58 protein-coding genes, 1 tRNA gene and 2 riboswitches (2 of these 61 cut by a window edge) are annotated in these 55,742 nt (G+C 74.7%); of the genes, 18 read left to right on the top strand and 41 right to left on the bottom strand.

Features of this window, described 5'->3' with window-relative positions; all coding sequences use genetic code 11:
- Both HDA31_RS14245 and HDA31_RS14240 read left to right on the top strand, forming a co-directional pair.
- Positions 1-854, top strand: the 3' portion of a protein-coding gene (locus HDA31_RS14245) for an ABC-F family ATP-binding cassette domain-containing protein (RefSeq protein WP_246383976.1). The gene continues 805 nt to the left of window position 1, outside the view; the window shows 854 of its 1,659 coding nt (coding positions 806-1,659); its start codon lies off the left edge, out of view; the stop codon is at positions 852-854.
- Between the two features lie 13 nt (positions 855-867).
- Positions 868-1,869: a tyrosine-type recombinase/integrase gene (locus tag HDA31_RS14240; RefSeq protein WP_074476412.1), complete on the top strand. Its 1,002-nt coding sequence runs from the start codon at positions 868-870 to the stop codon at positions 1,867-1,869.
- A gap of 4 nt (positions 1,870-1,873) precedes the next feature.
- On the opposite strand, the gene HDA31_RS14235 is transcribed toward HDA31_RS14240, so the two are convergent.
- Positions 1,874-3,580, bottom strand: a complete 1,707-nt coding sequence (locus HDA31_RS14235; RefSeq protein ID WP_178065440.1) for an acyl-CoA dehydrogenase family protein — start codon at positions 3,578-3,580, stop codon at positions 1,874-1,876.
- Between the two features lie 120 nt (positions 3,581-3,700).
- Here HDA31_RS14235 and HDA31_RS14230 point away from each other — a divergent pair, with 120 nt between their 5' ends.
- Complete coding sequence (locus HDA31_RS14230; RefSeq protein ID WP_178065439.1) at positions 3,701-4,159, top strand: Rv0361 family membrane protein; 459 nt, start codon at positions 3,701-3,703, stop codon at positions 4,157-4,159.
- Positions 4,160-4,177: 18 nt separating this feature from the next.
- On the opposite strand, the gene HDA31_RS14225 is transcribed toward HDA31_RS14230, so the two are convergent.
- The 5 genes from HDA31_RS14225 to HDA31_RS14205 all read right to left on the bottom strand — a co-directional run bounded on the left by HDA31_RS14225 (position 4,178) and on the right by HDA31_RS14205 (position 8,569).
- A complete protein-coding gene (locus HDA31_RS14225; RefSeq protein ID WP_074476408.1) occupies positions 4,178-4,897 on the bottom strand; it encodes a thymidine kinase in 720 nt (239 codons plus the stop codon).
- A 55-nt stretch (positions 4,898-4,952) separates the two neighbouring features.
- Positions 4,953-6,341 (bottom strand): MFS transporter, encoded by a 1,389-nt coding sequence (locus HDA31_RS14220; RefSeq protein WP_178065438.1) that lies wholly within the window; start codon positions 6,339-6,341, stop codon positions 4,953-4,955.
- Between the two features lie 18 nt (positions 6,342-6,359).
- Positions 6,360-7,127, bottom strand: a complete 768-nt coding sequence (locus tag HDA31_RS14215; protein WP_178065437.1) for a glycerophosphodiester phosphodiesterase family protein — start codon at positions 7,125-7,127, stop codon at positions 6,360-6,362.
- 80 nt (positions 7,128-7,207) lie between these two features.
- Complete coding sequence (locus HDA31_RS14210; protein ID WP_178065436.1) at positions 7,208-7,981, bottom strand: lysophospholipid acyltransferase family protein; 774 nt, start codon at positions 7,979-7,981, stop codon at positions 7,208-7,210.
- 126 nt (positions 7,982-8,107) lie between these two features.
- Positions 8,108-8,569, bottom strand: a complete 462-nt coding sequence (locus HDA31_RS14205; RefSeq protein WP_178065435.1) for a VOC family protein — start codon at positions 8,567-8,569, stop codon at positions 8,108-8,110.
- Between the two features lie 219 nt (positions 8,570-8,788).
- Between HDA31_RS14205 and HDA31_RS14200 the strand changes: the two genes are divergently transcribed.
- From HDA31_RS14200 to cydB, 3 genes are all read left to right on the top strand, one after another.
- Positions 8,789-9,772 (top strand): helix-turn-helix transcriptional regulator, encoded by a 984-nt coding sequence (locus tag HDA31_RS14200; protein WP_178065434.1) that lies wholly within the window; start codon positions 8,789-8,791, stop codon positions 9,770-9,772.
- A 220-nt stretch (positions 9,773-9,992) separates the two neighbouring features.
- Positions 9,993-11,402, top strand: a complete 1,410-nt coding sequence (locus HDA31_RS14195; protein ID WP_181019399.1) for a cytochrome ubiquinol oxidase subunit I — start codon at positions 9,993-9,995, stop codon at positions 11,400-11,402.
- 14 nt (positions 11,403-11,416) lie between these two features.
- A complete protein-coding gene (gene cydB / locus HDA31_RS14190; RefSeq protein ID WP_178065432.1) occupies positions 11,417-12,415 on the top strand; it encodes a cytochrome d ubiquinol oxidase subunit II in 999 nt (332 codons plus the stop codon).
- Between the two features lie 104 nt (positions 12,416-12,519).
- Here cydB and HDA31_RS14185 read toward each other — a convergent pair whose 3' ends face one another.
- Both HDA31_RS14185 and HDA31_RS14180 read right to left on the bottom strand, forming a co-directional pair.
- On the bottom strand, positions 12,520-13,239 hold the full coding sequence (locus HDA31_RS14185) for a hypothetical protein (protein ID WP_074476521.1): 720 nt from the start codon (positions 13,237-13,239) through the stop codon (positions 12,520-12,522).
- A gap of 66 nt (positions 13,240-13,305) precedes the next feature.
- Entirely contained in the window at positions 13,306-13,767 is a 462-nt protein-coding gene (locus tag HDA31_RS14180) for a peroxiredoxin (protein WP_141723902.1), read from the bottom strand.
- Positions 13,768-13,881: 114 nt separating this feature from the next.
- Between HDA31_RS14180 and HDA31_RS14175 the strand changes: the two genes are divergently transcribed.
- Positions 13,882-14,610 (top strand): SDR family NAD(P)-dependent oxidoreductase, encoded by a 729-nt coding sequence (locus tag HDA31_RS14175; protein ID WP_178065431.1) that lies wholly within the window; start codon positions 13,882-13,884, stop codon positions 14,608-14,610.
- A gap of 73 nt (positions 14,611-14,683) precedes the next feature.
- On the opposite strand, the gene HDA31_RS14170 is transcribed toward HDA31_RS14175, so the two are convergent.
- Positions 14,684-15,013, bottom strand: coding sequence for a TraR/DksA family transcriptional regulator (locus HDA31_RS14170; RefSeq protein WP_074476401.1), 330 nt, complete (start codon positions 15,011-15,013; stop codon positions 14,684-14,686).
- 695 nt (positions 15,014-15,708) lie between these two features.
- On the opposite strand from HDA31_RS14170, the gene HDA31_RS14165 reads away from it, so the two are divergent.
- Both HDA31_RS14165 and HDA31_RS14160 read left to right on the top strand, forming a co-directional pair.
- Positions 15,709-16,716, top strand: a complete 1,008-nt coding sequence (locus tag HDA31_RS14165; protein WP_178065430.1) for a tyrosine-type recombinase/integrase — start codon at positions 15,709-15,711, stop codon at positions 16,714-16,716.
- A gap of 17 nt (positions 16,717-16,733) precedes the next feature.
- Positions 16,734-16,817, top strand: a riboswitch (ZMP/ZTP riboswitch).
- Positions 16,818-16,844: 27 nt separating this feature from the next.
- Complete coding sequence (locus HDA31_RS14160; protein WP_376701449.1) at positions 16,845-17,717, top strand: bifunctional 5,10-methylenetetrahydrofolate dehydrogenase/5,10-methenyltetrahydrofolate cyclohydrolase; 873 nt, start codon at positions 16,845-16,847, stop codon at positions 17,715-17,717.
- Here HDA31_RS14160 and HDA31_RS14155 read toward each other — a convergent pair.
- On the bottom strand, positions 17,714-18,493 hold the full coding sequence (locus tag HDA31_RS14155) for an endonuclease/exonuclease/phosphatase family protein (RefSeq protein WP_178065428.1): 780 nt from the start codon (positions 18,491-18,493) through the stop codon (positions 17,714-17,716). The two genes, HDA31_RS14160 and HDA31_RS14155, sit on opposite strands and share 4 nt — an antisense overlap.
- Before the next feature lie 176 nt (positions 18,494-18,669).
- Complete coding sequence (locus tag HDA31_RS14150) at positions 18,670-19,281, bottom strand: malonic semialdehyde reductase (RefSeq protein WP_178065427.1); 612 nt, start codon at positions 19,279-19,281, stop codon at positions 18,670-18,672.
- Between the two features lie 98 nt (positions 19,282-19,379).
- Here HDA31_RS14150 and HDA31_RS14145 point away from each other — a divergent pair, with 98 nt between their 5' ends.
- Together HDA31_RS14145 and HDA31_RS14140 are read left to right on the top strand one after the other, a co-directional pair.
- The gene (locus HDA31_RS14145) at positions 19,380-19,730 is read left to right on the top strand and encodes a winged helix-turn-helix transcriptional regulator (protein ID WP_178065426.1); all 351 of its coding nucleotides are present in this window, start codon (positions 19,380-19,382) and stop codon (positions 19,728-19,730) included.
- A 5-nt stretch (positions 19,731-19,735) separates the two neighbouring features.
- Positions 19,736-20,509: a GNAT family N-acetyltransferase gene (locus HDA31_RS14140; RefSeq protein ID WP_246383975.1), complete on the top strand. Its 774-nt coding sequence runs from the start codon at positions 19,736-19,738 to the stop codon at positions 20,507-20,509.
- A 45-nt stretch (positions 20,510-20,554) separates the two neighbouring features.
- On the opposite strand, the gene def is transcribed toward HDA31_RS14140, so the two are convergent.
- Complete coding sequence (gene def, locus HDA31_RS14135; RefSeq protein ID WP_178065425.1) at positions 20,555-21,058, bottom strand: peptide deformylase; 504 nt, start codon at positions 21,056-21,058, stop codon at positions 20,555-20,557.
- A gap of 9 nt (positions 21,059-21,067) precedes the next feature.
- Complete coding sequence (locus tag HDA31_RS14130) at positions 21,068-22,237, bottom strand: chorismate-binding protein (RefSeq protein WP_178065424.1); 1,170 nt, start codon at positions 22,235-22,237, stop codon at positions 21,068-21,070.
- A gap of 147 nt (positions 22,238-22,384) precedes the next feature.
- On the opposite strand from HDA31_RS14130, the gene HDA31_RS14125 reads away from it, so the two are divergent.
- A complete protein-coding gene (locus HDA31_RS14125; protein ID WP_043969126.1) occupies positions 22,385-22,585 on the top strand; it encodes a DUF5999 family protein in 201 nt (66 codons plus the stop codon).
- Between the two features lie 148 nt (positions 22,586-22,733).
- Here the strand turns inward: HDA31_RS14125 and gcvP are convergent, their stop codons facing one another.
- From gcvP to HDA31_RS14045, 16 genes are all read right to left on the bottom strand, one after another.
- Positions 22,734-25,556, bottom strand: a complete 2,823-nt coding sequence (gcvP, locus tag HDA31_RS14120; protein ID WP_178065423.1) for an aminomethyl-transferring glycine dehydrogenase — start codon at positions 25,554-25,556, stop codon at positions 22,734-22,736.
- A gap of 77 nt (positions 25,557-25,633) precedes the next feature.
- A riboswitch (glycine riboswitch) is annotated at positions 25,634-25,732 on the bottom strand.
- A 58-nt stretch (positions 25,733-25,790) separates the two neighbouring features.
- On the bottom strand, positions 25,791-26,675 hold the full coding sequence (locus HDA31_RS14115) for an NAD-dependent protein deacetylase (RefSeq protein ID WP_178065422.1): 885 nt from the start codon (positions 26,673-26,675) through the stop codon (positions 25,791-25,793).
- Positions 26,676-26,728: 53 nt separating this feature from the next.
- Complete coding sequence (locus tag HDA31_RS14110; RefSeq protein ID WP_176734948.1) at positions 26,729-27,349, bottom strand: DivIVA domain-containing protein; 621 nt, start codon at positions 27,347-27,349, stop codon at positions 26,729-26,731.
- A complete protein-coding gene (locus HDA31_RS14105) occupies positions 27,346-28,548 on the bottom strand; it encodes a globin domain-containing protein (RefSeq protein ID WP_178065421.1) in 1,203 nt (400 codons plus the stop codon). Before HDA31_RS14105 ends, HDA31_RS14110 begins: the two co-directional genes overlap by 4 nt.
- Positions 28,549-28,550: 2 nt before the next feature.
- Positions 28,551-29,756 (bottom strand): nitric oxide synthase oxygenase, encoded by a 1,206-nt coding sequence (locus tag HDA31_RS14100; RefSeq protein ID WP_178067564.1) that lies wholly within the window; start codon positions 29,754-29,756, stop codon positions 28,551-28,553.
- A 332-nt stretch (positions 29,757-30,088) separates the two neighbouring features.
- On the bottom strand, positions 30,089-30,673 hold the full coding sequence (locus HDA31_RS14095; RefSeq protein ID WP_178065420.1) for a MerR family transcriptional regulator: 585 nt from the start codon (positions 30,671-30,673) through the stop codon (positions 30,089-30,091).
- A 193-nt stretch (positions 30,674-30,866) separates the two neighbouring features.
- Positions 30,867-31,334 (bottom strand): bifunctional nuclease family protein, encoded by a 468-nt coding sequence (locus HDA31_RS14090; protein WP_074476389.1) that lies wholly within the window; start codon positions 31,332-31,334, stop codon positions 30,867-30,869.
- A 224-nt stretch (positions 31,335-31,558) separates the two neighbouring features.
- Complete coding sequence (ftsR, locus tag HDA31_RS14085; RefSeq protein WP_176734954.1) at positions 31,559-32,263, bottom strand: transcriptional regulator FtsR; 705 nt, start codon at positions 32,261-32,263, stop codon at positions 31,559-31,561.
- A gap of 50 nt (positions 32,264-32,313) precedes the next feature.
- Positions 32,314-32,766 carry an oxoglutarate dehydrogenase inhibitor Odhl gene (gene odhI, locus HDA31_RS14080; RefSeq protein ID WP_007071101.1) on the bottom strand — a complete coding sequence of 151 codons (453 nt, stop codon included), beginning with the start codon at positions 32,764-32,766 and terminating at the stop codon, positions 32,314-32,316.
- Positions 32,767-32,976: 210 nt separating this feature from the next.
- Positions 32,977-33,357, bottom strand: a complete 381-nt coding sequence (gene gcvH, locus HDA31_RS14075; RefSeq protein WP_074476387.1) for a glycine cleavage system protein GcvH — start codon at positions 33,355-33,357, stop codon at positions 32,977-32,979.
- Between the two features lie 66 nt (positions 33,358-33,423).
- Complete coding sequence (locus tag HDA31_RS14070) at positions 33,424-34,371, bottom strand: DUF881 domain-containing protein (protein ID WP_178065419.1); 948 nt, start codon at positions 34,369-34,371, stop codon at positions 33,424-33,426.
- A gap of 11 nt (positions 34,372-34,382) precedes the next feature.
- Positions 34,383-34,715: a small basic family protein gene (locus HDA31_RS14065; protein ID WP_007071104.1), complete on the bottom strand. Its 333-nt coding sequence runs from the start codon at positions 34,713-34,715 to the stop codon at positions 34,383-34,385.
- A complete protein-coding gene (locus HDA31_RS14060; protein ID WP_178065418.1) occupies positions 34,712-35,680 on the bottom strand; it encodes a DUF881 domain-containing protein in 969 nt (322 codons plus the stop codon). Before HDA31_RS14060 ends, HDA31_RS14065 begins: the two co-directional genes overlap by 4 nt.
- Positions 35,677-36,327, bottom strand: a complete 651-nt coding sequence (gene clsA / locus HDA31_RS14055; RefSeq protein WP_178065417.1) for a cardiolipin synthase ClsA — start codon at positions 36,325-36,327, stop codon at positions 35,677-35,679. Before clsA ends, HDA31_RS14060 begins: the two co-directional genes overlap by 4 nt.
- Before the next feature lie 274 nt (positions 36,328-36,601).
- Entirely contained in the window at positions 36,602-37,069 is a 468-nt protein-coding gene (locus HDA31_RS14050) for a MarR family transcriptional regulator (RefSeq protein WP_074476383.1), read from the bottom strand.
- A 40-nt stretch (positions 37,070-37,109) separates the two neighbouring features.
- Positions 37,110-38,297 (bottom strand): PP2C family protein-serine/threonine phosphatase, encoded by a 1,188-nt coding sequence (locus HDA31_RS14045; protein ID WP_074476382.1) that lies wholly within the window; start codon positions 38,295-38,297, stop codon positions 37,110-37,112.
- A gap of 345 nt (positions 38,298-38,642) precedes the next feature.
- Between HDA31_RS14045 and HDA31_RS14040 the strand changes: the two genes are divergently transcribed.
- The 4 genes from HDA31_RS14040 to HDA31_RS14025 all read left to right on the top strand — a co-directional run bounded on the left by HDA31_RS14040 (position 38,643) and on the right by HDA31_RS14025 (position 41,034).
- Positions 38,643-39,524: a universal stress protein gene (locus HDA31_RS14040; RefSeq protein ID WP_178065416.1), complete on the top strand. Its 882-nt coding sequence runs from the start codon at positions 38,643-38,645 to the stop codon at positions 39,522-39,524.
- Between the two features lie 83 nt (positions 39,525-39,607).
- A complete protein-coding gene (locus tag HDA31_RS14035; RefSeq protein ID WP_178065415.1) occupies positions 39,608-39,817 on the top strand; it encodes a phosphatidylethanolamine-binding protein in 210 nt (69 codons plus the stop codon).
- Entirely contained in the window at positions 39,814-40,275 is a 462-nt protein-coding gene (locus HDA31_RS14030; RefSeq protein ID WP_178065414.1) for a hypothetical protein, read from the top strand. Before HDA31_RS14035 ends, HDA31_RS14030 begins: the two co-directional genes overlap by 4 nt.
- 108 nt (positions 40,276-40,383) lie before the next feature.
- Positions 40,384-41,034: a hypothetical protein gene (locus HDA31_RS14025; RefSeq protein ID WP_178065413.1), complete on the top strand. Its 651-nt coding sequence runs from the start codon at positions 40,384-40,386 to the stop codon at positions 41,032-41,034.
- Positions 41,035-41,058: 24 nt separating this feature from the next.
- Here the strand turns inward: HDA31_RS14025 and HDA31_RS14020 are convergent, their stop codons facing one another.
- The 12 genes from HDA31_RS14020 to HDA31_RS13960 all read right to left on the bottom strand — a co-directional run bounded on the left by HDA31_RS14020 (position 41,059) and on the right by HDA31_RS13960 (position 53,371).
- On the bottom strand, positions 41,059-41,244 hold the full coding sequence (locus HDA31_RS14020; protein ID WP_178062717.1) for a hypothetical protein: 186 nt from the start codon (positions 41,242-41,244) through the stop codon (positions 41,059-41,061).
- A 69-nt stretch (positions 41,245-41,313) separates the two neighbouring features.
- Positions 41,314-41,511 carry a hypothetical protein gene (locus HDA31_RS14015; protein ID WP_043969105.1) on the bottom strand — a complete coding sequence of 66 codons (198 nt, stop codon included), beginning with the start codon at positions 41,509-41,511 and terminating at the stop codon, positions 41,314-41,316.
- A gap of 60 nt (positions 41,512-41,571) precedes the next feature.
- Positions 41,572-42,297, bottom strand: coding sequence for a hypothetical protein (locus HDA31_RS14010; protein ID WP_178065412.1), 726 nt, complete (start codon positions 42,295-42,297; stop codon positions 41,572-41,574).
- A 44-nt stretch (positions 42,298-42,341) separates the two neighbouring features.
- Positions 42,342-44,105 carry a selenocysteine-specific translation elongation factor gene (gene selB, locus HDA31_RS14005; RefSeq protein ID WP_178065411.1) on the bottom strand — a complete coding sequence of 588 codons (1,764 nt, stop codon included), beginning with the start codon at positions 44,103-44,105 and terminating at the stop codon, positions 42,342-42,344.
- A gap of 1 nt (position 44,106) precedes the next feature.
- On the bottom strand, positions 44,107-45,396 hold the full coding sequence (selA, locus tag HDA31_RS14000; protein WP_178065410.1) for an L-seryl-tRNA(Sec) selenium transferase: 1,290 nt from the start codon (positions 45,394-45,396) through the stop codon (positions 44,107-44,109).
- A 23-nt stretch (positions 45,397-45,419) separates the two neighbouring features.
- A tRNA-Sec gene (locus tag HDA31_RS13995) sits at positions 45,420-45,515 on the bottom strand.
- 46 nt (positions 45,516-45,561) lie between these two features.
- Positions 45,562-46,575 (bottom strand): NrfD/PsrC family molybdoenzyme membrane anchor subunit, encoded by a 1,014-nt coding sequence (gene nrfD / locus HDA31_RS13990; protein WP_178065409.1) that lies wholly within the window; start codon positions 46,573-46,575, stop codon positions 45,562-45,564.
- Complete coding sequence (locus HDA31_RS13985; protein ID WP_178065408.1) at positions 46,572-47,507, bottom strand: 4Fe-4S dicluster domain-containing protein; 936 nt, start codon at positions 47,505-47,507, stop codon at positions 46,572-46,574. The genes nrfD and HDA31_RS13985 overlap by 4 nt, the downstream gene beginning before the upstream one ends.
- Positions 47,500-50,838, bottom strand: a complete 3,339-nt coding sequence (gene fdh / locus HDA31_RS13980; RefSeq protein ID WP_246383973.1) for a formate dehydrogenase — start codon at positions 50,836-50,838, stop codon at positions 47,500-47,502. Before fdh ends, HDA31_RS13985 begins: the two co-directional genes overlap by 8 nt.
- A 101-nt stretch (positions 50,839-50,939) precedes the next feature.
- Positions 50,940-51,248 (bottom strand): MazG-like family protein, encoded by a 309-nt coding sequence (locus HDA31_RS13970; RefSeq protein WP_074476371.1) that lies wholly within the window; start codon positions 51,246-51,248, stop codon positions 50,940-50,942.
- Positions 51,249-51,339: 91 nt separating this feature from the next.
- Positions 51,340-52,044: a hypothetical protein gene (locus HDA31_RS13965; RefSeq protein ID WP_178065405.1), complete on the bottom strand. Its 705-nt coding sequence runs from the start codon at positions 52,042-52,044 to the stop codon at positions 51,340-51,342.
- Between the two features lie 196 nt (positions 52,045-52,240).
- Positions 52,241-53,371 (bottom strand): DUF3626 domain-containing protein, encoded by a 1,131-nt coding sequence (locus tag HDA31_RS13960; protein ID WP_246383971.1) that lies wholly within the window; start codon positions 53,369-53,371, stop codon positions 52,241-52,243.
- Positions 53,372-53,513: 142 nt separating this feature from the next.
- Here HDA31_RS13960 and HDA31_RS13955 point away from each other — a divergent pair, with 142 nt between their 5' ends.
- Together HDA31_RS13955 and HDA31_RS13950 are read left to right on the top strand one after the other, a co-directional pair.
- Complete coding sequence (locus HDA31_RS13955) at positions 53,514-54,929, top strand: FGGY-family carbohydrate kinase (RefSeq protein ID WP_178065404.1); 1,416 nt, start codon at positions 53,514-53,516, stop codon at positions 54,927-54,929.
- A gap of 77 nt (positions 54,930-55,006) precedes the next feature.
- On the top strand, positions 55,007-55,742 hold the 5' portion of the coding sequence (locus tag HDA31_RS13950) for an MEDS and STAS domain-containing protein (protein ID WP_178065403.1). Its footprint extends 110 nt past the window's final position; the window shows 736 of its 846 coding nt (coding positions 1-736); its start codon is at positions 55,007-55,009; its stop codon lies beyond the right edge, outside the window.

The following is a 55,742-nucleotide window of genomic DNA, read 5'->3' as shown; positions in this document are numbered from 1 at the left end:
GCACCAAGGAACACGCGCGCGGGGTGGAGTTGACGGTGCGCCGCGGCCTCGGCGCCGACCAGGCGCGCCGCTACGCCAAGAAGGTGGCGCGTAAGGCCACGGCGCGGCAGCGGCGGCTACGCCGGCAGATGGACTCGCTGCGGTGGCTGGCGCAGCCGCAGACCCGCCCGACGCTGACCCTGACGTTGCCCGACCCGGCCGGCGACGACGGCCGGGACGTGCTCGCCGCGCGGGGCCTGACCGCCCGCGCCGGCGACCGGTCCCTGTTCGCGGGCGTGGACCTGCGGCTGCGCGCCGGCGACCGGGTGCTGCTCACCGGCGACAACGGGGCCGGCAAGACCACGCTGCTGCGCATCCTCTCCGGCCTGCGCGACCCCGACGCCGGCCGGGTCGACCGCGGCGCGCCGGTGGCGCTGCTGCCGCAGACCCACGACGCGCTGCGCACCGACGTCGCGGTGCTGACGTGGTTCCGCTCCCAGGTGCCCGTGTACGTCGACGAGGCCGAGCGGCTGCTCGACGCGCACCTGTTCGGCCCGGACCAGTGGGACCAGCCGCTGCGGCTGCTGTCGGCCGGGGAGCTGCGCCGGCTGCTGCTGGCGGTCATGGTGAACGGTCCGGCGCGGGTGCTGCTGCTCGACGAGCCGACGAACTTCCTCGACTTCGACTCCCTGGACGTGGTGGAGGAGGCGCTGCGCGCGTACCGGGGCACGGTGGTGCTGGTGACCCACGACGTGTGGTTCGCCGACGCGGTCGGCTACGACCGGTGTTGGCGGCTCACCGGTGGCGGGGTGGGCGTGGAGCCAGGACCGGAAAGCCCCCGGGCGCGCCTCACCGCCGACGCGGGCGAAGGCTGAGAACCTTTCACCCATGCTTCGTCCCGAGTTCCCGGTGCTGCCGCGTGGCGTGGCCCGACCGGCCCTGCGCGGGGCCGGTCCGGGTGACTTCACCGAGGCGTGGCTGCGTAACCGCCGGTTGTCCGAACACACCCGCGACGCGTACCGGCGGGACGTGTCGGGCTGGCTGGCGTGGTGCCGGGCCCGGGAGCTGGACCCGCTGCGGGCGAACTTCCTCGACGTCAACGCCTACGGCCGGGAGCTGGAGGCCACGCCGGCGGCGCGCAGCGGCCGGCCGTTGACCCCGGCGACGGTGGCCCGCAAGCTGTCGGCCCTGTCGAGCTGGTACGACTTCCTGGTCAAGCTGCGGGCGGTGGAGGCGAACCCGGTGACGGCCGCCGACCGGCCCCGCGTCGACCGGGACCACTCCTCGACGGTCGGGTTGACCCCGCAGGAGGTGGACGCGCTGCTGGCCGCCGCGCAGGCCGAGACGGGGCCGACGGCGGCCCGTAACCGGGCGGCGGTGGCGCTGCTGGCCGACCTCGGGTTGCGGGTGGGGGAGCTGGTGTCGCTGGACGTGTCGGACCTGGGCGCGGAGCGGGGGCACCGCAGTGTCCGGTTCGTCGGCAAGGGCGGCAAGCCGCGGCGGCGGGCGCTGACCCCGTCGACGGCGTACGAGGTGGACGCCTACCTCGCGCAGCGGGCGGCGGCGCGGGGGGTGGGCGTCCACGAGGTGACCGGGCCGCTGCTGGTCACCGCGACCGGCGCGCGGCTGGACCGGCACTCGGTGTTCCGGCTGGTGCGGCGGCTGGCCCGGGTGGCGGGCATCCCGGCGTGGGAGAAGCTGTCGCCGCACTCGCTGCGGCACGCGTTCGCCACGACGGCCCGCGCGGAGGGGGTGCCGTTGGAGGACGTGCAGGACGCGATGGGGCACGCCGACCCGCGCACCACCCGCCGCTACGACCGGGACCGGCACAACCTGGACCGCGACCCGGCGTACGCGATCTGGGCGGCGCGGGCCCGGCGGCGCGCCTGACGCGTCAGCAGAGCAGGTCGAGGTGGCGGTGGGCGTCGGCGGAGATGTCCTCGTGGCGCAGCCGCCGCCGCGCCCACAGCTCGGCGGCGACGCGGGCCTGCTCGTCGCCCCACGCGGCGTGTTCGACGAGCAGGGCGCAGGTCGCCGCCGCCGCCAGGCGCAACGCCAGCGCGCGGGCGCCGGCGACGACGCCGGTGGCGCGCGGGTCGGCGACGACGGCGGCGAGGGCGGCGGTCAGCTCCCCGGTGACGTCGGCGAGGATGTCGGCCAGGGCCGGTGACAGCGGCCGGGCCAGGTCGACGGCGGCGGCGAGGCGGCGCAGCAGGGGCGCGCCGGCGTTCTCCCGGGCGACGGCGCGCAGCACGTCCAGGGCGAGGACGTTGGTGGTGCCCTCCCAGATGGGCAGGACCTGCGCGTCGCGCAGCAGCCGGGGCACGCCGGTGTCCTCGACGTACCCGGCGCCGCCGAACGCCTCCACGTACTCGCTGGCGCAGGCCACGGCGAGGCGGCCGGTGGCGAGCTTCGCCAGGGGCGCGACGACCCGCAGCTCGGCGGCGGCGTCCACGTCGGCGTCGACCTCGACGCGGCCCAGCAGCGCGAACGCGTGCCCGGCCAGGGCGAACGCGGCGGCGGCGTCGACGGCGAGCGCGCCGAGGGTGGCCCGGTGCAGCGGACTGTCGGCGAGGCGTCCCCCGGCGACGGCGCGGGCGGTGGCGTAGGCGCGGGCGTAGTCGAGGCCCCGGCGGATCCCGCCGGCCGCGGCGGCGGCGTTGTGCACCCGGGTCACCACCACCAGGGTCATCGCCCGGGCCAGGCCGGGCACGTCCGGGTCACCCAGCGGCAGCGCGTACGCGTCGGTCAGGCCGATCTCGGCGGTCGGCAGCGCCCACGTGCCCAGCTTGTCCTTGAGCCGGTGCACGGTGACGCCGGGGGCGGGCGAGTCGGCGGCGACGGTGACCCCGGACAGGGGCGAGTCGGCGGCGTAGCGGGGCACCAGGAACGGGGCGAGCACCCGGCTGCCCCGCCCGGCCCCCTCGGGTCGGGCCAGGGCCACCGCCATCGGCGCGTCGGCGGCGGAGCAGAACCACTTCTGCCCGGTCAGCCGCCACGACCCGTCGGCGGCGGGCCGGCCGATGGTGCTGGACCCGGACAGGTCGGAGCCGCCCTGCGACTCGGTCATCCACTGCCCGGACACGATCGCCGTGCCGGGGTCGGTGGAGGTCAGCCGGGGCAGCCACGCGTCGCGCACGCCCGCGTCGACGTCGGGCAGGCTCAGCAGCGCCGCCGCCCCGTCGGCCATGGCCACCGGGCAGGAGAACGTGGCCGACTCCGGCCCGTACAGGTGCAGCAGGGCGTGTTGGACGACCCGCGCGCCGGCCCCCCACCGCTGCCGCGCGGACGCCTGGTAGGGCAGGGCGACCACGGCGTGCCGGGCGGCGGCGGCCCGTTGGGCCTGCCACCCGGCGGAGGTGTCGATGCGGTCGACGCGCGCGCCCCACGGGTCGTAGCGGACCAGGACCGGCGGGTGGGCCTCGGCGTCGGCGTGCGCGGCGCGCAGCGGCCCGGCCACGTCGGCGGCCAGGTCGACCAGCCGGGGCTGCGCGGCGTCGTGCCCGGCCGGGCCGAGCAGGCGGCGCAGCCAGGACCGCAGCAGCCGGTCGCCGGTGTACGGGTCGTCGGGGGTGGGCACCGGCTGCACGTAACGGGTCATCGTCGCCTCGCCTCCGCAGGGTCGTGTCCGTGTGCCGCCGACCGTAGACGATGCGGCCGGGCGGGGCGACCCGGGGCGAGTGCCTGCGCGGCGGCGACGGATGGGCCTACGGTCGACGTGATGGGCGGTGGCCAGCAGTGGACGCGGCCGGCGCGGCGGGGCCGGCCGGCGCGCACCGGGCTGCTGGCCGCCGGCGCGGGGCTGGGGCTGTGCCTGGTGGGGGTGGCCGGGCTGGGCGCGTGGAACGTGCAGATGCTGGCCGGGGCCGGCGACCAGGTGCGCGACAGCGCCGACGGGTTCCTGCGGGAGGTCGCCGCGGGCGACGTGGAGCGGGCCTACGAGCGGCTGTGCGCGCAGTCGCGCAGCCGGTGGAGCGCGGCCGGGTTCGCCGCCTGGGTGCGCACGCCGCCGGTGGTCACCGGCTACGAGGTCGTCGACGTGTCGGTGCGCACCAAGGGGGGCCGGCCGACCGGGACGGTGCGCGCCCGGCTGACCCGCGACGGCGGCGCGGGCGAGGAACGCACGGTGCCGATGGCGCAGGAGGACGGCGAATGGCGGGTCTGCGGCGACCCGTTCTGAGCCGCCGCGGCGGGCGGGTCAGTCGCGGGGGCCCAGCTCGCCGGCGCGGTAGTGCCGCCGGCACAGCACCTGGTAGCGCACGTCGGCGGTGTCCACCGTGTCGCCGATGACGACCTGTTCGCCCTCGCGCACGACCCGGCCGTCGATGACGCGGGCGTTGAGCAGCCCCTCGCGGCCGCACCAGCACAGCACCTCGACCTGGATGCGGGCGACGGAGTCGGCGAGTTCGAACAGCCGCCGGGCGGCGGGGAACAGGCAGGACCGGAAGTCGGTCGCCAGGCCGAACGCGTACACGTCGACGTCGTAGTTGTCGACGAGGTCGGCCATCTGCTCGACGTGTTCGAGGTCGTAGAAGGACGCCTCGTCGCAGATGAGGTAGTCCACGCGCACCCCCTCGGCCCAGGCGTCGTTGACCAGGTCGCGCAGGTCGAGGCCGTCGGTGACCTCGATCGCGGCGTGGGCCAGGCCGATGCGGGTGGTGACCTGCGGCCCCAGGGACCGGTCGATGCGGGTGGTGACCAGGCCGCGGCGGCCCTGCCGGGCGTGGTTGTGGTTCATCTGCAGGGCCATCGTGGACTTGCCGCAGTCCATCGGCCCCCAGAAGAACCGCAGGGCGGCGGCGTGCAGCGGACGGCCGTCGGCGCCCCGGGTGGCCGCGCAGCCGCGGCGGGGGTCGTCGTCCGGGCCCGGGAGGGGCCGGGCCAGGCAGATCGGGGCGGCAGCGGCGTCGTCGGTCACGTCGGGGCAGCCTAGCCGATCGAGCACCGCCGATCGGCCCGGCGCGCGTGCCGCCCTACAGCACCCGCGGCGGGGTGTTGCCGGCGGCGACGATCGCCCGGCGGATCGGCACGGCGGCCAGCAACGCGAACCCGACCACGAAGAAGATCAGCAGGGAGACCAGGCCCACCCGGTAGGAGGCGGTGAGCTGGAACACCAGCCCGAACGCGAGGGGCCCGAGCCAGCTGGTGCCCTTGTCGCTGATCTCGTAGAAGCCGTAGTACTCGCCTTCCTTGCCGGCGGGGATGAGCTGGCTGAACAGCGAGCGGCTCAACGCCTGGCTGCCGCCGAGGACCAGCCCGATGGCCCCGCCGAGGATCATGAACGGCAGCGGCGCCTCGGCGGGCAGCCGGAACGCGGCGACGATCACCCCGGTCCACAGCACGAGGCTGAGCAGCACCGTCTTCCACGCCCCGATGCGCCGGGCCAGCGCGCCCATGGCCAGCGCACCGCCGAAGGCGAGGAACTGCACCAGCAGGATGGTGGTGATCAGGGTGCTCTGCCCCAGCCGCAGCTCCTCGGTGCCGTACTGGCTGGCCAGGGTGATCACGGTCTGGATGCCGTCGTTGTAGACCAGGAACGCCAGCAGGAAGAACAGCGTCAACGGGTACGCCTTGACCTCGCGCAGGGTGCGGCCGAGCTGCCGGAACCCGTCGGTGAGCACGTTGCCGCCGCCGGCCGACGCGGCGGCGGCGGGGCGCTCGCGCAGCCAGCGCAGCGGCACGAGGGTGAACACGGCCCACCACACGCCGGCCGACACGATCGACCAGCGGGCCAGGTCCAGGGTGCGCTGCGGGTTGCCCTCCTCGGCGAGCATGGTCACCGCGACGAGGTTCGCGGCCAGCAGCAGGCCGCCGCCGAGGTAGCCGATGGCCCAGCCGCGGCTGGAGATGCCGTCGCGTTCGTCGGGGCCACCCAGCTGCGGCAGGAACGAGTTGTAGACCACCACGGCCGCCCCGAAGGCGATGTTGGCCACCAGGAACAGCGCCCCGCCGAGCAGGTACCGCTCGCCGGTGACGAACGCGAACGCGATCGTCGCCCCCGCGCCGGTGAACGCCGCCGCGCCCAGCAGCCGCTTCTTGTGCGCCGACCGGTCGGCGACCGCGCCGACCACCGGCAGCACGAACACGGTCAGGAACACCGACAGGGAGATCAGGTACGGGTAGTAGGAGCCGGCGGCGACCCGGATGCCCAGCGGGTGCACGTACCCGTCGCAGGTGTCGGCGCCCAGCTCGCAGCCGGCGGCCAGCTCGGTGACGGTGGTCAGGAACGGGCCGAGGAACACGGTGATCACGGTCGTCTGGAACGCCGAGTTCGCCCAGTCGTAGAGGTACCAGCCGCGCCGCTCGCGGGCGGTGCTGGCAGGCGGCGGGGACGCCACGTCAGGGGTGACCGTCTCGGCCATCGGTTTCCTCCGCCGGTCTCAGGCGGCCCAGTGGCCGCGGCTGCGGTAGACGTCGCGCAGCACGCCGACGTGATCGGTCATGATGCCATCCACCCCAAGATCAAGTAACTCGTGCATCTCGGCAGGTTCGTCGATCGTCCAGACGTGCACGTGCAACCCCAGCCCGTGCGCGTACGCGAGGAACCGGCGGTCGACCACGGGCAGCCGGCCGAAGCGGGGCGGCACCTGCGCCGCCACCACCGACGGGTGCAGCCGCACCGGCCGCCCGTGCAGCGACGCCACCCGCAGCCGGGCCACCCCGCGCGCGCCCAGCCCCGTGGCGACCCGCCCGTGCGTGGCCGCCCGCAGCCGGGCCAGCCGGGCGTCGCTGAACGAGGCCAGCAGCACCCGGTCGGCGGCGGCCGCCCGCCCCAGCGCGGCGACGGTCGGCGTGACCGCCCCGTCGGCCTTCACGTCGACGTTGAACCGCACCTGCGGCCAGGAGCCGAGCACGTCGTCGAGGCGCGGCACCACGGCCGCCCCGCCGACGCGCACCGACGCCAGGTCCGCCCAACGCAGGTCCGCGATGCGCCCCGGCTGCCCGGTGACCCGCCGCAGGGTCGCGTCGTGGAACACCACGGCCACCCCGTCGGCGGTGGCGTGCACGTCGGTCTCGACGTACCGGTAGCCGAGGCCGACGGCACGGGCGAACGCCTCGGCGGTGTTCTCGTCGCCGTGGGCCGCGCCGCCACGGTGGGCGAACGCCAGCGGCGCGGGCGCGTCGAGATAGGCGGCGGGCGAGGGCACGCCCGGCAGTATGCCCCGCCGGGGCCCACGCCGGATGGCCGGCAGGTGACCGGCGGGCCACACCGACGCCCCGGGAGGCGTCAGGGCAGCCGGCGGCGGTGCGCCCGGGAGGTGTCGACGGGCCGGCCCGGGTCGACGTGGCGCGGCACGTCGGGCTCGTCGGGGCGCAGCGGCACCAGGGCGTCGGTGATCGCGTCGATGATCCGGTCGGTGACCCGCCGGGCCGCGCCCGGCGCGTCGGCGGCCACGTCGCCCAACGCGACCGGGTCGCCGAAGCGCACCCGCACCACCGGCCGCCGCCACACCGCCCGGGCCACGGCGCGCAGCATGCCTTTCGGCGCCCGGTACGGCAGCACCTCGTGCGAGCCCCACTGCGCCACGGGCACGACCGTCGCGCCGCTGGCCAGGGCGAGCCGGGCGGTGCCCGTCTTGCCGCGCTCGGGCCACAGGCCCGGGTCCAGCCCGATGCGGCCCTCCGGATACACCAGGATCACCGACCCGGCCGCCACGGCGCGCGCCGCGTCGTCCAGGGCCCGGTGCACCGCCGCGGTGCCCCGGTCGACGCGCAGGTGCCCGGCGTGCCGCATCGCCGCCCCCAGCAGTGGGGCGCGGAACAGCCCGCCGGTGGCCATGATCCGGGGGGAGACGCCGCGGGCGCGGCACGCGGCGGCCAGCACGAGCGGGTCGAAGGGGCTCAGGTGGTTGGCCGCCAGGATCAGCGGCCCCCGGCGCAGCCCGTCGGGCACGTCGCCGGTCACCTCCAGGCGGGCCAGGGCGCCGACGACGGCGCGGGCGAGCAGTTGGGCGCCGCGCCAGATCAGGGGCGGCTGCCAGCGGGCGGTGGGCGTGTCCATCAGCGGTCGATGGTCGCACGCCCGCGCCAGACCCGGGGGACCGGACCAGCACCAACGCCAAGCCGAATGCGGGAGGCGGCCCGGGGTCGGATCGCGGCCCGCCTCCCGCAACGCAACCTTCCTGGGTCAGCCGGCGTGGGCGGCGGCGACGTCGAGGATCCAGGTGACGCCGAAACGGTCGGTCAACATCCCGAAGCCGGGTGCCCACGGCGACGGGCCGAACTCCTCGACGACCTGCGCGCCGTCGGCGAGCCGGTCCCACAGCGCGCCGACCTCGTCGGCGCTGTCGCCGCGGACGGACACGAAGAACCGCTCGCCGGTCAGCGTCATCCCGTTGTCCCGGGTGGTGACGGTGGGTGCGGCCACGGCGGGCGCGCCGCCGGGCACGTCGTAGGCCATGACCCTGAACCCGTTGTCGGCCGTGACCTGACCGAAGACGACCTTGTCGGCGTCGGGGAGACCCTTCGGCATGCCGAAGTCGCCGTAGGCGACGACGGTGAGGTGACCACCGAACACCGACTGGTAGAACTCCAGCGCCGCCCGCGCGTCGCCACGGAAGTTGAGGTGGGTGATGGTGGAAATGGCCATACGGGACTCCTTGGTGGTTGTTCTCGGGCACGATCGACCCGATGTGGGCTGGTTGAACCTCGTGTGAGGAAACCGGGGCGGCCGGTGGTGGGTGCTGGATCGGTGGAGGGGATGAGCGGCCCTCGGCGTCGCCGGAGCCCCGTGCCCGACCGGCTCGGGTGCAAGATTCGCAGCCGTAGGTGACAGGGTGTGGCATCTACTGCGGGCAGAATCAGGCTCATGCCGAAAACCTCTGCGCGACTGCTGGCCCTGCTGTCGTTGCTGCAGACGCGCCGGGACTGGTCCGGTGCGGCGCTGGCCGACCGCCTGGACGTCAGCCTGCGCACCGTGCGCCGCGACGTCGACCGGCTGCGCGAGCTCGGCTATCCCATCGCCGCGGTCAAAGGCCCGGAGGGCGGCTACCGGCTCAGCGCGGGCACCGAACTGCCCCCGCTGTTGTTCGACGACGACCAGGCCGTCGCCCTCACTGTCGCTCTACAGATCGCCGCGACCACCCCCGGCAGCGGCCTCGCCGAGGCCGCCGAACGGGCCCTGAACACCATCCGCCAGGTCATGCCCTCCCGGCTACGTCACCGCATCACCGCACTCGATGTCACCGCCGTCGAGCGGCCCACCACCCGGCCGGCCGAACCGGTCGACGGCGGCGCGCTGCTGAGCATCAGCGCCGCCGTGCGCGCCCGCGAGATCCTGCGCTTCGATTACGGCTCCGGCGGCACGAAGCCGCCGCGCCGCGCCGAACCGCACCACGTGATCACCTGGGACGGGCGGTGGTATCTCGTCGCGTGGGACCTCGACCGCGACGACTGGCGCACCTTCCGCGTCGACCGGATGAGCCTGCGCACCCCCAACGGGCCGCGCTTCACCCCCCGTGCGCTGCCCGGCGGAGACGTCGCCGCGTACGTCACCGGCGTCTTCCGTGGTTCCGGGGACCCTTCGGGAGACTGGCCGTGCCAGGGCACGGTGCTCCTCGACCTGCCGGCCGCCACCGTGGCCCGCTACACCCGCGAGGGACTCGTCGAACAGATCACCCCCGACCGCTGCCGACTCACCCTCGGATCCTGGTCCTGGCCCAGCCTCGCCGCCGCCATCGCCCGCTACGACGCCGACATCCACGTCGTCGGCCCCGACGAACTCGCCGACGCGTTCGCGTACCTCGCCCGCCGGTTCGCCCGCGCCGCAGCAGGCCACACCGCCACCCGGTGACAGGCGTCCCGGTCGCAGCGGCAGGAGCACCCCGGAAACCGCGGACGCGCCGGGGGCCCGGCCGGGCGGGGGAGAGGGGAGTGTCCGCCGGGACCCGCCCGGCCGAGGTGATCAAGGTCATTGGTCCCGGGTCGGTCCGGGACCTCCGCCCCTGCCGGACCGTCTACGACGACGAGTAGTATCTACTACGTCTCGTAGTATGAAAGGCTGGGGGTTCCAGGTGGACGCGTTGGACGTCGCCCGCTGGCAGTTCGGTGTCACCACCGTCTACCACTTCCTGTTCGTGCCGCTGACCATCGGCCTGTCCGTGCTCGTCGCCATCCTCCAGACCATGTGGCACCGCACCGGCAACGAGCGCTACCTCAAACTCACCAAATTCTACGGAAAACTCTTCCTCATCAACTTCGCCATGGGCGTCGTCACCGGCATCGTCCAGGAATTCCAGTTCGGCATGAACTGGAGCGACTACTCCCGCTTCGTCGGCGACATCTTCGGCGCACCCCTGGCCATCGAAGCCCTCGTCGCCTTCTTCCTCGAATCCACCTTCATCGGCCTGTGGATCTTCGGCTGGGACCGCCTGCCCAAACGCCTCCACCTCGCCGCGATCTGGGCCGCCGCCATCGGCACCAACCTGTCGGCCTACTTCATCCTCGCCGCCAACTCGTTCATGCAGAACCCCGTCGGCTACCGCATCAACCCCGACACCGGCCGCGCCGAACTCACCGACTTCCTCGCCGTCCTCACCAACAAGGTCGCCCTCGTCACCTTCCCCCACACCCTCGCCGGATCCTTCCTCGTCGCCGGCTCCCTCGTCGTCACCGTCGGCCTCTGGCACGTCATGCGCAACCGCGACAGCGCCGACACCGGCGCCTACCGCTTCGCCACCAAGTTCGGCTCCTGGGTCGTCCTGGTCTCCTCGGCGCTCGTCCTGCTCACCGGCGACATCCAAGGCAAGATCATGACCGAGGTGCAGCCCATGAAGATGGCCGCCGCCGAAGGCCTCTACACCACCGAAAGCCCCGCCTCGTTCTCCGTGCTCACCGTCGGCAGCCTCGACGGCAGCCGCGAGATCTTCGCCCTCAAGATCCCCTACCTGCTGTCGTTCCTCGGCACCGGCGACCCCCACGGCACCGTCCAGGGCATCAACGACCTCCAGGCCCAATACGCCACCCAGTACGGCCCCGGCGACTACGCCCCCATCATCCCCGTCACCTACTGGAGCTTCCGCTTCATGATCGGCCTCGGCCTCGCCGCCGCCGCCATCGCCCTGCTGGTGCTCTGGAGCCAACGCAAGAACCGCACCCCCACCAGCCGCTGGCTCCTGCGCGCCACCCTCGTCATGCCCGCCCTTCCCCTGCTCGCCAACTCCTTCGGCTGGATCTTCACCGAGATGGGCCGCCAACCCTGGATCGTCTTCGGCGAAATGCTCACCCGCAACGGCGTCTCCCGCACCGTCTCCCTCACCGAAGTCCTCACCTCCTTCACCGCCTTCACCCTCATCTACGCCACCCTCGCCGTCATCGAATTCAAACTCCTCCTGCGCTACGCCAAAGCCGGCGTACCCGAACTCACCCCCGAACCCGAACCCACCGACGACGACACCGAGCGCCCGCTCGCCTTCGCCTACTGACCCGGAGCCCCACCGTGGAACTCACCACCATCTGGTTTCTCCTCGTCGCCGTGCTCTTCACCGGCTACTTCATCCTCGAAGGCTTCGACTTCGGCGTCGGCATGCTCCTACCCGTCCTCGGCCGCGACGACCGCGAACGCCGCGTCCTCATCAACACCATCGGCCCCGTCTGGGACGGCAACGAGGTCTGGCTCATCACCGCCGGCGGCGCCATGTTCGCCGCCTTCCCCGAGTGGTACGCCACCCTCTTCTCCGGCTTCTACCTGCCCCTGCTGCTCATCCTGCTCGCCCTCATCGCCCGCGGCGTCGCCTTCGAATACCGCCACAAGCGCCCCGAAGCCACCTGGAAACGCCGCTGGGACCACGCCATCTTCTGGGGCTCCGCCATCCCCGCCGTCCTGTGGGGCGTCGCCTTCGCCAACATCTTCGGCGGCGTACCCCTGGACGCCGACCACGAATACGTCGGCGGCCTACTCGACCTGCTCCACCCCTACGCCCTGCTCGGCGGCCTGACCACCCTCGGCCTCTTCCTCACCCACGGCGCCGTCTTCCTCGCCCTCAAGACCACCGGCGACATCCGCCACCGCGCCCGCGCCCTCGCCGTCAAGCTCGGCGTCGGCACCGCCGTCGCCGCCGTCGCCTTCCTCACCTGGACCCTCACCATCCGCGCCAACACCGCCGCCATCACCCTCGCCGCCGGCGCCGCCATCGCCCTCCTCGGCGGCCTCGCCGCCGCCCGCGCCCGCCGCGAAGGCTGGGCCTTCACCGGCACCGCCCTCGCCATCGCCCTCGCCGTCGCCACCCTCTTCACCGCCCTGTTCCCCAACGTCATGCCCTCCACGCTGGACCCCGCCGGCACCCTCACCGCCACCAACGCCGCCTCCACCCCCTACACCCTCAAGATCATGACCTGGGTGGCGGTCATCTTCACCCCCATCGTCCTGGCCTACCAGGGCTGGACCTACTGGGTCTTCCGCAAGCGCATCGGCGTCACCCACATCCCCACCCACTGACCACCCACCCCGGGGCCGGCGCAACCCCCCTGCGCCGGCCCCCACACACCACACCGCCCCCGCCGCAACAGCGACGGGGGCGGACACGCGGGGGAGAGGCACCATCAACCCGCCTCGCGCAACTCCGCCAACCGCGCCTCGATCTCCGCCAACTCCGCCCGCAACTTCTCCGCCTGCTGCTCCGCCTCCGCCCGCTCCGCCGCCAGAATCTGCTCCACCGCCTCCTGCACCCCCGGAACATCCACCAACGCCACCATCCGCAACGCCTCCGCCGGCTTCACCACATACGGCTTCGCCAACGCCTTCGCACCCTGCTGCGCCGCCACCGTCCACTCACCCTCCGCATACGCCAACGTCACCGTCAACCCCGCCGGCCCCTTCGGCTTCACCACCTTCGCCGCCTTCACCGGCCGACGCGCCGGCTTCGCCTCCGCCAGCTCCTGCTCCTGCTGCTCCACCCTCGGCTCCTCCCGCCGCTGCGCCGGCACCCGCGGCGTGTCCAACACGAACTCCGGCTCCACCGCCACCGGCTCAGGATCCGGCTCCGGCTGCGCCTCCGCCGCCACAACAGCCGCCTTCCGACCCGCCCCCCGCGGCGCCACCGCCACATCGGCAGGGGAGAACGGCAACTCGTCACGCCCGAACCGCACCACCACGAACTCGTCCGACACCGCCGGATCCGTCAACTCCACCACCTGACCCACCTGACCGGCGATCTGACCAGCCGACGACGTGAACACCACCCTCGGCTTCCGGCCCGCCGCCAACGCCTCCCGGATGCTCTGCACCTCGTCAGTGGACAACCCCTGGCCCGCGGCAACCATCACAACCCTCTTCCGTACACCTGTCTGATCCTGCCTTGATACCAGCCCACCCCGACACCGCGAAGATCAACCCCCCAACGCCCGCAACGCCCGATCCGCATGCTCGTTCATCCCCAACTCGCTGTGCACCACCTCCACCACCCGCCGATCCACCCCGATCACAAACGTCATCCGCCGCGTGCTCAACGGCCCCAACGGCAACCGCCGCAACACCCCGAACCGCCGCGCCACCACACCGTCGACATCCGACAACAACGGATAGTCGAACCCGTGCAACCGCGAGAACTCCGCCTGCCGCTCCACCACATCCCGACTGATCCCCACCCGAGACGCACCCACCGCCGCGAACTCCGCCGCCAGATCCCGGAAATGACAACTCTCCGCCGTGCACCCCCGCGTCATCGCCGCCGGATAGAAGAACAACACCACCGGCCCCGACGCCAGAAACTCCGACAACCGCCGCGGCGCACCCGTCTCGTCCGGCAACTCGAAATCCTCGACCAGGTCACCGACCCGCACACCCGCCACCACAACCACCCCTCTGCACGAACCGACGCCGGCAGCGTAAGCGATCACACCCGCCACCGCCCCCACGACGCCACCGGTAACGTCACCACCACACACCCGGGGGAGGACCACCCGATGCCACCCGTCACCATCGTCACCGGCGGCAGCCGCGGCATCGGCGCCGCCACCGCCCGCCGCCTCGCCCACGCAGGCCACCACGTCGCCATCGCCTACCGCCGCGACCACACCGCCGCCACCACCGTCGTCGCCGACATCCACGCCACCGGCCGAAACGCCCTCGCCGTCCAAGCCGACACCACCGACCCCGCCGCCGTCACCCACCTCTTCGACACCGCCGCCACCCTCGGCCCCCTCACCGGCCTGGTCAACAACGCCGGCGTCACCAGCCCCATCGGCCCCCTGGCCGACCTGCGCGCCGAAGACCTGCGCCACGTCGTCGACGTCAACCTCATCGGGTACGTCCTCTGCGCCCAACAAGCCGCCCGCCGCCTCACCCGAGGCGGCGCCATCGTCAACGTCTCCTCCGCCGCCGCCACCCTCGGCAGCCCAGGGGAGTACGTCCACTACGCCGCGGCCAAAGCCGCCACCGACACCCTCACCATCGGCCTCGCCAAGGAACTCGCCCCCCACGGCATCCGCGTCAACGGCGTCGCCCCCGGCATCGTCCGCACCGACCTGCACGCCATCTCCGGCGCACCCGACCGCGCCGACACCGCCGCCGGCCGCATCCCCCTCGGCCGCGCCGGCGAACCCGACGAGATCGCCGCCGCCATCGCCTGGCTGCTCAGCCCCGACGCCAGCTACGCCACCGGCACCGTCCTGCGCGTCTCCGGCGGCCTCTGACCACACACCCCGCCACCACCCGCACGGCGCGGGCCGCCACCCCGACCGGGGGCGGCGGCCCACCACACACCCGTCAGCCGGCCGACTTCTCCTGGCACGGCACGCAGAACCGGGCGTACGGCACCACCTCCAACCGCGGCACCGGAATGGGCCGCTCGCACCTCTCACACACGCCGTACCCACCCTCGTCGATGCGCCGCAACGCGTCGGCGACCTGCTCCACGCCGCGCCGCGCGGCCACCACCAGCGCCGCCCGGGTGTGCGCCTCGCCCGGGTCGCCCGTGTCGGCGTTGAGCTCGGTCAGTTCCCTGAGCCGAGCCGTCTGCGTGGCGAACTCGTCCGCCAGGGACGCGCGGAGCTCGGCCAGCCACCGCTGGTCGACGGTGCGATGATCCAAACTCATGATCAATCCTTCCGATCAGAAACCCGGGAACGATGAGAGGCCCGGGAAAAGAAAAAGGGCCGAAGCTCTACGGCTTCGCCCTGGCGGTCGTTTCGGGGAGGGGACCGCTGCCGGAGGGCCACGGCCGGTCGGGCTCGGCAGCCCGTAGGTCACCACGACGACCGACCCGACCGGGGCGACCGCACCGCGCGCGACACGCGCCCGCGTCACGGACGTGACGGCGGGCGGACAGGTCGACAGCGGGTACATCGGACCAGCATAGGTTGATCATCAGGGGGAAGCCAGCGGTAATCGTCACGTCTCCGTGGCGATTCGATAATGTACATTATGTCAAGTTGACTGCCCCGGGCCTCCTCCGGAAGGGGCGCCGTACGCCGCCAGCCGGCGCGCCGGCTGGCGGCGCAGCAACAGCCGCACGGGCGGCCCGGTCGCCGCGCCTACCGGCCGCGCACGCTGACGGCGGCCGGCGGCAGGCCGGCTCGGTGGTCCGGCAGGCCGGCCTGCCGCCACCGCGGCGACGCGCCCGCCGCCCGGCTCACGCTCGCCGGCATCTACACCCCGCCTCGTCGTGGCGCGCCACGACGAGGCGTCCGCGCCACCCGGCCGGCGCCCCCTCCCGCGTCGACGGTTCGGGCGCGCCCGCTCCCCTCTCCCGCGGGTCGCCGAGAATCCGAGAATCATGCATAATGTCCCTTATGCATGACAAACAGGACGAATCGGTTATGAGCCTCGTCGAGGAGTTCCTGACCGCCCTGGCCACCCGCAAGCCGTCGCCGCACACCCTGGCGGCATACCGGCGGGACCTGCGGACGGTGGCGACGCTGGCGGCGGAGGTCGCCACCCCGGCCCTGCCGCCCGAGGCGCTGCCGGTCGCGGCCCTCTCCCCCAGGGTCATGCGGGCGGCGTTCGCCAGGTTCGCCGCGCCCCGCGCCGTGGCGTCGGTGCACCGTGCCTGGTCGACGTGGAACAGCTTCTTCTCGTTCCTGGTGGCCGAGCAGGTGGTGGCGGGCAACCCGATGCCGGCGGTGGGCCGCCCCCGCGCCCCGCTCCCCCAGCCCAAGCCGCTGCGCGGCGAGGACACCCCGGAGCAGCTGCTCGCGGCGGTGTCCCGGGAGGACGGTCGGCAGCGTGATCCGTGGCCGGAGCGGGACGTGGCGGTGCTGGCGCTGGCGCTGTGTGCGGGGTTGCGCCTGGCGGAGCTGTTGGCGCTGCGGGTGGCGTCGCTGGCGGGGCGGCCGGGTGAGCGGCGGGTGGAGGTGGCGGGCAAGGGGGGCCGGCCGCGGGTGGTGCCGATCGAGCCAGAGCTGGACGGGGTGCTGGTGGCGTACCTGGACAGTCGGGCGCGGCGGTTCGGGGCGCGGTCGGTGCGGCCGGAGTCGCCGTTGCTGGTGGATCGGCGCGGTGAGCCGTTGCGGCGGGGTGGGTTGCAGTATCTGGTGGAGTCCTGTTATCGGCGGGCGGGGGTGGTCGATCGGGTGCCGCGGGGGGCGCGGTTGCACGCGTTGCGGCACACGTTCGCGACGCGGTTGGCGGAGGACGGGGCGAGCGCGGCGGAGATCATGCGGTTGTTGGGGCATGCGTCGTTGGCGTCGTCGCAGACGTACATCGAGGTGACGGCGGGTCAGCAGCGGGCGGCGGTGCGGTCGAATCGCACGAATCGGGTGTTGGGTGGGTTGGTGTCGGCGCGGGGGGACGCGGGGTGAGGGGTGGGTGCGGCAGGATGGTGGTACGCGACTGGCGGCACCGGGGATGGGTTTGACCATCGGGGAGCTCGTTGTGGGGGTCGTCCGCCTGGGCTCCTGCGAGCGGGGTGGTCGTCGTGTCTTCTTCGGTGGATTCCGCGGGTGGGGCTCGGTTGTTGCCGGGTGGGCCGGTGGCGGATCGGGTGTTGGGTGAGGTGGCGGCGGAGGTCGTCACGTTGCGGGCGGCGGGGGTGACGCCGTCGTTGGCGACGGTGCTGGTCGGTGACGACGAGGCGAGCCTCGGGTACATCCGGATCAAGCAGCGGCAGGCGGCGGCGTTGGGGTTCGCGTCGCCGCATGTGCGGCTGCCGGCGTCGGCGTCGCAGGCGGATCTGCATCGGGTGATCGAGGATCTCAATGCCGACCGTGGGGTGCACGGGGTGTTGGTGCAGCATCCGGTGCCGGGTGGGCTGGACTACGGGCGGGCGTTGCAGGTGCTGGATCCGGACAAGGATGTGGATGGGATGCATCCGGTGAATCTGGGGCGGTTGGCGTTGGGGTTGCCGGGGGCGGTGCCGTGTACGCCGGCGGGGATCGAGTCGTTGTTGGCGTTTCACGGGGTGTCGGTGGCGGGTCGGGAGATGGTGGTGCTGGGTCGGGGTGCGACGTTGGGGCGGCCGTTGGCGATGTTGTTGGCGCAGAAGCGGGCGACGGCGAATGCGGCGGTGACGGTGGTGCACACGGGGGTGGCGGATTGGCCGCGGTTCGCGCGTCGGGCGGAGGTGTTGGTGGCGGCGGTGGGGGTGCCGGGGATGGTGCGGCCGGAGCATGTGCGGCCGGGTGCGGTGGTGGTGGGTGGTGGGGTGCGGTATGCGGGGCGGCGGTTGTTGCCGGATGTGGATCCGTCGTGTGCGCGGGTGGCGGGGGCGATCACGCCGCGGGTGGGTGGGGTGGGTCCGACGACGGTGGCGATGTTGTTCCGGAATGCGGTGGGGGCGGTGCGGCGGGTGGTGGGTGGTTAGCCGAGGTCGACGACGAGGGGGCGGTGGTCGGAGATGGTGGAGGTGGGGGTGGCGGTGGAGGTGACGGGTGGTAGTCGGTGGCGGAGGTGGCGGTCGGCGAGGATGTGGTCGAGTTGGATGCGGGGGTGGGTGGTGGGGTAGGTGGGGCGGCGGGCGAGGGGGGTCCAGCCGGAGATGAGTCGGGCGACGGTGGCGGGGAGGTTGAGGTCGCCGAGGAGGATGCGGGGGGCGGGTAGGGCGCGGAGGGCGCGGACGGTCTGGCGGAGTTGGTGGGCGTTCCAGCCGGGGACGAAGGAGAGGTGGGTGGCGGCGACGGTGATGTCGCCGTGGGGGGTGTCGAGGACGGCGGCGAGGATGACGCGGGGTTCGTCCTGTAGGAGGAGGAGGCCGCCGTCGGGGCCGGGGATGTAGACGGGTGAGCGGACGGGGGCGGGTGTGAGGCGGGTGACCTGCCAGGTGCGTACGGGGTGGCGGGTGATGAGGCCGATGCCGTAGCGGGGTTCGCCGTGTCCGTCGTCGTCGTGGCGCAGGGGGCGGAAGTGTTCGCCGGGGGTGCCGACGAGGGCGGCGGCGAAGCGGTGGTGGGGTGCGTGGAGGGCGTGGGCGGCGATGGTGGTGAGGTCGTGGTTGCCGCTGCGGGTTTGATCGCGGTCGACTTCTTGCAGGGCGAGGACGTCGGCGTCGAGGGCGGCGACGGCGGCGGTGAGTCGGTGGGGGTCGACGAGTCCGTCGGTGAGGGATCGGCCGTGGAGCAGGTTGAAGGTGGCCAGGCGCACTCTGTGCAGCTTACGTGGGTGATGGGAGGGTGGTGGGGTGCTGAGGGCGTTGGTGTGTTCGATGGTGGTGTTCGTGGTGGTGGGTTGGGTGGGTGTGTGGTTGCGGCGGCGTCGGGGGTTGTGAGGGTGGTGCCGGGCCGGCGTGCGGTGGGCGCGCGTCGGCCCGGCGGGGTGGGTCAGGCGTGGCGGACGACGTCGTCGTAGTCGAGGCGGGGCAGGCGGGGGAACCAGGCGTCGGGGCCGGGCTTGCCGATGTTGACGACGAGCACGGAGCGCCAGCTGCTGTCGGTGAAGAATTCGCGGTCGATGCCGGCGGCGTCGAAGCCGCCCATGGGGCCGGCGGCGAGGCCGGCGGCGCGGACGGCGAGGAGCCAGTAGGCGATCTGGAGGGTGGCGTTGAAGCGGGCCATGGTGTCGCGGGCGGCGGGGTCGGCGGCGAGGCCGTCGCGCAGTTCGGGGCGGATGGGGAAGATGCGGGGGATGTGGTCGTGGAAGTCGGTGTCGGCGGCGAGGACGGCGACGACGGGGGCGGCGGCGGTCTTGGTGCGGTTGCCCTCGGCCATGTGGGTGAGGAGGCGGTCGCGGGCGTCGCCGGGGCGGATGTAGAGGACGCGGAGGGGTTGGGTGTTGGCGGCGGTGGGTGGGTACTTGGCGAGGTCGTAGATGGCGCGCAGGTGTTCGTCGGTGACGGGTTCGTCGGTGAAGGTGTTGGCGGTGCGGGCGTCGGTGAAGAGTTGGGCTTGGGCGTCGGGGTGGAGGGTGATCAGGGGCGTGGTCGTGTCGGTCATGGTGTCCTCCGGGTTGGTGGGTTTGTTGCTGCGCCTACGGTAGCAGCTAGCTTTTTCGAAGCTACTGGGTCGTGGTGGATGCCACGTATCCTGGGGTCATGACGCTGCGCTCCCCTGCCGACGAGGCTCCCCGTGTGTGTGACCGGGGTCTGACGCGGGCGTTCGCGTTTCTGGGCAAGCGGTGGAACGGGGTGTTGCTGGGGACGCTGGGGCTGGGGCCGGCGGGGTTCGCGGAGTTGGCGCGGGCGTTGCCGGGGATCAGCGAGTCGGTGTTGTCGGACCGGTTGGGTGAGTTGGTGCGGGTGGGGTTGGTCAGCCGGACGGTGCGGGAGGGCCCGCCGGTGGGGGTCAGTTACGAGCTGACAGAGCGGGGTGCGGCGGTGTTGCCGGCGTTGGACGCGGTGGCGCGGTGGGCGCACGAGAACCTGCCGGCCGAGGGGTGCCGCTGAGCGGGTTGGCGCGTGCCGAGCACGACCGGGGGTTGTTGGGTCGGCTGCTGGGTCGGGATCCGGCGTTGCACGCGTACGAGTTGGGTGATCTCGACGACTTCTTCTGGCCGTACACGTCGTGGTTCCGTCGTGGTGGGCAGGTGGCGTTGCTGTATCACGGTGCGGTGCCGCCGACGTTGCTGGCGTTCGCCGGCGCGGGTGGGCGGGCGGAGTTGGCGGGGTTACTGGCGGATCTGACGCCGGTGTTGCCGGCGCGGCTGCACGCGCATCTGTCGCCCGGTCTGGTGGGGGCGGTGGCTGGCGGGTTCGACGTCGGTGCTGCGGTGGGGCACGTGAAGATGGCGTTGACGGATCGGGCCCGGTTGGCGGGGGTGGTGGCCGAGGGGCGGGCGTTGTCGGCGGCGGATCTGCCGGAGTTGCGGGGTCTGTACGCGGCGGCGTATCCGGGGAACTGGTTCGACGCGCGGATGCTCGACACGGGCCGGTACGTGGGGGTGCGTCGGGGTGGGGCGCTGGTCGCGGTGGCGGGGGTGCACGTGTATTCGCCGACGTGGGGGGTGGCGGCGCTCGGGAACGTGACGACGCATCCGGGGTTTCGTCGTCGGGGGTTGGGTGCGGCGGTGGTGGCGGCGTTGTGTGGGCGGTTGGTCGGTGAGGTGGAGCACGTGACGTTGAACGTGCGGGGCGACAACGTGGCGGCGTTGCGGCTGTACCGGGGGTTGGGTTTCACGGCGGTGGCCGAGTACGGGGAGTACACGTTGACGGCCCGGTGGGGCTGAGGGGCGCGGCTGGGCCCGGCGTGGTGGCCCGGGGGTGGCGGCGGGTCAGCGGCGGGGTGCGTCGAAGCGGCCGGCGCGGATCTCGCGGAGGGCTCTGCGTCGGGTGTCGCCGTGCAGGGTGTCGACGTAGAGGCGGCCGTGCAGGTGGTCGGTCTCGTGTTGCAGGGCACGGGCGAGGAATCCGCTGCCGGAGATGGTGAGGGGTTCGCCGTGCTGGTCGAAGCCGTGTGCGGTGGCGTGCAGGGCGCGGGGGGTCGGGAAGTAGAGGCCGGGGATGGACAGGCAGCCCTCGTCGTCGTCCTGGGTCTCGTCGGACAGTTCGAGGGTGGGGTTGATCATGTGGCCGCGGTGGCCGTCGGCGTCGTAGACGAAGACCTGGGCGGGCACGCCGATCTGGTTGGCGGCGACGCCGGCGCGGCCGGGGGCGCCGAGGAGGGTGTCCATGAGGTCGGTGACCAGGGCGCGCAGTTCGGCGTCGAAGGTGGTGACCGGGTCGCAGGCGGCGCGTAGCACCGGGTCGCCGATGATCCGGATGGGCCGCATCGTCATGTGTTCAGGTTATCGGTTGGTGAGGGCGGCGCGGACGGGGCGGGCCTTGGCGGCGGCTTCGGCGACTTCGGCGTCGGGGTCGCTGTCCCAGGTGATGCCGCCGCCGGCCCAGGTGTGCAGGTGGTGGGCGTCGGCGGCGGCGGTGCGGATGGTGAGGCCGAGGTCGAGGTGGCCGGGGGCGATCCAGCCGAGGGCGCCCATGGCGGCGCCGCGGCCGACGGGTTCGCAGGCGGCGATGACGTCGCAGGCGGCGCGTTTGGGTGCGCCGGTGACGGAGCCGCCGGGGCAGATGGCATGGAGCAGGTCGGCGAGGCCGAGGCCGTCGGCGGGGGCGGCGGAGACGGTGGATTCGGCCTGCCACAGGTCGCACCAGCGGCGTACGGCGAACAGTTCGTCGACGGTGACGGTGCCGGTGGCGGCGACGCGGGCGAGGTCGTTGCGTTCCAGGTCGACGATCATGATGTGTTCGGCGCGTTCCTTGGTGGAGGTGAGCAGCTCGGTGCGGCCGGCGGCGGTGGCGGGTCGGGTGCCCTTGATGGGGCGGGTGACGAGGCGGCCGGCTTCGAGGGCGATGAGGGTTTCCGGGGAGGCGCAGCCGATGGCCCAGCCGGGGCCGTGCAGGGTGCCGCCGTAGCGGGCGCCGGGCAGGCGGGCGAGTCGGGCGAGGGCGGGGTGGGGGTTGCCGGTGTAGGGGGCGGCGGCGTGGCCGACGAGGTTGGTCTGGTAGACGTCGCCGCGGGCGATGGCGGCGCGGACGGCGGTGACGGCGGCGGCGTGCTGGTGGGGGGTCCAGCTGGGGGTCCAGTCGCCGACCCACCAGGTGGTGTCGGGTGGTGGTGGCGGGGTGGGGCCGGTGGCGGTGTGGTCGTAGACGACGACGGCGAGGTCGGGCAGGGCGGGGGCGGGGGTGGGTGCGCCGGGTGCGGCGGCGGTCATGGTGGCGGCTGCGGCGGCGGAGAGGTAGAGGGCGGCGCCGCAGGGGCCGTCGGGGCGGTGGGTGGCGGGGCGGGTGAGGTCGTCGACGCCGAGGCCGTGGGCGGTGAGGAAGTCCTGGGCGAGGGCGGCGGGGTCGCCGCCGTCGGTGAGCCGCCACTCGAGGCGGTCGCGTTCGGCGAGGCGGTCGCGGCAGCGGGTGGGGGCGGCGGGGGCGTCGACCCGTCTTAGTGGGAGCGCTTCCACGCCGTCCGGCCCATTCCGCCTCGTCCGTTCAGTGGATTTCCCCGCAACATGGCGTGAACCTGCTCGATGCGGCTCGCTGTCGCTTGGTACTGTGCGTCACTGGTCATGTGAACCATGACACAGTGCCCCCACAGTCCGGAGAACCCGATGTGCCAGCACCAACCCACCTGCCCTTCCGCCGAAGCGACCGACCGGGAAGCCGCCCGGATCATCGCCTGCTTCCCTGAGCAGGGCTGGAGCCTGCTCTGCAACGGTGTCATCGTCTTCGAGGACACCGGCGAGCTCCTTCCCGACGGCAGCACCATCGCCCCCCACCGTGGCCCCGCCCGACACGCCCTCGTGGCCTGACCGTTCACCCAGCGTCAACCTGACGCACACGTCGACCTCAGGCTAGTCCCCGCTGTCGGGGCCGCCCTCCCCAGGTCGACGGACCGGCCGGGGCGGCCACGTGCACCGCCCCGGCGTCGCGCGCCGGCCCCCGCGCGATGCGGCGCGCTCAGTCCTCGAACGCCTCCGGCGCGGGGCACGAGCAGACCAGGTTCCGGTCGCCGTAGGCGCCGTCGACGCGCCGCACCGGCGGCCAGTACTTCCCGGCCCGGTCCACGCCCGCCGGATAGCCCCCCACCGACCGCGGATAGGGGTGCGGCCACTCGTCGGCCGACACCATCGCCGCCGTGTGCGGCGCGTTGGCCAGCGGGTTGTCGCCGGCCGGCCATCGGCCCGAGGCCACCGCGTCGATCTCCGCGCGGATGGCGATCATCGCGGCGCAGAACCGGTCCAGCTCGGCGAGGTCCTCGCTCTCGGTCGGCTCCACCATCAGCGTCCCCGCCACCGGGAACGACATCGTCGGCGCGTGGAACCCGTAGTCGATGAGCCGCTTGGCGACGTCGTCGACGGTGACCCCCGTGGCCTTCGTCACCGGCCGCAGGTCCAGGATGCACTCGTGCGCCACCAGGCCCTTGTTGCCCGCGTACAGCACCGGGAAGTGCTCCCGCAGCCGCGCCGCCACGTAGTTCGCGGCGAGCACCGCCACCCCCGTGGCCCGGGCCAGGCCCGCCGCGCCCATCATCCGCAGGTACGCCCACGGGATCGGCAGGATCCCCGCCGACCCGTGCCGGGCCGCCGAGATCACCGGCCGGCCGTCGCCGCCGTCGCCGCACGGGTCACCCGGCAGGAACGGGGCCAGGTGCGCCCGCACCGCCACCGGGCCCACCCCCGGCCCGCCGCCGCCGTGTGGAATGCAGAACGTCTTGTGCAGGTTGAGGTGCGACACGTCCGCGCCGAAGCGGCCCGGCTTGGCGAAGCCGACCAGGGCGTTGAGGTTCGCCCCGTCGACGTAGACCTGGCCGCCGGCGTCGTGGACCCGCGCGCACAACTGCGCGATGCCCGTCTCGTACACCCCGTGCGTCGACGGGTACGTCACCATGATCGCCGCGAGCGCGTCCCGGTGCTTGTCGATCTTCGCGTCGAGGTCGACCAGGTCGACGTTGCCGTCGTCGTCGCAGCCCACGACGACCACCCGCATCCCCGCCATCACCGCCGACGCGGCGTTGGTGCCGTGGGCCGACGACGGGATCAGGCACACGTCCCGGTGCGCCTCGCCCCGGTCGGCGTGGTAGGCGCGGATCGCCAGCAGCCCCGCCAGCTCCCCCTGCGACCCGGCGTTGGGCTGCACGCTGACCGCGTCGTAGCCGGTCACCTCCGCCAGCCACCCCTCCAGCTGGGCGATCAGCTCCCGGTAGCCGGCCGTCTGCGACGCCGGCGCGAACGGGTGCACGTGGGCGAACTCCGCCCAGCTCACCGGCTCCATCTCGGTGGTCGCGTTCAGCTTCATCGTGCACGAGCCCAGCGGGATCATGCCCCGGTCCAGGGCGTAGTCGAAGTCCGCCAGCCGCCGCAGGTAGCGCAGCATCGCCGTCTCGGAGCGGTGCGCGCCGAACACCGGGTGGGTCAGGAACGCCGACGTGCGCGCCAGCCCCGCCGGCCACGCCGGGTCGACGTCGCCGTCGAACGCGGGCACCCCGAACGCCGCCCACACCGCGGCCAGGTGCGCCGGGGTGGTCGTCTCGTCGCAGGACACCCCCACCCGGTCGGCGTCGACCAGCCGCAGGTTCACCCCGCGCCGCTGCGCGTCGGCGACCACCTGAGCGGCGCGGCCCGGCACGGTCACGAGGACCGTGTCGAAGAACGCGACGTCGGCGACGCTCACCCCACCCGCGCGCAGCCCGGCCGCGAGCCGCGCCGCCATCGCACGGGTACGCCGCGCGATCGCCCGCAGCCCGTCGGGGCCGTGGTAGACGGCGTACATGCCGGCCATCACCGCCAGCAGCACCTGCGCGGTGCAGATGTTGCTGGTCGCCTTCTCCCGCCGGATGTGCTGCTCACGGGTCTGCAACGCCAGCCGGTACGCCGGGTTGCCGGCGGCGTCGCGGGACACCCCGACGAGCCGGCCGGGCAGCATCCGCTCCAGGCCGGCGCGCACCGCCAGGTAGCCGGCGTGCGGGCCGCCGAAGCCCATCGGCACCCCGAAGCGCTGGGTGGTGCCGGCGGCGATGTCCGCGCCGATCTCCCCCGGCGCGCGCAGCAGCGTCAACGCCAGCAGGTCCGCCGCCACCGTCACGAGAGCCCCGGCCGCGTGGGCCGCGCCGACCAGCGGCGTGTGGTCGCGTACGGCCCCCGAGGCTCCCGGGTACTGCAGGTGCAGGCCGAAGAACTCCCCCGGCAGCTCGTCGGCGTCCAGGTCCACCACGCGCACCTCGATGCCCAGCGGCTGCGCCCGGCTGGCGATCACGGCGATGGTCTGCGGCAACGCGTCGGCGTCGACCACGTACACACTGCTGCGGGACTTCGACGCCCGCCGGGCCAGGGTCATCGCCTCCGCCGCGGCCGTGGCCTCGTCGAGCATCGACGCGTTCGCCGTGGCCAGCCCCGTCAGGTCCGTGACCATCGTCTGGAAGTTCAGCAGCGCCTCCAGCCGGCCCTGGCTGATCTCCGGCTGGTACGGCGTGTACGCCGTGTACCAGGCCGGGTTCTCCAGCACGTTGCGGCGGATCACCGCCGGGGTGTGCGTGCCGTGGTAACCCAACCCGATCATGGACACGGCGACGGTGTTGCGGCCGGCGATCTCGCGCAGCTCGGCGAGGGCGTCGTGTTCGCTGGCCGGCTCCGGCAGGTCCAGGGCGCCGTGCCAGCGGATCACCTCGGGGATCGCCGCGTCCATCAGCTCGTCGATCGAGTCGTAGCCGACGACGTCGAGCATGCGGCGCTCGGCGTCGGCGTCGGGGCCGATGTGGCGGGCGGCGAACTGCTCTGTGGTCATGGGCGGCGCTCCCCCGGGGTGAGGTCGACAGGTCGGCCTCCCCCTGAGTCGCACCCCGGGCAGGGCGCTCCACAGTGCCTGCCCACGTGGTCCTTCTGCCTGAGAGGTTCCGGGGAGGAAGCTGCCCCTTCGGCGCCGCCCCGAACACCTCGGGCGGTCTCTCCCACGCGGGGTACCGGCACCGACCACGCTACCAGCGCGGCTGTTACCGGCGGATGTCGTCCCCGCAGCGGATCACCCGCGCGTCACCGCCGCGTCGGCGCGCGTCGCTGGCCGCGCCGCGCGGGGGGCGAGGCGGTCGGCCAGTTCCGGCAGCACCACGCCCAGCGGGGCGTCGACGCGGACGGTGGCGTAGCCGTCGCCGCGGGTGGGCCCCTGGTTGACGATCGCCACCGGAATGCCCTGTTTCGCCGCCCGGATCACGAACCGGCGTCCCGACATCACCGTCAACGACGAGCCGAGCACCAGCAACGCCCGGGCCCGCCGCACCAGGTCGAAGCACGTCGCGACCCGCGCCGGCGGCACCGTCTCCCCGAAGAACACCACGTCCGGCTTCAGCATGCCGGTGTGACACCCCGCACAGTCCACCGGCCGGAACCGGGACACCTGGGCGTCGGGCAGGTCGACGTCGCCGTCCGGGTTGACCGCCGACACCGCCGCCGAGAACCCCGGGTTCGCGCCCCGCAGCCGCCGGTCCAGCTCCTCGCGGGTGGTGCGGTCGCCGCAGTCGAGGCACACCACCGCGTCGAGGCTCCCGTGCAGCTCCACCACCGGCGTCGACCCGGCGGCCGTGTGCAGGCCGTCGACGTTCTGGGTGATCACCGCGTCGACGAGGCCGCCGCGCTGCAACCGGGCCACCGCGGCGTGCCCGTCGTTGGGCGCGGCCCGGGCGATCGTGCGCCACCCCAGGTGGCTGCGCGCCCAGTAGCGCCGCCGCGCCACCGGGTCCTGCGTGAACGCCTGGAACGTCATCGGGGTGTGCCGGCGCGCCACACCGCTGGGCCCCCGGTAGTCGGGGATGCCCGACTCCGTCGACAGGCCGGCGCCGCTGAGGACCACGACACCGCCCTCGGCGAGCAGGCCCGCCACCGCATCGATCGTCTGCGTCACGGCGTCCATGCTGCCCTGGCGTGCCCCGTGTCGGCGACCACCGGGCGCGTGACGCTGCTCGCCTACCCGCCGAGGACCTGACGCAACTGCCGGTCGGCCTCGGCGGTGTGCTCCGCCTGCGCCCGTACCTGCTCGGCCTGCCCCGTCAGGAATGCCTGCCACCGGCTCAGTTGCTGCTGCGCCGCGGCCGCCAGCGCCGCCTGCCGGCCCTCCAGCTCACGCACCCGCCCCAGCAGCCGCAGCTCCTCGGCGCGGGCGTCCGCCGCGTCCGGGCGGGTGCCGAGCAGCGCGCCCGCCCGCCGGTGCGCCTCGGCGACGATCTCCTCGGCCTGCCGCCGCGCGTCCGCGATGATCTCCGCGCCTTCCGCGCCGGCGTCCTCGATCGTCCGGTTCGCCTCCTCCTGCGCCCGCACCGCCAACTCGATCACCATCGGGTCCGGGCCCTGCGGGGCCGCGCTCGGCAGCGCGCCGTGCCGCAGCATCTCCACCTGCCGCACCAGCGCCTCGTTCTCCCGGCGCAGCCGCTCCAGCTCACCGTGCAGCAACCCGATCCGCTCGTCGGCCGACCGGGCCACGTCGGCGACCTGGTCGACCGGCAGCCAGTCGCCGCCGCGGAACCGGCGGGCCGCCAACGTGCCCACCACCCGGGCCGTGCCGCCGTGGTCACCCGCGTCGACGCTCATCGGACCCCCGTCGCGCTGAAGTCCCGCACCGCCGCCGCGGCGGTCCCGCCGGCCAGCGGCGGGTACTGGCAGTGGTCGTAGGCCTCGGCGAGGATCCGGTGCGGGGCCACCCCCGCCCCGAGCAGCGCCCCGATCGTCTGGCGCGTCATCTCCGGGCTGCCGCACACCAGCACCTCGGCCTCCTCCCACGGCCCCAGCCGCACCGCCGTGTCGCCGGCCGTGCCCACGGCGCCCGACCATCCCCAACCGGTCTGCACCGTCGGCACGTACCGCAGCCAGCCCGTCGCGTCCGCCAGCTCCCGCACGGACGCGTCGTCGTAGAGGTCCTCCGGGGTCCGGCCGCCCACCACCAGCGTCGTGGGTCGCCCCGGGCCCGCCCGCAACGCCTCCACCACCGCCCGCAACGGCGCCAGCCCCGTCCCGCCCGCCACCAGCAGCAACGGCAGCTGCGGCGACCGGTCGTACGCCGCCAGCGCGGCGCCCGTCGGCGAGCCCAGCAGCACCTGGTCCCCCACCCGCAGGCGGCGCACCAGGTGCGTCGAGAAGCGGCCCACCGCGCGCACGTGGAACTCGATGGTGCCGTCGGGGCGGGGCGCGTTGGCCGGTGACAGGTACCGCCACAGCCGCAACTGCGGCACCTGCACCGGCAGCGACTGCCCCGGGAGGTACTCGCACAGGTAGTTGGGGCGCACCGTGAACACGCACAGGTCCGCGCGGCGTCGCTGCACCGCGAGGACCTGCGCCTCCCACAGCGGCGGCGACGACCGGTCCGCGTCCGCCGCGCCGGCCAGCATCAACCCCGACACCACCTCGTACGCCGTCGCCCAGTCCGCCCGCAGCCCCGGCGTCCACTGCGGCCCGAGGAACCGTTCCAACGTGGCCAGCAACGCCTGGCCCACCCAGTGGTAGTGCCCCTGGCCCAGCGGCACCGTCCGGCCCTGCCGGTCCTCGCCCCGGAACCGGCGGTGGTCGGCGCCCAGCCGGCGGGCGAAGCCCGCCAGCTCCCGCTCGTCGTCGACGTGGCTGACGATGTGCCCCAACGCCGCCAGCAGCTTGTCCTCCTGGTAGCGCATGTTCGTCGGGAACATCGACCGCACCTCCGGCGCGATGGTGAACAGCGTCGCGTAGAAGTACTTCGCCGCCTCCGGACCCGCCACCCGCAACTGCGCCCAGCTCTGCCGCAATGCCGCGACGTCCATTCTCAGTCCTCCCGCCAGCGGGCCGCGTCGTGACGCGCCCGCAGGGTCGCCTCCGGCGCGCCGGCCGCTCCGTACGCCCGCGGCGTCGGCCACAGGTTCGGGTTCGGCACCCCCGGGTCGTAGTAGCGGTGGTGCACCGCGTGCAGGGCCGCCCAGCCGACGCTGCCGTTGAGCCACGACCAGTCGCCGTGCACCGGCCGCCCCGCCCGCTCCTCCTGCGCGCAGAACCGCAGGAACAACTCCGACTCGGTGTGCGGATCGGACACCCGCACCCCCGCCAGACGGAACGAGTGCAACACCGCCTGGTTGATCACCAACGCGGCGTGTTCCCGCCACAGCGTGTCCTCCCGCGACGTGTCCAGCCCCAGCCCCCGGGCCACCGTCAGCAGCTGGTCGTACCGGTCCCGGTCGCCCATGTTGCGGGTGCCGATCTCGTCGCTGAGATAGTGGCCGTTGAACGGCGCGCAGCTGTAGTCGACCCCGCCGACGCGCAACCGCATGTTGCTGATCACCGGCACCGCGTGCCACCGCAGCCGCAACCCGGCGAACCACGGGTACGCCGGGTGCGTCAGCGCGACCTCCCGCACCAGGTCCCGGGGCACCCGCACCAGCGTCGGATCCTCGTACGCCGTCTCGATCACCCACGGCAACAGGTCGAACCGGCCCGGCGCCGGCGGCGGCCGCCACCCCAGGGCCAGCGCCGCGTCCGTCATGGGCAGCTGGGCGGGATCGCCCAGCACCGACCCGTCGGCAACCCGGTGGCCGCAGTAGCGGATCAACTGGTCGTTCCAGATCCGCGCCCGCGGCCCCACCCCCGGCCGGTCCGGGGCGAACACCGTCATCACCGACTGGATCCGGCCACCGTTGTCCGCCGCGGCCAGGTGCCGCGCCAGCTCCTGCGCGATCCCCGCCACCGTCGTCACGTCCCGGCGGTCACGCACCCGCAGGCCCGCCCACCGCACCCGGCCCACGCAGCGCACCGACTGCCGCCACGCCACCTTCGCGCCGTGCGTCAGCTCCTCCCGGGTGTGCCGGTACGTGCCCGTCACGGCGATCTCCTCCCGCACCTGCGCGATCCGCGCGGCCACCCCCGGCAGCCGCCGCTCCGCGTGGAACAGGTGCAGGAACTCCGTCGCCTCCGCCAGCACGTCGCCCGCCGGCGCGGGCGGTGGCGGTGGCGACGCCAGCGGGCCGGGCGCGTGCGCCACCGGGCACCCGGAGCCGCCCGCGGCAGGTCCGCCGACGTCCACCAGGGTCACGCCGGCCTGACTGTCAGTCTGCACTTCGGTTCAAATCCGATCGTCGGGCGGCGCCGTCGCCACACCCTGGGTCGTCCCGTCCATCGGCCGCAGCTCGCCACCGCACTCACCGACGGTGACGCGCCCGCAGCGAGCCGCAAAGGCCGCCCCATAGGATTCCTGGCAACCCAAAAGCTGTCAACCCGACCCGACATGTCCCGTGAGCACACACACACGACGGTCCCCCACCAAACCGGACCACCCGGGACAGTGCCCGACCAGCGCCGCCGGCCGCCGGAGGGTCAGCCCGCCCGGCGGCGCGCCCGGCGCGCCGCCAACTCGTCCTGCACGGCGTCGTCGCCCGCCGCCCCGGCCGCCGGCTCGGCCGGCTCCGCGGGCAGGTGCGACAACGAGCCCTCGATCTCCTTGAACGCGCCGCCGATGGCGATGCCGAACACGCCCTGGCCGCCCTGCAACAGGTCGACCACCTCCTCCGGCGACCGGCACTCGTAGACCGTCGTGCCGTCCGAGATCAGCGTGATCCCCGCCAGGTCGGCCACGCCGCGCGAGCGCAGCGCCTCGATCGCCTTGCGGATGTTCTGCAACGACACCCCGGCGTCCAGCAGACGCTTCACGACCTTCAACACCACCAGGTCGCGGAACGAGTACAACCGGGACGTCCCCGAACCCGACGCGTCCCGCACGCTCGGCACCACCAGCGTCGTGCGCGCCCAGTAGTCCAGCTGCCGGTAGGTGATGCCGACCGCGTGGCACGCGGTCACACCCCGGTAGCCCACCGCACCGTCACCCTCAGTCGCCGGCCCCGCCGGCACCACACCCGTCTCCTGCGCTTGCGTGCCAGGCTCGGGATCTCGCGGCTCGTGCATCCGGACCAACCTCCCCGCCAGTGCGGTGACACGTCGCATCCGGGACGTGCACCCCTCGACACGGCAACCCTATAGCGCCCTTGAGGAGTTACCGCGCAGGAACGGTTGCGACACGCCGCGCAGCCACGGCAAAGATCACCGACACCCCAGCCGGTCACCCACAGTGACCACGCCGGTGGGTCGGGAAACGGGGTCAGCCCGCGAAGTCCTCCGGACGCACCTGCTCCAGGAACTCGCGGAACTTCTCCACCTCGTCCTCCTGCTCGTCCGGGATCACGATCCCCGCCTCGGAGAGGACCTGCTCGGCACAACGAATCGGCGCGCCGACCCGCAACGCCAGGGCGATCGAATCACTCGGCCGCGCCGACACCCGCACCCCGTTGTCACCGATCAACAGGTCGGCGTAGAAGACGTTCTCCTTCAACTCGGTGATCTCCACCGCCCGCAGCGGCGCCTGCAACGCCGCCAGCACGTCCCGCAGCAGATCGTGCGTCAACGGCCGGGCCGGCTTGACCCCCTGCTGCTCGTACGCGATCGCCGTCGCCTCCACCGCACCGATCCAGATCGGCAGGTAGCGATCCCCCTCGACCTCCCGCAGCAGGACGATCGGCTGGTTGCTGGGCAGCTCCACCCGAACCCCGACCACGCTCAGCTCGCGCACCGCCGCCTCCGTGTCGTTGTCACCTACGCCCGTACCGCGACCTTCCCTGCACGGTACACGGGCCGCGACACGCGCATCCCATGCGCTACCCGCACGCCCCGCGCCAGAGAAGGGGTTACCCCGGCAAGCCTACGACACGCCCCCGGAAGCCGGCCCCGCCCACCGCGCCCGCCAGACGCCGCGCGGCCCGGGCCGACGCCCGGGCCGCGCGCACACCACCACGATCACCGGCCCAACGTCGACCGCAGCCCCACCCGCACCAACGCCGCGTGCAACTGCTGGGACAACGCCACCAGCTCCCGGGCCGTCTCCGCCGCCCGCGCCCGCGCCGCCGGGTCGCTCTGCCGCACCAACGGCGCCACCAACTGCGCGAACAAACCCACCTCCCGGTCCGCCGCCGTCCGGTAACCCCGCAGGTGCCGGGGCTCCAGCCCGTACGCCGCCAGACCCGCCACCGCCCGCGCGATGATCAACGCGTCGCCGTCGTACCAACCCGGCGGATCGGACACCAACACCCCGAGCCGCTCCAACTCGCCCAACGTCGACTCGTCGATCCCGCTGCGCGCGACCAGGTCGGACCGACCCAACCGCACCTGGGCCGAATCCACCGGCTGATCCGCCGGCGCGGAACGACCCGGCACCTCACCGCCCGGGCCCACCGCCACCAGCGTCGGCCGCGCCGGCGCGGGCCCGTCCTCCGCGTCCCACTGCGCCAACTGCTCACGGATCACCCGCAACGGCAGGTACTGGTCACGCTGCGCGGTCAGCACGAACCGCAACCGCGCCACGTCGTCCCAGCTGTACTTCCGGTAGCCCGCAGCGGTGCGCTGCGGCTCGACGAGGCCCTCGGCCTCCAGGAACCGCAACTTCGAAATCGTGACGTCGGGAAACTCCACCCGCAACTGCCCCAGCACCTCGCCGATGCTCATCAGCGGTTGCGCGCGGGCCGCCCCGGGCGGCGTCGAGGCCGCAGGCTCGTTCACCCCCGGCCGGCCTCCTCCTCCGGGCGCGGACCGGCGATGAACACCACCCGGAACTTGCCGATCTGCACCTCGTCACCATTGCTCAACGTGGCCGCCTCGACCCGCTCCCGGTTGACGTAGGTGCCGTTCAGGCTGCCCACGTCCCGCACCGTGAACGTCCCGCCGTCGCGGTGGAACTCCGCGTGCCGACGCGACACGGTCACATCGTCGAGGAAGATGTCGCTGTCCGGGTGCCGGCCACTCGTCGTCACGTCGTGATCCAGCAGGAACCGGGCGCCCGCGTTCGGGCCCCGACGAACCACCAGCAGCGCCATACCCGGCGGCAACGAACCGGACATCCGGCTCGGCACCACATCGGTGTCCGGCCCCTCCAGCACTTCGTCGAGCGAACCGAGATTGAGCGTCGAAGTGACGTCGAGTGGGGGGAACTCGTCGTCTGGCCGCGTCATGGGACCACCTCACGGATCTGTTTCGCGTCGGCGTCGGGTGATTCGGGTCTGGCCGCCGGGCAGCACACCCGGCGGCTGGCTCCCCGTGCCCGGAAAGGCAATTCCGCAACGCTCAACTTATGGGTTCTCGGTCGACTGGGCGAGCCTAGCCAGCGCCGAAATGCAGGGCAACCGGACGCGCGGCACGAACACCACACGCCCAACGGGCACTCAGCTCTCGGTGAGCTCGCGGTAGGCCCCGGCGGTCAGCAGACCGTCCACCGCCGCCGGATCACCCGGCGTGATCTCCACCAGCCAACCCGCACCGTACGGGTCGGAGTTGATCACCTCCGGAGTGTCCACCAACGCGTCGTTCCGCGCCGCCACCACCCCGCTGACGGGGGCGTAGATCTCGGACACGCTCTTGGTCGACTCGATCTCACCCAACGAGTCGCCCGCGGCCACCTCCGCGCCCTCCTCGGGCAACTGGACGAAGACGATGTCACCCAGGGCGTCCTGTGCGAAGTGCGTGATGCCGACCCGGACCGCGCCCGAACCGTCACCCGCCACCCACTCGTGCTCAGCGGTATACCGCAGATCCTCGGGAATCACCAGACGCGTCCTTCACCGTCGTACCGACCTCGGGGTGCGCCGGCGGACCGGCGCGGGCCGCACCGGTCAGGAGACCGGACGGGCGTGCTCCAACTTCACGGGCGCGTGCAGCGCCGACACGTCGGCGACCTCACGATCCTCGACGATCACGTTACCGCCGTCACCGGCGACCGACGCGGCCACCCCGCCCGGAATCTTCAAGGCCGTCGCCATCGTCGTCGGATCACCGATCACCGTGATCGTGAACGGACCCGACAGCCGACGCCCGTCGACCACCAGATCCCCGCCCGAGCCGTCCAGGAAGTACGTCGACGCGATGATCCGCACCGCCGCGCCGTCGCCGCCGGAGATCTGCATCGCCTCCGCGCCCGCGCCCCGCAGCTCCTGCACCGCGTCCAGCACCCGGTACGCCGAGATCGGCTTCGCCCCGGCCTCGAAACGCACGCTCAACCCGGGGCCCCGCGCCGGCAGCGTCCCCGCCAGGATGCCCAGCTCGTCGGCCCGCCGCGTCGCCTCCTGCAACGCCGCCTGCCGGCCCTGCTCACCGGAGCGCAGCTGCCGCTGGCTCTCCTCCAACGCCTCGATGTCCTGGCGCAGCCGCTTCTCCCGCGAATCCAGATCCGAGAAGATCCGCACCAGGTCCTCCTGCCGGGTCGCCGCCGACGTCGGATCCGTCGACGTCGTGCGCAACTGCACCACCAGGGTGAACCCCAGCAGGCCCAGCAGCAGGGCGATCATCGCCCCCGCCGACGTGAAGCGGCGCGCCACGGCGGCCGGCCCGGCGGGCGTCGCACCGGCCGGAGGGGTCACCGACGACAGGTCCACCGTCGCCGTGTCGCCGGACTCCGGGTCCCCCGGCGGCGGCGACTCCCGACCAGGGGGCTCGCCCTGCGGGGTCAGCGGCGACGTCTCGTCGGAGTCCGGCGCGCCCGGCCGTGGGTCCGGCCCCGTGCTCCGGCCCGGAACCGCCGGCTGCGGCCACCCCGTGCCCGTCTCGGTCTGCTCCTCGCTCATCGCCGTCGAGCCTACGCCCGGAACAGGTGGCGACGGATCGCCGCCACGTTGCCGAAGATGCGCACCCCGAGCACCACCACCACGCCGGTGGACAACTGCCCACCCACGCCCAGCTGGTCACCCAGGTAGACGATCAGACCCGCCACGAGCACGTTCGAGATGAACGACACCACGAACTGCTTGTCGTCGAAGATCCGGTCCAACTTCGCCCGCACCCCGCCGAACACCGCGTCCAGGGCCGCCACCACCGCGATCGGCAGATACGGCTGCAACGCCGCGGGAACCGTGGGATCGAGGTACACCCCGAGCACCACCCCGGCGAGCAACGCCAGCACCGCGATCATCGGCCACCTCCGGAAGGACTGGGAGACGAAGCAGAGCCGGACGGCTCAGGACCGGACGAACCCTCGACGCCGCCGGAACCCGACGCGGACGGGCTCGGACTGACCGAAGGCTCGGCGTAGCGTAGCCGTGGCTCCGGCGCCGCCGGCAGGGTGAGGTCCTCCACCTCCCGGACCTGGAACGACAGCCCCACCGAGTTCACCAGCTCCCGCATCAGGAACGCGGCCCGGCTGTCGTCGAACCGGTCGCGCAGCGAGCCCGGCCCGATCGCCGACACCTCGTACGGCCCGGTCACCGGCCGGAAGTCCACCAGGATCGCCGCGCCCGCCGACCGGATCGTCGACGTCGCCGTCAACCGCTGACCGTTGATCGCCACCGCCTCGGCGCCGGCCGCCCACAGGTCGTTGGCCACCTTCTGCAGGTCCGTGTACAGCACCCGCGGCGGCCCGCCCTCGGAGCCGGTCACCGACCCGTCGCCCTTCGGCGGCGCGTCCGCCAACCGGACCACCACGCCGTCCCCACGCACCCGCCCCAGGCCGGTGCCCGCCTCCAGCCGCCGCAACCGCGACGCCTGCGAGCCGCTGAGCGCGGCGTCGCGCTGCCGGCCGACCTCCTCCCGCAGCCGGTCGGCCCGGGCCGCCATCTCGTCGGTCTCCGCCTCGCGTTCCTTGATCTGCGCCACCAGGTCCGCCCGCGCCTTGCTGCGCCCCGGCTCCTCCGCCATCGTCTGCCGGTACGCCACCGCGAACAGGAACCCCAGCGCCACGAGCACCACCACGCTGACCGACCGCGCCGACCGGCCGCGCCACCCCGACGGCGGCGTGTCCCGACGGCGGGCCGCCGCGTCGGCGTAGCCCGGGTCGAGCGGATTGCGGAACAGCTCGGTGAGGAAGTCCGGCGCGTACACCCGGGACGCCGGGCTGTCGCCCTGCGGGGCGTCGGGCCGGCTCCGCTGCGGGCCGGTCACGCCGCCGCCCCCGCCGCCGGGGAGCGCACCGCCCGCACCAGCCGCGCTGCCTGCACCACGTAGAGCGCGCCGGCCGCCCAGTACAGCACCAGCCCCCACCAGGCCAGCCCCCAGCCGACCGCGCCGGCCACCGTCGCCGTGGCCGCCGACGTGGCGTGCGCCAGCAGCAGGATCGGGAAGGCGGCCAGCAGCAGGAACGTGGCGGTCTTGCCGACGTAGTGCACCGGCGGCGGCCCGTACCCGTGCCGGCGCAGCACCCCCAGCGAGGCCAGCAGCAGCAGCTCCCGGGCCAGCAGCGCCAGGGTGAACTGCCACGGCACCACCTCGCGGGCGGTGAACGCCAGCAGCGTCGCCAGGATGTAGAGCCGGTCGGCCAACGGGTCGAGCAGCTCGCCCAGCCGGCTGACCTGCCGCAGGCGGCGGGCGATCCAGCCGTCGACCCAGTCCGTCGTGCCCCCCAGCGCCAGGACCACCACCGCGGCCACGTCGGCGTGGGCGACCAGCAGCAGGTAGAGGAAGAGTGGCACGCCGAGCAGCCGGACGAGGCTGATCAGGTTGGGCAGGGTGAGGACGCGGTCCCCGGTCGGCGCGGCACCCGGGCCGCGGGTCTCATCCGGGGGCGGGGCCCCCGCCGGCCGACGCGACACCGAACCTCCCCTCGCAGCACGGTCCGGCGCCCGAACGGGCGCTGCGGAGGGACGTGCGCGTTGCCGGGCCGGCCCCCGCCGGCGCCTTCGGATCCCGGGCTGGGACCTCCCCTGGTGCGGCCCCCGATCGTGGGATCAGGGGCCGGTGAGTTGCGCTGCCACTATATCGGGCCTGGCTCCGGCCCCCGCCGGCCCGCGTTCGCCTCGCCGGGGCGGTCACGTCACTGTGGCTCAGCTCACGTCGTGGCGATCGTCGCGGGTGGCGGCGGCGCGCTCAGGCGGTCCGGGTGCCCGGCTCCGGCTGGACCGCCGCCGGCGTCGGGGCCGCCGCCTGACCGAATGCCAGCAGCGACAACAGCAGCTCGTGCTGGGTACGCGACGGCATCCGTTCCAGCACCGCGCGGACCGCCCGGTGCCGGCGCTCGGTGAGCTCCCGCAGCAGCGCCTCGGCCGCCGCCGTGGGCACCAGCCGCACCTCCCGCCGGTCCCGTGGGTCGGCCACCCGGCGCAGCAGCCCGATCGCCTCCAGCCGGTCGCACAGCCGGCTGGCCGACGACGGCACCACGTCGAGCAGCTCGGCGAGGCGGTTCACGTTGGTGCGGGGACGGGCGCTGAGCAGCGACAGCACCCGCAGCTGCGTGGGGGACACCGTCATCTGGTGCCGGGAGCCCGTGGGGTCGAGCACGCGTACGAGCGCCTCGGCTGCGGCGTCGATCGCCGCGGCGAGATCCGGTTGCTCCACCCGACGTCCCCTGCGATGTCCGTGTCCCGCTACCGCCCCGTCACCGCGCCCCGCCGCCCGGACCACCGGCCCGGCCGCGCCAGTCGAGGCAGACGACCACCGCGTCGTCACGCAGATCGGCGTCGGCGTGATAGGACTGCAGCCCGCGCATCACCGTACCAACTGCCTCCGTCGCCGGCTGCAAGCGCGTCGCGCGCATCGAGCGCGCCATGGCCCGCTCGCCGTACGGTTCCCCGCCGCCCGGCGCCGCCGCGTACACGCCGTCGCTGACCACGAAGAGGCGGTCGCCCGGTTCGACGGTGAACTCCTGCACCTCGTAGCGGGTCTCGGCGAACATGCCCAGCGGCAGCTGCTGCTCCAGCGGCACCCGCTGCACCGAACCGCCCCGCAGCCGCAGCACGTGGGGCGAGCCCGCGTCCACGGCCCGGACCCGGCCGTCGGTGGCGTCCAGCTCCAGCAGCAGCGTCGCCACGTGCCGCTCGCCGCGGTGCTGGAAGAAGACCGTGTCCGAGGCCAGTTCGGCCTGCTCGACCAGGCCGCCGCCGGAGCGGCGGGCGTTGCGCATCGCGTTGACCGCCACCGCCGTCAGCAGCGACGCCGACAGGCCGGTGCCCGCGCCGTTGAGCACGGTCAGCGCGAGCCGGTCCCCGTCGACGGACCAGTCGAAATGGTCGCCGCCCACCGTGTACGCCGGCTCCAGCTGCCCGGCCAGCAGGAACGCGCCGTGGGTGACGCTGCGCCCCGGCAGCAGGTCCCACTGCATCTCGGCGGCCATGCTCAGCCGCTCGCGGCGGCGGGCCCGCCGGTACCGGTCGGTCCCCCGGTCGGCCGCGCGCAGCGCCAGCGCCAGCTCGCCGGCGATGTCCCGGGCCGCCTCCACGGTCGACGCGGCCGGGGCGGCCGGCAGTTCGACCAGGAGCACGCCGAGGCGCTCGCCCCACACCGTCAGCGGCAGGTAGACCCGGCAGCGGCCGTCGTCCCCGCTGTCGAGGACCGGCTGCTGGCTGCTGAAGCAGCGCTGCGCCACGCCGTGACAGGCGAGGAACCCGGCGTCGGGCAGGTCCGGGTCCAGCACCGGCCACAGGCCGCTGATGCGGTAGTCGGCGACGAACACGTCGGTCCGGGACGCGCCGAGAGCAGCGCGGATCGCCCGGTCGGCGGCCTCCGCCAACCGGTCGGGCGGCGCCTCGCGCAGCGCGCGGGACACCGTTCCGGACGCCTCCGGCATGATCACCCTCCGACAACTCTTGCTGTAGGGCAAGCATCATACGGAGGGCTCCGGTCAGCCGACGGGCACGGTCACCCCGAACCTCCCCGGCGCGTCACCGGGCCGCGCGACTGCGGCGTCGCGGGCGTCGGCGCATCAGTCGGCGCGCCGGACGGCGAGCCCGCCGTGAAAGGCGTCCGGCAGGTCCGCCGGCGGGCCGTCGGAGCGTCACCGCGACGATGCCCGCCGGCCCCCGGCGGGGACGTCCGGCAACCGTATCGGCCCCGGGGCCTGCGCGGTATCGCTCCGGCGACGGCCGGCGGGCCGCGATACTGACCGCGGACGCACGGCGGAGGAGGTACGGCGGTGAACGCGGCCAGCGGCGCGGCGGTGGTGGTCGGCGTGGACGGCTCGCCGTCGTCCCTGCGGGCCGTGCGGCTCGCCGCCGCGGAGGCGGCCCGCCGGGACCGGCCGCTGCGGGTGGTGCACGGCTTCATCTGGCCGCTGCTGCGGGTGCCGCTCGGCCCGGCGGCCGGCGCCCCGCCCGGCGCCGGGCTGCGCGAGCAGGCGGGGCAACTCGTGGCCGACGCCGTCGCCGAGGCCGAGCAGGCCGCGCCGAGCCTGCGGGTCACCGGGGAGATCATCGACGGGGAGGCGGCCGCCGTGCTGGTCGGCGAGTCCCCCACCGCCGTGCTGGTCGTCGTCGGCGACCGGGGGCTGGGCGGGTTCGGGGCGCTGGTGCTCGGCTCCGTGGCGGTGCAGGTCGCCGCGTACGCCGACTGTCCCGTGCTGGTGGCCCGCGGCGCGGCGCGCCCGGGCGGGCCGGTCGTGGTCGGGGTGGACGGCTCGGCGCTGTCGCGGGCGGCCGTGGAGTTCGCCGCCGAGGCCGCGGCGGCGCGTGGCGTCGCGCTGCGCGCGGTGCACGCCTACCGGCACCCCGCCTCCGCCGGGCCCGGCGACATGCAACCCCTCGTCTACGACGAGGACCGGCTGCGCGGCGAGGAACAGCGGATGCTGGCCGACTCCCTCGCCGGGGTCGGCGACCGCTGGCCGCAGGTGCCCGTCGAGGCGGTGGTGGCCCACAGGCGGCCCGTCGCCGCGCTCACCGACGCCTCCCGCGACGCCCAGCTGCTGGTGGTCGGCGGGCGCGGCCACGGCGAGCTCACCGGTCTGCTCCTCGGCTCGGTCAGCCACGCCGTGCTGCACCGCGCCGACTGCCCCGTCGCCGTGGTGCGCGCCCCGGCCTGACCGGCGGCCACCGGGGGCGGTTGGCCGCGGCGCAGGCGGGTAGACGACCTGCGCCAACGGCCCCACCACCGCAGGAGGCGGCGATGCCAGGACCACGACCGGGCAGCAACGCGTACGACAAGCAACGGGCGCGGCTGCGCGACCTGATCGAGAACTCCGGACGGGCGGCCGACGCCGAGGCCAACCGGGCCGCCAACCGGATCCTGCAGGACGACCGGGGACAACGCGGCGTCGTGCGGGGCGAACGGACGTACGGTCCGAAGGGCGAACGCGAACCGGGCGACCCGAAGTGAACCGGACGCCAGTTGTCGACGGGGCCGTCGCCGGCGCGGTCGGCAGCGTCGCGCTCAACGTCGTCAGCTACGTCGACATGGTGCTGCGCGCCCGACCGGCGAGCAGCACCCCCGAGGAGACCGCCCGGCACGTGGCCGGGCTGGCGCACGTCGACCTCGGGCCCGAGGACCGGGCGGCCAACCGCCGCGCGGGCCTCGGGCCCCTGCTCGGGTACGGGCTGGGCGTCGCCGCCGGCGTCGTGTTCGCCGTGCTGGCCGCGCGTCGGCGCACCCCGTCCCTGCCGGTGGCGGTGCTGCTGCTGGGCGGGGGCGTCATGGCCGCCTCCGACGCGTCGATGACGGCGCTGGGCGTGACCGACCCGCGCCGGTGGAGCCGCACGGACTGGCTGTCGGACGCGGTGCCACACCTGGCGTACGGGATGGCGGCGGCAACCACCTGGAACCGGCTGCGGCCCTGACGTAAGGAAGGGCCCCCTGTTAACGGATTCTGTTGTACAGGGGTCCCCTCCTAACCGCGGACCGCGAATCGTGCGGGTGGGCGGCTGCGGGGTGGGTATCCCGCGGGCGTGGCAGACGATCGGAGGACCGTGCGGGTCCTGCTGGAACAGCAGGGCCGCACGTACGCGCAGGAGGCCGGCATCCGGCTCGCCGACCGGCCCGGCCCGCTGTACCAGCTGCTGGTGCTGGCCACGCTGCTGAGCACCCGGATCCGGGCAGGCGTGGCGGTGGCGGCGGCCCGGGAGCTGTTCGCCTGCGGCTACCGCACGCCGCAGGCGATGGCGGCGGCGAGCTGGCAGGCCCGCGTCGACGCGCTGGGCCGGGGGCACTACCGCCGCTACGACGAGCGCACCGCCACCATGCTCGGCGACGGGGCGCGGCTGTGCCTGGACCGCTGGCGCGGCGACCTGCGCCGCCTGCACCGGGAGTCCGGCGGGTCGCCGGCGGCGCTGCGGCGGCTGCTCACCGAGTTCCCCGGGATCGGGCCGACCGGTGCGGACATCTTCCTGCGCGAGGCGCAGTCGGTCTGGGCGGACGTGCGCCCGTACGCCGACCGGCGTGCCCTGGCCGGGGCCGGGCTGCTGGGGCTGCCGGCCGACCCGCGCGGGCTGGGTGGGCTGGTCGACGGGGCGGACTTCGGCCGGCTCGCCTCGGCGTTGGTCCGGGTGGCCCTGGACGAGGACTGCGCGCGGGACGTCACGCGCGCCGCCGCCCGCTGAGACCGCAGCCGGGGGCGGTGGGCGTCACTTGGCCGCGTTGTCGCCCGGCCTGGTCAGGTGCCAGGCCAGGGCGGCGGCCAGCACCGCGAGGATCACCACGCCGCCGGACACGCCGCCGCCGTCGTCGGCGGTGCGGCCCCGGCTGCCGAAGTAGATGACCGCGAGGCCGGCGAGCACCGCGACGACCGTCCGCATTCCCCGGTCCTTCACCCCCCGCACGGTACGGAGCCCACCCGCGCCGAAGTGGGCGAAACGGTCTTTTCACTCGACCGGGGTCGGTCAGTCGGTCTCCAGGTCGTCGAGGGAGATGGCGTGGGTCATCAGCCAGCGGGCCAGCGCCGCCATCCCGAACAGCCACAGCGGGGCCGACTCGGTGGGGCCGTTCGTGGCGAAGATGGCGAAGCGCAGGTCCGGCGCCCGGTACGCCTCGATCCGCCACCGGTGGCTCTTGTCCCGCCAGACCGCCGAAGGGTCCATGACCGCCACGCTAGGCCACCGCCCCACCACGCAGGTGGCGTTGCCGCCGAACCCGCCCGGTCAGCCGGGGACCAGCGCGCCGCCGAGCAGGCCGCGCACGGCGGCCACCGCGAGGGACAGCCCCAGGCTGGCCAGCAGGGTCCACCCCAGGCCGACCCATCCCGACCGGCGCGCGACGGCCGGCGGCGGCCCGGCTCCCGACCGCGGGTACGGCGCTCGCCACCTTTCCCGGTACAGCCAGGCGAGCACGCCCACCCCGAACGGCAGCGAGCCCAGCCAGAACCAGAACCAGCGGGTGCCGACGACCGGGTCGGGGCCGGCGACGAGGACCGCCAACCAACCCAGCACGACGACGGCGGCGAGCACCTCCGCGGCGGCGGCGATCCGGTGCGCGGGCGCGGAGGTGCTCGGCCAGGTCTCCGCGACGCGCGTCAGGCGGCCGTCCGGCCCGTGCGGCGCGGGTTCCGGGTCGCCCAGCGGCACCCCCACGTCGGCGTAGCGGATCCGGCCGTCGGGCAGGCTCCAGGCGAGCGTCGGGCCCCGCGGGCCGGGGCGCAGGTTCGGCGTCGCGCCCCAGAAGGCACCCGGGCGCTGCCAGCCGTCGCCGCGCTGGACGGTGACGACCCGGCCGGCTGCCACGTCACGCGCCAGTTGCCCGACGTCGGACTCGCGGGGCGCGGCCCAGCAGGCCAGCACGGCCCAGGCCACCCAGCCCAGCACCATCGTCAGGAGGAACACCCGGCCCCACCGGCCCCCGCTGGCGGAGGCGGGAGCCGAATCGGTCACCACGCCACGATCGCAGCACCCCGCAACAAAGCGTCCCCGGCCCGTCAGGGGGGCGGGGACACGACGCTGCGGGCGTCGTCGGGCAGGCGGCGGGTGACGCCCCGTCGGTCCAGCAGCTCCAGCAGCGGCACCGCCACCCGGCGGGTGGTGTCCAGGGCCTGCCGGGCGGCGCTGAGCGTGAACGGCTGCGGAAGCCCGGCGAGGACCCGGGCGGCGGCGTCCACGGCGCCGGGCAGCAGCACCACGCTGTCGGCCAGCCGCAGCAGCGCCCCGGCCCGCACCGCCGCCCCGAGTTCCCGGGGCCCGAGCCCCCACTCGGCGAGGCGGTGCGCCTCCGGGGCCCGGAACGGCCGGTCGGCGTACTCGGCGCGGACGCGGGCCACCGCGCGGGCCACCGGCTCGGGCAGCGCGTCGCCGGCCGATGCGGTGACCCGCCCGGCGGTCACCCGCAGCGGCGGGCGCACGAGGGCCTCCACCAGGGCCCGGTCGGGCAGGCCGAGGCGGTGGCGCAGCACGTCGACGGGGACACCCGCCTCCAGGGGGTGCGCGGCGGCGTACCGGGTGGTCTCGGCGGTCAGCCGGGCGGCGAGGGCCGCCCAGTGCTCCGGGTCGGCCAGCCAGTCCCCGGCGACGGGGGCGGTGGTCACGGGCACCCCCATCCGGGTCAGCTCCCCCGCCCGGACCAGGGCGCGGCGGCGCAGCTCCCCCGCCAGGTCGGGGCGGCCGTCGAGGCCGGCGAGGACCCGGGCGCGGGCGGCGGCGGCCCCACGCCGGGCCAGCGGCGGCGGGGCCACGTCCAGCACGGTCACCCCGCCGGCGATCAGGTGCCGGCCGGGGTCGCGCAGCAGCGCCCGGTCGCCGACGAGCAGCGGCAGCGGCCGGGCCAGCCGCAGCCGGACGGTGTCGACGCCCAGCGGGCGTACCCGGGCGGGCACGGCGGCGGAGCCGACGTGCAGGGTGAGGGTGGCCGGCAGGTCGGCCGCCGGTTCCCCGGTGACGCGCACGTCGAGCAGGTCGGCGCGGCCGAAGCGGCCGGGGGTGAGCAGCGCCTCGCCGCGGCCCAGCCGGTCCCGGGGCACGTTGCGCAGGTTCACCGCGACCCGGGCCACCGCGTCGACCCGGTCGCGGGCTGCGCCGAGGCGGTGCAGGCCCCGCACCCGCACCTGCTCGCCGATGCCCGCCAGCTCCAGGTGGTCGCCGACGGCCAGCCGGCCGCCGCCGAGGGTGCCGGTGACCACGGTGCCGGAGCCGGTGATCGTGAACGACCGGTCCACCCACAGCCGCACCGGCGCGTCGGCCGGCGGGTCGGGCAGCCGGGCCGTCAGGCGGTCCAGGGCCGCCCACAGCTGCGGCAGGCCGGCCCCGGTGACGGCACTGACCGCGACGGCCTCCACGTCCCCCAGCGACGTGGCGGCGAGCTGCGCGCGGGCCTGGGCCAGCGCCGGCCCCGGGTCGGCCAGGTCCGCGCGGGTCACCACCAGCAGCCCGTACGCGACGCCGAGCGCGTGCAGCGCGGCCAGGTGCTCGGCGGACTGGGGCATCCAGCCCTCGTCGGCGGCGACGACGAACAGCGCGGCGGGCGCGGGGCCGACGCCGGCGAGCATGTTCGGCACGAACCGCTCGTGGCCGGGCACGTCGACGAACGCGATGGTGCCGCCGGAGGGCAGCGTGGTCCAGGCGAAGCCGAGGTCGATGGTCATGCCCCGGCGGCGTTCCTCGGCCCACCGGTCCGGTTCCATCCCGGTGAGCGCCCGCACCAGGGTGGACTTGCCGTGGTCGACGTGCCCGGCGGTGGCCACCACCCGCACGTCAGGGCACCGCCAGCACGGCGGCCCGCAGCGTGTCGTCGGCGGTGGCGGGGACGCAGCGCAGGTCCAGCAGCAGCCGGCCCCGGGCCACCCGGCCGAGCACGGGCGGGTGGCCGAGGCGCAGCGGCCGGGCGTACCGCTCGGGCAGGGCCAGGGCCCACGAGTCCAGCTCGACGCCCGGCGCGCCGCCGCCGCCGACCACGGCGGCCGTGGGCACCACCTCGGCCTTGCAGCCGTCGGCGGTCAGCCGGTCGCGCAGGAGTTCGGTGCGCCGCCGCAGGGCGGCCGGGTCGGCGTGCAGGGCCGCCCGGGTGGGGGTGTCGGGGTCGTGCAGGGTGGCCGCCAACGCGGCGAGGGTGAGCTTGTCGACCCGCAGGGCGCGAGCCAGGGGGTGCCGGCGCAGCCGGTCGACCAGGCCCGCGTCGCCGAGCAGCAGCCCGGCCTGCGGGCCGCCGAGCAGCTTGTCGCCGCTGGCGGTGACCAGGTGCGCGCCGGCGCGCAGCGTGCCCGCCGCGTCGGGCTCGGCGGGCAGCAGCGGGTCGGGCGCGAGCAGCCCGGAGCCGATGTCGGCGACGACCGGCACGCCCAGGGTGGCCAGCCGGTCGACGCCGACGGCGCTGGTGAAGCCGGTGACCACGAAGTTCGACGGGTGCACCTTCAGCACGAACCCGGTGTCGGGGCCGACCGCGTCGGCGTAGTCGGCGAGGGTGGTGCGGTTGGTGGCGCCCACCTCCCGCAGCCGCGCGCCGGTGCTGGCCAGCAGGTCGGGCAGGCGGAACCCGTCGCCGATCTCCACCAGCTCGCCCCGGCTGACCACGATCTGGCGGCCGGCGGCGAGGGCGGTGGCGGCCAGGACGAGGGCCGCCGCGCCGTTGTTGACCACGTGCACGCCCCCCGCGTCGGGCACGGCGGCGGCCAGCGCGGCGAGGGCGTCGCGGCCCCGCCGGGCCCGGCGGCCGGTGGTCAGGTCCAGCTCCACGTCGGTGTGCCCGGCGGCGGCGGCCACGGCGGCCACGGCGGCGGCCGACAGCGGGGCCCGGCCCAGGTTGGTGTGCAGGACGACACCGGTGGCGTTGAGCACCGCCGCCGGCGTCGCGGTGGGCAGCGCGGCGAGGGCGGCATCGCGTACCCGATCGGGGGTGATCTCACCGGCGCGGGCGCGGGCCTGCGCGGCGACGATCGCGGCCTTGACCCGGTCGCGGCCCAGCCGGTCGGCGGCGGCGGCCAGGCCCGGGTCGGCGAGCAGGACGTCGGTGCGCGGGACCCGCCGGCGGGGATCGGCGTCGCGCATCGCGTCCTTCCCACGAATGTGCCTGGCGGAGACGGACGGGAATCGAACCCGCCTGGCCCGGGTCCCGGACCACACCGGTTTTGAAGACCGGGAGGGGCACCAGCCGCCTGAACGCCTCCACCGGCCATTTGACCACAGCGCCGCGCCCGGCGTGCGGGGAGGGCGTCAGCCCTGCGCGGCGCGACGGTCGACGCGTGCGCGCTGCGGCACCACCGTGTACTTCGGGTCGCGGGCGGAGGCGACGCCGCCGTGGAAGATGCCGAACCGGGTGGCGACCGACGCGGCGAGCAGCGCCGCGCCGGACAGGCCGGACAGCAGCCGGCTGCGGCGACCGGCCAGCGCGCCGAGGACCCCGGCGGCGGTCAGCGTCCGGCCGGCGCGCAGCAGCCGGCCGGGCGCGCCGGTGCGGTAGGGCTCGCTGAGCAGGCCGAGACGGGTCTCCACCCGGTGCGCGCCCCACAGCTCCAGGGCCGCGCCGGCCACGGCCATCCGCCGGGCCGGGCCGGCCTGGGCGCAGGGCGCGGCGAGCAGGCCCACGCCGGCGCCGCTGGCCAGGGCGCTGCCCGCGAAGATGGCCGGCAGTTCCGGGTACGCCTCGTGCCACGACGGCACGGCCGTGTCGGCGAGCAGCACCCCCGTGTACGTGGCCAGGGCCGGCGCGGTGGCGGCGGCGACCAGGCCGGCGGCCCGCCCGACGCCGGGCAGCAGCCGCCGCCCCACGCCGAGCGCGCCCCGTTCGGGCAGCCACGGCGCGGCCTCGGCGACGGCGGCGACCCCGGCGGCGGGGCCGAAGACGGTGAGGATCCAGGTGCCCACCGACATCGGGGAGGTCGGCTTCGCCACCCGCAGCATGTGGTGGAAGCGGGCCGGCCGGCCCAGGTCGTTGACGAGGAAGTAGGCGCTGGCGGTGACCGCCGCCAGCGAGGTGACCCGGCCGGCGCGGCGCAACGCCGGCCGGCCGGTGAGCTGCCCGCCGGCGGCCAGCAGCGACGACCCGGCGGCCAGCCCGCCGGTGAACAGGTACGCCGCGATGTCCCACTTCCACACCGGCGGTTTGAGCACGGGCCGGCCGTAGTAGGAGGTGAACTCGGCCGGCGGGACGGTCAGCTGTTCCCCGCCGCCGCGTCCGGTGCGGTAGCGGCGGAACCGGTCACCGACCGGCCGGTGCGGTGCGCTCACGAGGACCCTCCGACGAACGCGGCGACGGCCGCCGCCGCCATGGCCAGGGCGGCCAGCCCGGCCCGTTTCCACATCCGGGGCAGGTCCCGGGTGGTGACCACCGGGTCGGGCGGCAGCCCGTACACCTCGGGCTCGTCGAGCAGCAGGAAGAACGCGCCGTCGCCGCCGACGCCGTCGGTGGGGTCGTGGCCGTAGAGCCGGGCCTGCGGCACGCCGCGCTCGTGCAGGGTGGCGACCCGGTGCGCGGCCCGTTCCCGCAGCTCGTCGAGGGGGCCGTACTGGATGGACTCGGTGGGGCACGCCTGCGCGCAGGCCGGGGTCAGGCCCGCGCCGAGCCGGTCGTAGCACAGGGTGCACTTCCACGCCCGGCCGTCACCCCTGCGCTGGTCGATCACCCCGTACGGGCAGGCGGAGATGCAGTAGCCGCAGCCGTTGCAGATGTCCTCCTGCACCACGACCGTGCCGAACTCGGTGCGGAACAGCGACCCGGTGGGGCACACGTCGAGGCAGGCGGCGTGGGTGCAGTGCTTGCACACGTCCGACATCATCAGCCAGCGGAAGTCGGAGCGGGTCTGGGCGCCGGTGTCCCGGCCGGGCGGCCGCGCGCCGGGCATGCCGAGGAACTGCGGGCCGGCGGCGGCCGACGCGCCGGGCAGCGCCCCGGCCGCCGGGGCGGCGGGGCGGGGCTGCTCGACGAACGCCACGTGCCGCCACGAGTTCGCCGTCAGCGCGCCGGTGTTGTCGTAGGACATGCCGAGCAGGTCCAGCCCGGAGCCGGGCACGTCGTTCCACTCCTTGCAGGCGACCTCGCACGCCTTGCAGCCGATGCAGACGCTGGTGTCGGTGAAGAAACCCATCCGGGGCCGGGCGTCGGTCCAGCCGGCGTCCGGGGCCGGGTCCAGCGGCCCGTGGCGGCTGTCGGCGTCAGGCATCCCCGCCCCCGTCATGCTCGTGCTCGTCGGCCGACGCGCCCGCCGAGCGTTCGTCGGTGCTGCCGGCCGCGTCGCCGCCGCCCGCCGCGTCGGTGGTCACGATCGGGACCCGGCGCTGCCGGGTCATCCCGGCCCGTCGCCGGTAGTCGGCGACCAGGTCGAGCAGCGCCGGCCCGGTGGGCCGGCGGCCGGGCCGCACGTCGCAGGTGCCGATCTTGCTCTCCTGGATGAGCACGTTCGGGTCCAGGGTGATGCCGAACAGGTCGTTGGCCGAGTCGCCGGTGACCAGCCCCTCGGTGCCGAAATGGTACGGCAGCCAGAGCTGGTGGATGACCCGGCCGTCGACCCGCAACGGGGTGAGCCGTTCGGTGACCAGCACCCTCGCCTCGATCACGGCCCGGCCGCTGACCAGGTGCGCCCAGCCCAGGTGCGTCAGGCCCGCCTCGGCGGCCAGCTCCGGGGAGACCTCCACGAACATCTCCGGCTGCAACTCGGCCAGCGGGCGCACCGTGCGGCTCATCCCGCCGGCCGTGTGGTGCTCGGTGAGCCGGCTGACCGTGAACACGTACGGGAAGACGCCGCTGTGCGCCTCCGGCGGGCTCGGGTTGACCGAGTTGACCGGATGCTCGTAGACCTTGCGGGTCGGGTTGGCCTGCTGCCCGTACAGGGGGTTGCGCATCGGGGACTCGGCCGGCTCGTAGTGCGCCGGCAGCGGGCCGTCGAGCACGCCGCTGGGCGCGAACAGCCAGGCCTTGCCGTCGCCCTGCATGACGAACGCGTCGTCGCCGGCGATGGCCTCCACCCCGGAGGCGCCCTCCGGGGGCCGGTAGGTGGGCGGCTTCGTCTTCTCGAAGTCCGGCACGTCGTAACCGGTCCACTCCCCGGCGTCCGGGTCCCACCACACGTACTTCTTGCGCTCGCTCCACGGGCGGCCCTGCGGGTCGGCGGAGGCCCGGTTGTAGAGGGTGCGGCGGTTCGCCGGCCACGCCCAGCCCCACTGCGCCGCCACCCAGTCCTGCTCGTGGCGGGAGCGGCGGCGGGCCGCCTGGTTGACGCCGTCGGCGTAGACGCCGGTGTAGATCCAGCAGCCGACCGCGGTGGACCCGTCGTCGCGGGCCTGCGCGAACGCCGACAGCGGGCGGCCGGTGGCCACCTCGTACCCGTTGATCTCCCGCAGCACCGCCTCGGCGCTGGGCTCGGCGTGCGGGCCGTGCGTCGGGTAGTCCCAGGTCAGGTCGAGCAGCGCCCGGTCGCGCGGGTGCGGCGACGCGGCCAGCTTCTCCCGCAGCCGCCGGCCGAGGTGGTAAAAGAACCACAGCTCGGAACGCGCGTCGCCCGGCGGGTCGACGGCCTTCTCCCGCCACTGCAACAGCCGCTGGGTCTGGGTGAACGTGCCCTCCTTCTCCACGTGCGAGGCCGCCGGCAGGAAGAACACCTCGGTGCGGCACTGCTCCGGCACGATCTCCCCGGTGGCCACCTCGGGGCTGTTCTTCCAGAACGTGGCGCTCTCGATGAGGAACAGGTCGCGCACGACCAGCCAGTCGAGGTTGGCCATGCCGAGGCGCTGGGCGCGGCCGTGCGCGGAGCCGACCGCCGGGTTCTGGCCGAGCAGGAAGTAGCCCCGGATCTTCCCGTCGATCATGTTGAGGACCTGCTGGTAGGTGCCGTGGTCGCCGGTCATCCGGGGCAGGTGGCCGTAGCAGAAGTCGTTCTCCGGCGTCGCCGCGTCCCCCCAGTACGCCTTGAGCAGGCTCGCCGCGTACGCCCGCGAGTTGCCCCAGAAGCCCTTCTGGCCCGGGTGGCGGATGCTGTCGACCCAGTCGTCGAACGTCTCGTGGTCGGCGTGGTGCGGCATCGGCAGGTAGCCGGGGAGCAGGTTGTAGAGCGTGGGGATGTCGGTGGAGCCCTGGATGCTGGCGTGCCCGCGCAGCGCCAGGATGCCGCCACCGGGGCGGCCCATGTTGCCCAGCAGGGTCTGGATGATCGCGCCGGTGCGGATGTACTGCACGCCGACGCTGTGCTGCGTCCAACCCACCGAGTAGACCAGCGCGCCGGTGCGTTCCCGGCCCGAGTTGCTCGCCCACGCGTTCGCCAGCTCCAGGAACTTGTCCTGCGGGATGCCGCAGACCCGCTCCACCATCTCCGGGGTGTAGCGGGCGAAGTGCCGCCGCAGGATCTGGTAGACGCAGCGCGGGTGTTGCAGCGTCTCGTCGCGCTGGGTCGGCGCGGGCACCGGCATGCCGTGCGACTCGTGCCGCAGCCCGGCCGCGCTGTCGCGCTCCTTGCCGGTGCCGGTGATCTCGGCGTGGCCCTCGTGGCCGGCGTACTGCCAGCTCGACGTGTCGTACGAGCCGGTGTCGGGGCGGTAGCCGGAGAACAGGCCGTCGAGATCCTCGGTGTCGGCGAACCGGTCGCTGACGATCGTCGCCGCGTTCGTGTACGCCAGCACGTACTCCCGGAAGTCCATCTCGTTGTCCAGGATGTGGCGCACCACGCCGCCGAGCAGCGCGATGTCGGTGCCCGCCCGGATCGGCAGGTAGGAGTCGGCGACCGCGCTGGTGCGGGTGAACCGGGGGTCGACGTGGAAGACCTTCGCGCCGCGCCGCTTGGCCTCCATCACCCACTGGAAACCCACCGGGTGCGCCTCGGCCATGTTGGAGCCCTGGATGACGATGACGTCAGCGTTGACCAGGTCCTGTTGGAAGTCCGTCGCGCCGCCGCGACCGAAGCTGGTCCCCAGACCGGGGACGGTGGCGGAGTGTCAAATGCGGGCCTGGTTCTCGATCTGGAGCGCCCCCATCGCCGTGAACAGCTTCTTGATGAGGTAGTTCTCCTCGTTGTCCAGCGTCGCCCCGCCGAGGCTGGAGATGCCCAGCGTGCGGTGCAGCGGCCGGCCCGCGTCGTCGACGTCCTCCCAGGTGGCCTCGCGGGCGGCGAGGATCCGGTCGGCGATCATGTCGACGGCGGTGTCGAGGTCCAGGTCCTCCCATTCGGTCGCGTACGGCCGGCGGTAGCGCACCCTCGTCTGCCGCAGCGGGCTGGTGACCAGGCTCTTGCTGGCCGAGCCCTTCGGGCACAGCCGGCCCCGGGAGATCGGGCTGTCCGGGTCGCCCTCGATCTGGGTGACCCGGCCGTCGGTGACGAAGACCCGCTGCCCGCAGCCGACCGCGCAGTAGGGGCAGACGGAGCGGGCCACGCTGTCGGCGGTCTCGGTGCGGGCGGTCAGCGCCGCCGAGCGGGCCGACTGGGCCGCCGCGCCCCGGCCGAGCGGGTCGGTGCCGGTGAGCTGCCGGTAGACGGGCCAGCCCGCGAGGAACGTCCGCAGACCCATCGCGCACCCCCTCCCCGGCGACCGAAGCTGACGTTCTGAACATAGGCCAGCGCCCGTCGCGCCGCGACCCTCAGCGGATCTTTTCCGCCGCCGGGAGCTGCTCACCGCTGCCGGGAGCGGACCTTCGCGGCGCACGCCAGCAGCGCGGCCCGGGCGTCGCCGCCGAGGCTCTCGATCGCCACCAGCGCCGTGAACGCGGCGTCGGCCAGCTCGGCGGTCACGTCGTCGCGGGTGTGGGTGACCCCTTTGCGGGGGTTCTGCCCGAGGACGCCGATCCACGCCCCGGCGGCCTCACCGGCCTCCTCGGTCAACTTGAGGATCCGGCAGGTCAACTCCGCGTCCCCGGCGCCGTTGGCGGCGTCGAGCCACCCGCGCGCCGCCCGTACCGCATCCCAGATCGACTCGTCCATGGCGACAGTGAACCCCGACGGCGGCGCGGGGCCGCGCCCGGGGAGGCGAACGCCCCGTGCCGGCGGCACGGGGCGTTCGGGTGTCGTCACCTCACCACAGCTGCGTGACGATGTCCGCGGCCTGCTCCTCCCACTGGGCGTACGCGTACGGGTACGCCGACACCTGCACCGTCTGCGCGGCGGCGGTCAGCGGCAGCTCCCGCCAGCCGCCGACGTTCTTCAGCGCCCCGAAGAACGCCTTGGACGCGTACTCCGGGTCGGTGATCTGGTCGGGCGAGCCCCAACCGGACGACGGGCGCTGCTGGAACAGGCCCTGCGAGTCGTGGTCGTTGTACGCGCCGAGGTGGCCGAGGTTGTACAGCTTCGACTCCTGCAGCGAGGTGGCCACGCCGATCACCGCGCCGCGCTCGCCGACGCCGCTCTCCTTGGCGGCCTCGACGATGGCCCTCGCGTTGGCCACCTGCGCGTCGTCGAGCGGGATGCGCGACTGCGCGCCCTCGACGCCGTGCGGGATCAGCTCGTCGCGGCTCGGCTTGCCCGTCGACGGGGTCGGCTTGGCGGTGTCCTCGCCGGTGGTCAGCGCGGACTCGGCGGTGGCGGCCTCCCGGGTCTTGCCGGTGGCCAGGTCGATGGCGGCGACGGCACCGACGTGCGGGCCGGTGGTGACGGGGGCCGCGACGGCCGTGGGGCCGAACGCCAGGCCGCCGAGGACGGCGACGCCGCTGATGGTCAGGACGGTCCTACGGTTCGTGGTCTTCGCGATGGCCGGGAGCCATCGAGTGAAGGATGCCTTCACGATGGTTGCCCTTTCGGTCGTCACGACGCGCTCCGGGGTGAGCGCCCCTCGGGACCCGCCACGGCCGGTGGGGTTTACCGGCGGGCGGTACGGGGGACACAACCAGCTTCACGTGTCCGTCATTCCGGATACGGTGGGCCGCAGCCCGGTTGCGGTCCCGGTCACCTCCGGAACCGGACCCGGCGGCCGACACCGGTCAGCGGGCGCACGGTCCCCCGAACCGGACGAGCACGTGCCAGAGCATCTTGAGGTCCTGGAGCGTGACCGCCACGGGGCCCCGGTCGGCCCACCGGCCGGGCTCGGTGACCGCCGAGGCGGCGGCCCGGCCGATCAGCGCGGCGTCGACCGGCTCGCCGGGGCGGGCGAACTCGGCGTGGACCCGGGCGGCCAGCGGCGGGATGCCGGGCCCGCGGAACCCTGCGTCGACCCCGTCGACTGGCAACTCGAAGCCGGCGTGCCAGTGCAGCGCGACCCCGTGGCGGGCCGCCAGGTCGGTCAGCACCCGGCCCACCCGGGTGCCCGCGAACGACGGGTCGAGCACGAACGCCTCGACGTCCCGGCCGAGGACGACCTCACCGTGGATCTGCGCCTCGACGTAGTCGTCCAGCGCACGGGCGTTCGGGCCGGCACGCCAGGCGTCCCGCCCGTCGCGCAGCAGGGCCCGGACCAGGGTGGCCGGGTCCGTCCCGGCGACGCCGAGGCTGACGCCCGTGCCGGCGGTGGCGTCGAGCAGTTCGGCCAGCACCGGCTCGGGCACGTCGACGGTGCCGAGGTGCGGCGGCTCCAGGTGGCTGTCGCCGAAGCAGAACGTCGCGCGGTCCAGCACCTGCGGCCGCAACCGCAGGTGGCAGGAGCCGAACCGGGGGCACGCGCCGTCGGGGTGGTCGAGCAGGTTGAGCCCGCCGTACGTCGGACGGTCGCCCGGGAGCACGCCCACCCCCTGGTACGCGCCACCGAACATCGCCTCCTCCCAGCGGTCCCGGTCGCCGCCGGGGAACGCGGTCAGGCCACCGTTGGAGATGCCCGTGACGAACTGGCTGCGGTAGACGCCCTGCGCGGCCAGCGCGTCGGCGACCGTCCGTCGGTCCGCGAGCAGCCGGTCGGGGTGGAAGTTCACGGTCAGCCGGCCGTGCGCGCCGACCGCCGCGGTCAGCTCCTGCGGCTGGTGGCCGCCGTCGCAGGCGGCCAGGTGCCGGGCGATCACGGCGCGGGCCGCCGGGCGCCGGCGTAGCGCCGACCGGCGCACGTGGGTCAGGGCGGCGGCCTGCGCCGGGGTCAGCGGCGGTTGGGCGGGGGCGGGGCGCGCCGTTCGGGGTGGGCGGGGCACAGGCGCCGATTGTGCCGGGCCGCTGCCCGCGGTTGAAGCGCATTTCGCGCCGCCGGCCGGTTGACAGGCACCGGGCCCGATTCGAATAATTCATCTGCTGAACAAATTCCCGCCCGTGTCCCCGAGCCGCGCAGGAGGGCCCGTGCCACTCGTGGCCGGGGTCGACTCGTCGACCCAGTCGTGCAAGGTCGTCGTCCGCGACGCCGAGACCGGCAGGCTGGTGCGCGAGGGACGCGCGCCGCACCCGCCCGGCACGGCGGTGCCGCCGGCCGCCTGGGAGGCCGCGCTGGCCGACGCCGTCGCGCGGGCCGGCGGACTGGACGACGTGGCGGCCGCCTCGATCGCCGGGCAGCAGCAGGGCATGGTGTGCCTCGACGCCGACGGCGCGGTGGTCCGCGACGCCGTGCTGTGGAACGACACCCGCTCGGCCGACGCCGCCGTCGACCTGATCTCCGACCTGGGCGGCGGCGAGGCGGGCCGGCGGGCCTGGGCCGAGGCGGTCGGCCTGGTGCCGGTGGCCAGCTTCACCGTCACGAAGCTGCGCTGGCTGGCCTCGGCGGAGCCGCGCAACGCCGCCCGTACCGCCGCGGTGTGCCTACCGCACGACTGGCTGACGTGGCGGCTGTCCGGCGCGCCGGGGCTCGACGCGCTGCGCACCGACCGCAGCGAGGCCAGCGGGACCGGATACTGGTCGGCCGCCAGCGGCGGCTACCGCCGGGACCTGTTCGGGTTGGCGTTCGGCCGCGACGACGTGCTGCTGCCGCAGGTGCTCACGCCGACCGGGCGGGCCGGCCGGCTGCGCACCGGCGCGCCGCTGGGCGCCGGCGCCGGTGACTGCGCCGCGGCGGCGCTGGGCGTCGGCGCCGGGCCGGGCGACGTGATCGTGTCGATCGGCACCTCCGGCATCGTGTCCACCGTCTCCGCCGTGCCGACCGCCGACCCGAGCGGGATCGTCGCCGGGTTCGCCGACGCGACCGGCCGGTTCCTGCCGCTGGTGTGCACGCTCAACGCCGCCCGGGTGCTGGACGCGGCCGCCGCCATGCTGCGGGTGGACCACGCGGGGTTGTCGGCGCTGGCCCTGTCCGCCCCGGCGGGCGCCGACGGGCTGGTCCTGGTGCCCTACCTGGAGGGCGAGCGCACACCGGACCGCCCGCACGCCACCGGGGCCGTGCACGGCCTGACCCTGCGGACCGCCACCCCCGCGCACCTGGCCCGCGCGGCGGTGGAGGGCATGCTGTGCGCGCTCGCCGACGGGCTGGACACGATGCTCGCACAGGGCACGACGGTCGACCGGGTCATCCTGGTCGGCGGCGGCGCCCGCTCGGAGGCGGTACGCCGGATCGCGCCCGCCGTCTTCGGCCGCCCCGTGCTCGTCCCCCCGCCCGGGGAGTACGTCGCCGACGGCGCCGCCCGCCAGGCGGCCTGGATGCTCTCCGGTGGGCCACAGCCGCCACCGTGGACGATCGGGCAGGTGGAGACGCACGAGGCCGACGCCGTGCCGGCGATCCGCGAACGGTACGCGGCGGCCAGGGCGCACGTTCTCGACCGCGCCGGCTGAGCGCGGCGCCGCCGCGACACCGGTGGCCGCACCGCTGCGGGGTTACAGTGGAGGCGCGTCGACCGGAAGGCGATGAGGTGACCACGTCCGCGGTGGTGGACCAGATGGAGCTGGGCGACCACGTCTGCTGGTTCCACGACGACGAGGCCGACGGCCTCGACGCCGTGGGCCGGTTCGCCGCCGCCGGCCTGCGGCTCGGCCACCGGGTCGTCTGCTTCCTCGACGTGCTGTCCGCCGCCGACGTGCGGGCGTCCGCCGCCCGCCACGGCGCGGCCTGCGGGCCGGCGCAGCTCGCCGGCGAGCTGCGCATCGTGTCCTGCGGCGACAGCTATCTCGCCGGGGGCCGGTTCCGGCCCGAACGGGTCGTCGACGCCCTCGCCGCCGAGATCACCTCGGCGCGCCGCGAGGGCCACCCCGGCGTGCGGCTGGTCGGGGACATGGCGTGGGCGGCGCGCCGCCCGGTGGACCTCGACACGCTGCGCCGCTACGAGGCCGCCGCCAGCGCGCTCTTCCTCGACGGCCGGGCCGCCGGCCTGTGCCTCTACGACCGGCGGGTCTTCTCCCCCGACCGGTGCCAGGCGGTGATGTCGGCGCATCCGGCCGCCGCCGCCCCGGCGTGCGGGCCGCGCTGGACGCCGCTGCTACGCGCCCGCCGCACGTCCGACCCGGTGGGGCTGCGGCTGGTGGGGCAGGTCGACCGCAGCAACCGCGACGCGTTCGCGGCGCTGCTCGCCGTGGTCACCGAGCAGGCGCCGGCGCGGCGGCCCGTGGTGCTGGACCTGTCCGGGCTGACCTTCGTCGACGTCCGGTCGG

Source organism: Micromonospora carbonacea (genome assembly GCF_014205165.1).
GTDB classification, from domain to species: domain Bacteria; phylum Actinomycetota; class Actinomycetes; order Mycobacteriales; family Micromonosporaceae; genus Micromonospora; species Micromonospora carbonacea.
The sequence above is the reverse complement of the archived record's forward strand: the minus strand, read 5'-3'. Positions and strand labels throughout refer to the sequence as shown.

Excerpts from the sequence above, each read along its gene's own strand:
- HDA31_RS14240 (WP_074476412.1), top strand. The coding sequence starts at position 868 with ATGCTTCGTCCCGAGTTCCCGGTGCTGCCGCGTGGCGTGGCCCGACCG.
- HDA31_RS14235 (WP_178065440.1), bottom strand. The coding sequence starts at position 3,580 with ATGACCCGTTACGTGCAGCCGGTGCCCACCCCCGACGACCCGTACACC.
- HDA31_RS14230 (WP_178065439.1), top strand. The coding sequence starts at position 3,701 with ATGGGCGGTGGCCAGCAGTGGACGCGGCCGGCGCGGCGGGGCCGGCCG.
- HDA31_RS14220 (WP_178065438.1), bottom strand. The coding sequence starts at position 6,341 with ATGGCCGAGACGGTCACCCCTGACGTGGCGTCCCCGCCGCCTGCCAGC.
- HDA31_RS14210 (WP_178065436.1), bottom strand. The coding sequence starts at position 7,981 with ATGGACACGCCCACCGCCCGCTGGCAGCCGCCCCTGATCTGGCGCGGC.
- HDA31_RS14205 (WP_178065435.1), bottom strand. The coding sequence starts at position 8,569 with ATGGCCATTTCCACCATCACCCACCTCAACTTCCGTGGCGACGCGCGG.
- HDA31_RS14200 (WP_178065434.1), top strand. The coding sequence starts at position 8,789 with ATGCCGAAAACCTCTGCGCGACTGCTGGCCCTGCTGTCGTTGCTGCAG.
- HDA31_RS14185 (WP_074476521.1), bottom strand. The coding sequence starts at position 13,239 with ATGGTTGCCGCGGGCCAGGGGTTGTCCACTGACGAGGTGCAGAGCATC.
- HDA31_RS14175 (WP_178065431.1), top strand. The coding sequence starts at position 13,882 with ATGCCACCCGTCACCATCGTCACCGGCGGCAGCCGCGGCATCGGCGCC.
- HDA31_RS14170 (WP_074476401.1), bottom strand. The coding sequence starts at position 15,013 with ATGAGTTTGGATCATCGCACCGTCGACCAGCGGTGGCTGGCCGAGCTC.
- HDA31_RS14165 (WP_178065430.1), top strand. The coding sequence starts at position 15,709 with ATGCATGACAAACAGGACGAATCGGTTATGAGCCTCGTCGAGGAGTTC.
- HDA31_RS14150 (WP_178065427.1), bottom strand. The coding sequence starts at position 19,281 with ATGACCGACACGACCACGCCCCTGATCACCCTCCACCCCGACGCCCAA.
- HDA31_RS14145 (WP_178065426.1), top strand. The coding sequence starts at position 19,380 with ATGACGCTGCGCTCCCCTGCCGACGAGGCTCCCCGTGTGTGTGACCGG.
- def (WP_178065425.1), bottom strand. The coding sequence starts at position 21,058 with ATGACGATGCGGCCCATCCGGATCATCGGCGACCCGGTGCTACGCGCC.
- HDA31_RS14125 (WP_043969126.1), top strand. The coding sequence starts at position 22,385 with ATGTGCCAGCACCAACCCACCTGCCCTTCCGCCGAAGCGACCGACCGG.
- gcvP (WP_178065423.1), bottom strand. The coding sequence starts at position 25,556 with ATGACCACAGAGCAGTTCGCCGCCCGCCACATCGGCCCCGACGCCGAC.
- HDA31_RS14115 (WP_178065422.1), bottom strand. The coding sequence starts at position 26,675 with ATGGACGCCGTGACGCAGACGATCGATGCGGTGGCGGGCCTGCTCGCC.
- HDA31_RS14110 (WP_176734948.1), bottom strand. The coding sequence starts at position 27,349 with ATGAGCGTCGACGCGGGTGACCACGGCGGCACGGCCCGGGTGGTGGGC.
- HDA31_RS14105 (WP_178065421.1), bottom strand. The coding sequence starts at position 28,548 with ATGGACGTCGCGGCATTGCGGCAGAGCTGGGCGCAGTTGCGGGTGGCG.
- HDA31_RS14095 (WP_178065420.1), bottom strand. The coding sequence starts at position 30,673 with ATGCACGAGCCGCGAGATCCCGAGCCTGGCACGCAAGCGCAGGAGACG.
- ftsR (WP_176734954.1), bottom strand. The coding sequence starts at position 32,263 with ATGAGCATCGGCGAGGTGCTGGGGCAGTTGCGGGTGGAGTTTCCCGAC.
- odhI (WP_007071101.1), bottom strand. The coding sequence starts at position 32,766 with ATGACGCGGCCAGACGACGAGTTCCCCCCACTCGACGTCACTTCGACG.
- HDA31_RS14070 (WP_178065419.1), bottom strand. The coding sequence starts at position 34,371 with ATGAGCGAGGAGCAGACCGAGACGGGCACGGGGTGGCCGCAGCCGGCG.
- HDA31_RS14065 (WP_007071104.1), bottom strand. The coding sequence starts at position 34,715 with ATGATCGCGGTGCTGGCGTTGCTCGCCGGGGTGGTGCTCGGGGTGTAC.
- HDA31_RS14045 (WP_074476382.1), bottom strand. The coding sequence starts at position 38,297 with ATGCCGGAGGCGTCCGGAACGGTGTCCCGCGCGCTGCGCGAGGCGCCG.
- HDA31_RS14035 (WP_178065415.1), top strand. The coding sequence starts at position 39,608 with ATGCCAGGACCACGACCGGGCAGCAACGCGTACGACAAGCAACGGGCG.
- HDA31_RS14015 (WP_043969105.1), bottom strand. The coding sequence starts at position 41,511 with ATGGACCCTTCGGCGGTCTGGCGGGACAAGAGCCACCGGTGGCGGATC.
- selA (WP_178065410.1), bottom strand. The coding sequence starts at position 45,396 with ATGCGCGACGCCGATCCCCGCCGGCGGGTCCCGCGCACCGACGTCCTG.
- HDA31_RS13985 (WP_178065408.1), bottom strand. The coding sequence starts at position 47,507 with ATGCCTGACGCCGACAGCCGCCACGGGCCGCTGGACCCGGCCCCGGAC.
- HDA31_RS13970 (WP_074476371.1), bottom strand. The coding sequence starts at position 51,248 with ATGGACGAGTCGATCTGGGATGCGGTACGGGCGGCGCGCGGGTGGCTC.